This is a genomic window from Streptomyces sp. NPDC002896 (assembly GCF_040295225.1).
Lineage (GTDB): Bacteria > Actinomycetota > Actinomycetes > Streptomycetales > Streptomycetaceae > Streptomyces.
Map to the genome: position 1 here is coordinate 57,672 of NZ_JBEOVA010000007.1, position 56,072 is coordinate 113,743.

The following is a 56,072-nucleotide window of genomic DNA, read 5'->3' on the forward strand; positions in this document are numbered from 1 at the left end:
GCCACCGCTCTTGCCGCGGGACTTCTCTTCGGCCACCGCGCTCTTCTTGGCGGCTTTCGCGGTTTCCTTCGCCGCCTTCCCGCTGTTTCCGCCGTTCCCTGCGGCACTGCCGGTCTTCTTTTCCTTCGCGCCTTTCCCGGACGCCAACTGCTTGTCGCAGTACGCCTCGACGGACGCTTCGCCGCCCGCCGCGTCGACAAGACGCCGCCATGCCCTCGCATCGAGTTCGTGACCCCGGCCCTTCCCGGAAGCGTAGGCGTGGCACAGAGCCTTGCTGTTCTTGGGCCCGCCGGCCTTGCCCCGGCCTCGGCTGTCGGCCGAGGCGGACTCCGACGCGGTGGTGCCGCCGCCGGAGGACGAGGGCGCGGAAGCCGACTCCGCGTCAGCAGTCGGCTCCAGGGCCGTCTGCTGCGGACGCGGACGTTCGCCGTGGCCGTCGCCCGACGGCGTGCCGAGCACACCCATAGACGCCATCGCCACACCACCCAGCGTCAGGCTGACCAGCAGCGCCCCGAAAACCGCTCGCAGCGAACGTCCGGCCCTGCGCCGCCGCCAGTCGTCGCGGCGGCGGGTGCGCGAGGAGCGGCGCCCGGCGCCGTCACGTGCCGCGCGGAAGGCGGCGATGGCGCGCTCCTCCGCGTCGGCGTCGATCCGGCCGACCCGTATGGCCGCCGCCAGGAGAGACTCCAGCCTGGTCAGTGGGTCCTCCGCGGCATCACGGGCGGGCTGCGGATCCGACGCAGAGGACACACCCCACGCGTCCGACGCCCGCCGCGCCCGCGGCACCCTCGGGGCGACCGACGCACCCGACCCGCGCCCCGAGTCCGACGCCTCCGACGCGCCGCCCTGCGAGGCCGGGGCACCCGGCGAGCCGCTCCCGGCCCTTTGCGCCCCGTCTCCGCCGCCACCCTTGTCCAACTTGCCTCACTTACCCAACATGCCCGAAGAGAAGTTCTAGTTCATCTCGAATCACCCAGCGTTCGCGGGCCCTCATCCGTCACACCGTCCGCTTTCGCACCGTTGGCACCGCGGGCGCCGAGCCGCTCGGCGAGGCGCCTGAGGCCGCGGTACGCGGAGGTACGGACCGCGCCCGGCCTCTTGCCGAGGACCCGCGCGGCCGCCGGGCCGTCGAGGCCGACGACGACGCGCAGCAGCACGGCCTCCGCCTGGTCGCGGGGCAGGTCGGCGATCAGGGCGAGCGCGTGCTCGGTCGAGATGGACTCGAGGGCCTGCTCAGGTGTGCTGTGTGTGCTGGGCAGTTCGAGCATGTCCTGTTCCAGGGCCGCCGCACGCGGCCGCGCCCTCTGCCGCCGCAGGTGGTCCAGCGCCCGGTGCCGCGCGATGGTGGCGGTCCAGCCGCGGAACCCCGCACCGTCCCCGCGGAACCGCCCCAGGTCACGGGCGATCTCCAGCCAGGCCTCGGCGGCCACGTCCTCGGCGTCGTCGCCCACGAGCCCCCGCAGATAGCCGAGGAGCCCCGGCTGCACGAGGCGGTACGCGGCAGCGAAGGCGATCTCGTCGCCCTGCTGCGCCCGCGCGACGGCCGTGCCCAGCTCCCCGTCGGGCGCCTGCGCGCGACGGGGTTCCCCTCCGTGGCCCAACCGCTTCCCTCTTCGCGCCGACGCGACACAGATCACCGTGCCCATGCCCCCACGATGATCAGCGTGCCGACTCACAGAAATGTCACAGCTGTTGGCGTGTCGGGCGCAAACCGGTGTTTCCGGCGCGCGAGTTCAGCGGAAACGGCCCCCTTCCCGCCGAGTGCGAGACGCGGCGCCATGTGCCGCGACACGGCTGCGGGGTTCGGGTCAACTCGCGTTCCGGACCCGCCCGTGGAGCGTCAGATAGAAGGTCTGCAACGACTCCTCCGGCCCCACCTCGAACCGGTTCACCACGCGGCTCAGCGGGCTCCACACCCGCCCGTCGGGCATCCGTACGCCCACCGGCTGCCCGAAGTAGACGCGCTGGCTCTCGTCCAGGTCCACCCACACGGCGCCGGTCCGCCGCACCAGCACCTCACCCACGTACGCCCCTAAGCCGAACAGCGTCCCCGCCACGCGTGCCCGTTCCCGGCCGCCCTTGCGCAGGCCGTCGACGAGGAAGTCCACGAGGCGCAGGCTCGCGACGGAGTAGTCGAGTGGCAGCGGAAGACGGCGCGTGGCGCCCGTGGCCGCCGCATGCGCGACGAAGCCTGCGGCATGCCGCCGCATGTCCCGCGCCTTCGGCACATGTCTCTGATCCTCACCCATGCGGTCCCCGCCCTCCCACAGCCTCCCGGTCTCCCGGTCTCCTGGTTGATGAAGCGGATGTCGCCTCGTGAACATCACGCGCCACAAAGGTGCCGATTCTCACAAGGCGGATTCACACATTCCGCACAACCCTCTGGGCGTCCCGTTCGTCCGCGGGCCGACCGCAGTCACCTCGACTGATCGGCGTACGCGGGCAGAAGGCGCCGGGCCCATATATCGGTGAGCGCGCACACAGCGATCCCCGTGACGAGGAACGCGGCCATGGCCTGCAGGAGTGTGGCTTCGTAGTACGGGCCGGTGGGCCGGCGGACGACGGCGTACGCCACCGCGGCACCCGCCGGCGCGGGAGGGAGCGGTGACGGCGCACGGCCGGGACCGGGTCCGGGTCCGGGTCCGGGCAGCGGGCCAGAGCTCGCGGGACGAGGGCGAGGGAGAGCAGGACGGATGCCAGAACTGTGGCGTCGACGATCAGCTTCACTGACATCCGGCCGTTCCTCTGTTCAGCAGCCCGCTCAACTCACGTCGGCTGGAAGCTCGATGCTCCCCTCGAACACTCCCTTGTTCTCCTCCCTCACATCCTGCGCGAACGTGATGCTCTGGGCCCCATAGGGAATCAGGAAGCCGAACTGGAACCTGTGGGATGTGATGCGGTACGTGGCGGCGTCCAGGACCAGTGTCTGCCTGAGGCTGGAAAGGGTGAGCTGATCCTCGGTCGCCGAGACTCCGGCGCTCCGGAGCTGCTTCAGGGTCGGGGTCAGCTCTCGTACCGCTGTCTTGACGTAGGCGCGGTCCCGTACCTGCGGCAGTTTCCGTGAGGACACGCTCACCTGAAGCCTGACTTCGCCGCCCTTCCGGGTCAGCGTGACATCGCCGCCGGATTCCTTGAGATAACTCCTGAACTCCGCGATGGCGGCGACGGGGTCTTCCACCTTGTTCTTCATCTCCGGATCGGAGGCGGGTTGTTCCTTCCAGCCCGCGGTTCCCTCCTTCACGTATCCCGTGCCGTCGAGCACGAAGATCTCTTCGGGTTTGCGGACGCCCTTGCTGGTGGTGATCGTCCCTGTCGAGTGGAAGGCGTCGGGGGCCAGGGTCCGCCGTACCGTGGATTCATAGGAAGCGCCGCTCGTCTGCCCCTGCAGTACGAGGCTCTCTTTTCCCCGCACCGCGAACGTCCAGCCCTTTTCGGCGGCCATCGCTTTCTCGGCGCGGTCAAGGAATTCTTCCGCAGTCTCCGGCGGCTTCGGCGACGGCTGCTTCTTCGCGCCGGCCGCACCGGCGGTCGCCTTCGCCGAGGCGACCGGGTCCGAGCCCGAGGCCGCGCTTTCGCCGTCACCGCCTCCACCGCAAGCGGATGTCACGGCCAATACGCCGACTACGGCAGTGGTGACCAGAATGCGGCGCGGCCGGACGTGCATGGTGTGCTCCTTGCTGGGGACGCGGGTCGCGGACGGCCGAGGTCTAGCCACCGAGCCACAGCAGAATCAAGCCAACGGACATTCAGAACATTTAGCGGCCATCCCTACGGGCTCAGTCGCCCGAGTACCCGAATATCCCCACGTGGGTCGGCTGCTCGTCGGTGTACAGGACGACGTACACGCCGGTCCACCGCATGCGGCACTCGTCGAGCAGCGTGTCGCTGTGCTGCCGGGCGGCGGGCGGAAGTGCCCATATGACCTCATGGGCCTGGGCGAGCAACTCCTCGAACCGGCCTGGCGACGGCCGATCCGTCCCGAAGTGGTGGACGATACGGTCGCGCGCGAGTGGGCGCAGCGTCCCGTAGTCCTCGATGTTGTGGTCCGACGGGGCGGCGTCCGTGTGGACGACGCGGTCGCAATGACTGAACGGCGTGCAGGACGCCGAGGGCGGTAGCCAGGGCGCCGAGCAGCAGGCGCAGTGGGGTCTCGGGCACGCGGGGCTGCTGGTGTGCACCTGGGTAGCCGCCGATCAGCCTGCCGAGGCCGCAGGCTAGGCCTCCGACAGGCTTTTTCAGAGCGACACCCAGCAATAGAGCCCGTGCCCTTGTGTCCGTGCTTGCCGGGCGATGTCTGCCAGTCGGCCCAGGAAGTCGGTGAGTATCTCGGGATCGGCCGACCCGTTGAACTCCTCGGTTCGGGACCACGGTACGGCGACGGCAGCGAGCCTCTCGGTCGATGCCTCAGCCAGCACGTCGCGCAGTTGGTCTGTCAGCGTGACGACCCAGCGGCTGCCGGCCTCGGGGTCACCGAGGAGGTGGTTGAAGCGTGGTTGAGCAGCCACCTCGTCGAAGGTCGTGCCGGTGAGCAGGGCTTCGGCGGCTCCGATCAGCAAGTACGGGTCCATCCCCTTGGCGTCGAGTAGCGGCAGACCAACGGCCGCTGGCCCTCCTTCGAATGTGGTGAGTGCCGTGTCGTCGTCGGGTGCGCTGAAGTAGTCGTAGAGGTTTCCCACGGTCCGGATGGTGCCATCCGTGTCTGACAGCATCAGTTCCCGCGATATGTCCGCTTCTTCCGGGCGCTGGCCTGACAGTTCGGCAATGCGGTATAACCCTCGGCCCTGCGCCCCCAGTGCATTCACAGCGACCAATGAATGCACCGGAAACGGAAAAGCGACCGCAGACCGACGGAAAGCAGAGCTGCATGCCATCGACGGAATCGACGGAATCGACCGAAAGCGCCGAGAAAGACGAGAGCGCCCCCGAGGCCGAGCCCGGCGCCGACGAAGGCGGAGCCGACGAAGGCGGAGCCGGCGAAGGCGGAGCCGGCGAAGGCGGAGCCACCTCGGCCGCGTCGGCCGAACCGAAAACCTCCAAAGGCCCGGACTGGCGCGCCCTCACCGTCGCCGGTGCGCTGCTCGCCGCCTGTGGCGGGCTCGTTCTGTACGGGGTGCTCGACACCGAGGACGAGAAGTCCGAGCAGGACGTTCCGCGCGCCTCGGTGACGTACGAGGTGACCGGTGAGGGCACGGCCGACATCACGTACCAGGGGCGCAGCCGGTCCGGTGAGGCCGCCGTGGCGACCGCCGTCGAGCTGCCCTGGCGGAAGACCGTCGACGTCCCGCTCGGCAGGACGCCCACCGTGACCATCACGCTCGGCGAGAAGGGTGGGCGGGCGAGCTGTGCGCTGGCCGTCCGCGGCAAGCACGTTCAGACCGCTACCGCGTACGGCGACTTCGGGCGCGCGACATGTCAGGGCGAATTGCCTCTTGGCGCGGAGCCGTCAACATCCAAGTGATATAGGCCACATCTCTCGGTGGTGATGTTTGCCGGTAGATGTGCACTGAATTAGAAGCCACCCTGTGACGGGTGGTCAATTTGTGAAGATTTTCTAGGGGTGGGGCATTTTGAGTCCACGAAAGACCCATGCGTACAAGCCGCTGAGTCTGAAGCGGAGAGCATGGCTGACGATCGGGGCGGTCGTTCTGGGCGGGGCAGGCGTGGTCACATACGCCGTGGCGAGTCCGTCCGGACCGGCGGACACGGATGCCAAGTCCCGTAAGCCTTCCGTGCGCAGCATGAAGCTGGAGACGCAGAGCACGGATCGCAAGGGGCTGCCCAAGAAGTCCACCGAGCAGTTCAGCGCAGTGGTGCTGACCTGGAAGAACCCGAAGGCCGAGCTGGACGGCACGGCCGAGGTGCGCTCCCGCAACGTGGAGACCGGTGAGTGGTCCGCGTGGCAGAGGCTGCCGGAGGACCCGGGCCAGGGCGAGGGCAAGGAGGCCGAGCAGGCCGGGCTGCGCGGCGGCACCGAGTCGGTGTGGACCGGCCTGTCGGACGGCGTCGAGGTGCGCGTGGTGGCCGAGGACGGCACCGCGTCGGAGCTGCCGGCCGGTCTGGACGTGAAGCTGATCGACCCCGGCACGGACAGCGGTGCCGGCGCCACCACGAGCGCCGTGGAACCCGCGGCCTTCGCGGCCGAGACCGCGACCCCCGACGCCACCGCGACGGATTCCCCGGCCCCCTCGGACTCCGAGTCGACGGATCCGGCGGCGAGCACGGATCCCGCCACGACCGAGTCGGCGACCACCTCGGAGTCCCCCTCCGCGTCCGCTTCCGAGTCCGCTTCGGAATCCGCCTCGGCGTCGCCCGAGCCGTCGGAGACCGTGCCGACCGCCCGCCCCTCCACCGTCGTCAAGCCGCCCATCATCACGCAGGCCCAGTGGGGCGCCTCGACGAGCTACAACGGCACGCCCTCGTACGGCGACAAGATCGAGGCGGCCGTCGTCCACCACACGGGCGTGGACAGCGACAACACGCTGTCCTGCGCCGAGTCCCGTGCCCGCGTGCGCAGCATCCAGCTGGCCCACCTCCAGGAGGGCTGGTACGACATCGGCTACAACTTCCTGGTCGACCGCTGCGGGCAGATCTTCGAGGGCCGCAGCGGCGGCATGGACCTGCCGGTGATCGGTGCCCACGACGCGGGCTTCAACACGAACACGGTCGGCATCTCGTACATCGGCAACTTCGAGAAGGCCAAGCCGACGAAGGCCGCGCTGGACGCCATCTCGCGCGTCATCGCCTGGAAGTTCGGGCAGTACGGCGTCGACCCGAAGGCCAACGTCACGCTGACGTCGCGCGCCCCGCTGGACTACAGCGGCAACAAGGTCCCGGAGGGCACGCAGATCACGCTGCCGACGATCTTCGGGCACCGCGACACCAACGCCACGGCCTGCCCCGGCGCGAACCTCTACCCGAAGCTGTCCACGATCCGCACCCTGGCGGCCCTGCCCGGCGTCTCGCACGCCCTGCCGACCTCGGACTTCAACCGTGACGGCATCAGCGACCTGGTCGCCGGTGTGCCGAAGGCGTCCGGCAGCGTCGGAAACGTCGTCATCGTGCCGGGCAGCGTCAACGGCCCCGCGGCCGGCTCGAAGCTGCGGCTCACCCAGTCCAGCGCGGGCGTCCCCGGTGCCTCCGAGTCGGGCGACCAGTGGGGCGCGGCCACGGCGTGGGGCGACGTCAACGGCGACGGGTACGCGGACCTCGCGATCGGCGCGCCCGGCGAGGACGACACGACCGGCCACGCGGACCGCGGCGCGGTCACCATCCTGTACGGCCCGACGTTCAACCAGAACGCCTCCACCATGGCCCTCGGCGACGACTACACACCCACGGGTGCGAAGTTCGGCGCGGCCGTGACCGTCGGCGACTTCAACGGCGACGGCAAGGCGGACGTGTTCGCCGCGTCCACCGGTACGGGCGGCAGCTGGGCGGCCCGGTTCGCCGACGGCCACGAGGTGGCGGGGCAGGTCACGTCCGGCTCCGGCGCCCTCGCGTACGCGGACGCCACGACCGGTGACTTCAACCGGGACGGCTACGCGGACGTCGCGCTCAACTACCGCGACTCCTCCGGCATCGGCCGGGTCACCTGGTTCAGGGGTTCCAAGTCGACGGGTCTGACGAAGGTGTCCACGCTCTCCGTGAAGGGCGGGCGCTCCATCGCGGCGGGCGACGTCAACGGCAACGGCTACGACGACATCGTCATCGGCCAGCCGTACACCGCCGAGTCCGGCGCCAAGGCGGGCGGCCAGGTGACGATGGTCCCCGGCACCTCCACCGGCTTCACCACGACCGGTATGACGACGATCCACCAGGCCACCTCCGGGGTCCCGGGCGCCGCCGAGTCCGGCGACGCGCTCGGCTGGTCGGTGTCGGTCGGCGACTACAACGGCGACGGGTACGCGGACGTCCTCGCGGGCGCCCCGAACGAGGACGTCACCCGCACCACCAACCGCGCCAACGCCGGCTCGGCCTGGCTCATCAAGGGCACGTCGTCCGGTCTGACCGGCACGGGCTCGCTCTCCTTCTCCCAGGACACCACCGGCATCACGGGCTCCACGGAGACCAACGACAAGCTGGGCTCCGCCGTCTCCCTGACGGACCTCTCCGGTTACGGCCGGGCGGACCTGACGTTCGGTGTCGAGGGCGAGAACTCGTACGAGGGCACGATCCTCTACCTGCCCAGCGGCAGCAGCGGCGTCTCCACGTCGAAGGCCTTCTACATCGGCCGCGACAAGCTGGGCACGCCCACGGGCGCGTACCTGGGTCAGACGCTGACGCCGTGACACCGGCATAGGCGACCACCACCCGGACACAGGAACGGCCGGGCTCCCGCTTGGGGGCCCGGCCGTTCGTCGTCGGCAGGCAGATGCGGCGTTCTTTTTCAGTCCTCGGCCAGGGGCCAGGTCTCCCAGGTCCGGTCCAGGCGGCGGTACGCGTCGTCGAACCAGGAGTCGGCGAGCGGGACTGTCACCGTCACCGTCGTCAGGGACATCGAGCCGTCCTTGATCGTGACGTGGGCCCGCTCCTCGTCCATGTCGCGTTCGACGAACACCTCGGGCCCGCGTACGCCCTCGCGCCACGCGATGTCCTGCCCGGCGTCGAGCGCGTCGAGGGCCTCCTGCCACTGCTGCAGGTCCTTCGGGAAGACCGAGATCCCGGTGCTTCCCCGTACGAAGGGTGTGTCGACCAGGATCTCTCCGGCCAGCACATCGCCCGCGGCCGGTCCTTCGGCCAGTCCCGCGTCGTGTATCCCGGTGATCCGGACGACGACACTGTTGCCCTCGCCCTCCAGTCGGATCAGGTCGATCGGTCCGTCAGCCACCAGTGCCCTCCCGGCTCCCGTATTGGGCCGAACACTAGCTCTGTCAGGACGTGCCGCCGAAGTCGGCGTCCTTCGTCTCGACCGTCCCGGCCGTCCGGCCCGGCGCCGTCTGGTAGGTCCAGTACAGGTTCGTGTGCGTGATCACCTGGTCCGGCGCCGGTGCGCCCCATGCCGTCTTGTCGATCGTCGTGTGGGCGTCGCTGACGAGGGTCGCGTCGTATCCCCTGGCGAACGCGCCGTGGAGGGTCGAGCGGATGCACGCATCGGTCTCCGCGCCGACGATGAGGAGTCGCCCGACTCCGAGGTCCGACAGCACGCTCTCGAGGGTGGTGTCCTCGAAGGAGTCGCCGTAGCTCTTCTCGACGAGCGGCTCGGCGTCGCCCGGAGTCAGCTCGGGGACGATCCGCCAGTCGTCGCTCCCGCTCGCGAGCTCGCCGTCGGAGTGCTGGACCCAGACGACCGGGACCTGTTCCTGCCGCGCCTTCTCGACAAGGCTGCCGATGTTCGCCACGACGATGTCCCGCTCGTGAGCCCCCTCGACGACGCCGTTCTGCACGTCGATGACGAGGAGTGCGGTGTTCGGCCGGTTCTCGAGTGTGGTCATGGGCTCCCCTTTGACTACGTATCCGTGACGTTCGGCTCGTACGTCACCGCCACGAGCCGGTCGCTGACCGCCGAAGGGCTCTCGGACCTCTCCCCGGCGCGGTGTGCGCGGATCGCCGGGTCGGAGAGGGTGAGGACCATCACCGGGCAGTCCTCGACATTGTTGGTCCTCTCCGGTGAGCACTGGGTGATTTTCGTGAATGTGTAGCCCGGACACAGAGCCCCGGCGGGGAGTTCCACTTGCAGGGTCAGGTCGTTGTCCGGGGTGAAGCGGAACTCTCCCGATTTCGGGGTTTTTACGCGCTTGCCCGTGATGCCGACGACGACATCGGCCGTCAGCCCGCGGGCGGAAGCGGTGCGTCCCTCGCCGCGCGGCCCGTACATGTCGACCGTCACGCGGTGTTCGCCGACCGGTGCCGGGAGGGCGAGCGTCCGGTCGCCGGGGGCGATGTGCGCGGTGATGGTGAAACGGGGGTGCCCGGACTTGCGCGGCCCTGGGTCGTAGTAGCCGTAGCTCGAGACGACCAGCTGCGGAAGTGCGTCCCGTTCACCCGCGCCACGCGGTTCGGGCCGCACGGGGCCCCTCGCGCCGCACCCCGAGAGCGCCGCCGTGGCGCCGCCGGGCAGAGCGGTGTCCTTCAGATCGCGGAGTGCGCCCTGCCAGCTGCCCTGCCCGGCCTCCGACCAGGGGGCGGGATACGGATAGGGGTATGGGTTGAGCACGGCGAGCAGCAGCAGCGGCGGCAGGCCGAGCAGCAGCCACGACCGCGGCGAGAGCCGGCCGGTCCGGAACACTCAGACCCGCCCGCGCGCTCTGCGGGAGACCACCGCACGCAGCACGCGGCGGCCCTCGGTCGACACGTCGAGCGCCTTGCGCAGCCCGCCCGCTCCGTGGGCCGAGAGGAGTTCGAGGATGGTGACCTGGCGCCGCAGTTCGGCCGCGACGAGCGGGGACATGGCGTCCGTACTGCCCTCGCGCCGGGCCGTCACCGACTGGGCGCCGTCCGCCTTGGCGTCCAGGATCCGGTGGATCTGCAGCGCGGCCACGGAACACGCGTCGGCCCATTCGCGCAGCTGCGCGGCCTCGGGCGTGCCGGCCAGGGACTCCCGGCTGTGCGGGAGGACCAGGGGCGCGGCGCCGAGCATGCGGCGGGCCAGCACGCAGGCCTCGTCGTCGTCCACTTCCCCCGTATCGAGGGCGGCCCGCGCCTTGTCCAGCCGCTCGCCCCAGTCCTCGCCGTCCGCGAGGCTCGCCCACAGCGGGCGCAGCACGTCGTCGTCACCGCCCAGCAGGGGCACGCAACGGTCCAGACAGGCCAGACCGCTCGTCGCCAGACCTCGCTCGTCGGCCTGAGCGATCAGCTCCACCAGGCTCATCTGCGCCTCCCTTTACGGACTCGGAACCTCCCCTTACTGCGTGCAAAGCCCCGGGAACGTCACTGCACCCGAACCTCGCGGTCTCGGAACGTGACGGCCCCCAACGTCACCGCCGCGGAAGAGCCGCTCAAATCCCCTGCACACGAAGCCCGTTGCCCCCGCGACCTCACTGCGGAAGCGGCTCGACCCCCAGCCCGTCGAGGAGCCGGAAGAACAGTGCCTCCGCGAACGGGTCCGGGTCCGCGTTCAGCACCTCGACCAGCGGCTCGTCCGGCACGTCCCGGCCCGCCTCGGCCGCCCACGCGACCGCACGCTCGGCGGCGTCGCGCGGCCGGAGGAAGTAGTCCTCCAGCGTCAGTTCGTCGCCGCCCATGTACGAGGCCATCGCGCCGCGCGCCAGACAGGCGGTCCACGCCCCGCTCTCAGGACCGGCCGCCTCGACGACCACGCAGTCGCTGTCCATGACGTATCCGAACAGCGCGGGCGACCCGGTCTCCAGCGCCAGCGTGTTCATGCTGCCGACGTCCCGGGTGGCATCGCCGCCGCCCGGGCACTCCCACACCTGCCAGCCTCCGGCGCGCTGCTCGCGCAGCGTCAACTGGTCCCGTACACCCTGCAGCGCGGTCAGTTCGGCGAGCGGCCGCTCGCTCCTGCCCACGACGAAGTAACCCCAGTAGCCCATCCCGTTGGCCCCTCGGTGCGCTCGACGGCTCGTCCTGCTACGGCTCTCGGCTCTTTCAGGACTCCTCGGCCGAATACACCACAGCCGTACGCGAGTTCGCCAGCGGTAAGGCAAATCCGGCGGTTCGGGCCGTTCGGCAACGGCAGATCCGGCGGCCCGCTCAGCCCACCTTCTCCGCCAGCGCCTTGAACTGCGGCCACGTCATCTCCGGCTTCCCCGGGTCCCACACCTTCTGGATCATGGCGTTCAGCGGCATGCGGATGCCCTGGGCCACCTGATCCTGGGTCTGCGCATTGGCGAGGTCGCACCATACGGAGAAGACGGCGCCGAGGATCTGGCCGTCGTATCTCTCGGGGACCGGCGTGGTGCCGCGCAGGACGAGCGGTGTCCACTGCTCGTAGATGCGCTGCCCGGTGGGGTAGACGAACTGGTTGGGCTGGCCGAGGACGTAGTAGAGGAACTCGTCGTTGTAGTTGACGACGTCCCGTCCCTCCTGCAGGTACTCCAGCGGCGGCCGCGCCCCTATCTCCTTGCCCGTCCAGTACGCGACCTGGATGTCCTTGTCGGGCTGGACGACGCCACCGGTGTAGAACCCGTCGTTCCACGCCTTGACCGTCCGGCTGTGTCCGCGCATCACCGCGGCCCGGTCGTTCAGCCAGTCCGTCGCCAGGTCCTGGATCCGGCCGTTCGCCCCGTACGCCTGCCGGGCGGCCGCAGCGAGCTGGGGGTACGACGCCTCGGGGTTGGTGGCCATCAGGGCGCGGTACTCGTCGCCGCCCAGATGCCACAGCCGCCCCGGGAAAAGGCCCGCGTACTCGTTCAGCAGGTCGTCGACGAGCTGGGCGGACTCCTTCTTGGAGATGTCGATCGCCCCGGTCGCGACCGTGCCCTGGGCGTTGCGCAGCTGCAGATCGGGGTGCGCGGCGAGCACGGCCCCGAGGTGGCCGGGCGAGTCGATCTCCGGCACGACGGTGATGTGCCGGGACGCGGCCAGCGCGACGATCCGGCGCACCTCGGCCTTCGTCAGATGCACCTTGGACACGATCTCCGGGTGCGAGTCCGACTCGATGCGGAAGGCCTGGTCGTCGGAGAAGTGCAGGCCCAGCTGGTTGTACTTGAGGTCGCCGAGCTCGCGGATGCGGTCCTCGATCCAGTCGGCCGTGAAGTGCTTGCGCGCGATGTCGAGCAGGAACCCGCGCTGCGGCTTCGCGGGCGCGTCGTGCACGGTGCCCTCGGGCGCGGAGCCCTGGGCGAGCACCTCCTGCTTGAGGGTCCGCGTGCCGTAGAAGACGCCGGCCTCGCCGGGTCCGGTGATCCGTACGCGCTGGTCCTTGACGGTCATCGTGTACGACTCGGCGCCACCGCTCGCGCCCGGCGTGAGCGCCAGTTCGACGTCCCCGGCGCCGGCGGCGACCTTCCCCGCGTACCCGATCTTCAGCTCACCGGCGATCAGGCGCCCCTCGTCCGCGAGCGCGTCGTCGTCGACGACCACCCTGCCGCTCCCCGGCTGCCAGCCGGGGCCGCGGGCCGCGGTGAAGTCCCGGACCGCGGGGATCGTCTGCGGTGCCGTCGACAGCGGATAGCTGCGACTCGGCGACGGTGCCGCCGGGGGATTCGGCGCCCGTGCGGCCGATGATGTACCAGTGGGCTGCGGGCTCGCGGCAGGGCCGCCGGCTCCGCCTCCCGCCCACAGCGTCACCGTCAGTGCCACGGCACCCGCCGTGGCCGCTCCCGCACCGCTCCACGCCCAGACTCGCCTCACCAAGCCGCACCTTGCCTCATCACGGCCCTGTCAGGCCGCGCTTCCCGAGTTCCTGGATCTCCGAGCGCGCATACCCCGCGCATCCGGGGGCCATCCCGACGTATCCGGGGGGCGCCACGGGGCGCCACAGGCAGGCGCTCTCCTGTGACCGTATGACCGGATCGGTGGTCGCCTACGTCCACATCGGGCGACGAAACTCTGCCGTCCGGGTGAATTCCGGACATCGAACGGACAGGTCCCGTCATAGGCCGATAGCGTGACGACACATTCATCACTTCATCCACCGCAGAAGCACGAGTCATTCACCGAAACCACACGACGTCGGGAACCATCAGCGCGCTGCACCGCATCACATGCACTGCACCGCATGCACTACATCCAGCCTGCACCGCATCACGCTGCACCGCACGGCACGGCATCACCACCCCGGTGCCACGCCCGCCAGTGCCCCCGCCCGCCTACGAGGAGCGCACCTGCCTTCGCACCGTTTCGCTCGCCGCCCCGGCCGCGCCGCGATTCCGGACCAGCACCTCCCCCAGTGCCTCAAGGGCCCGGGAGGTGTCCCGGCTATACCGCGCCTGCCCGGGCTCGAGCGGTTCAACACCGCGCCCGCCGACGTCGCCGAGAGCGCGCTCCTCACCTGCTGCGGCAGCCTCCGCTGGGCCCGCCGCCTCACCGCGCACCGGCCCTTCCCGGACCTCGAGTCCCTGATCGCGGCGGCGGACGAGGCTGCATACGACCTGACGCCCGACGAGGTGCACCAGGCCCTCGCGGCCGAGTCCGCGCACCAGCCGGAGACCGACTCGCACATCCCGCCGACCGCGCTGCGCACCGCGCAGACCGCCCTGCGCGCCGCCCACGCCGCGTACGAGAGCCGCTTCGGCCATGCCTTCGTGATCTGCCTGGACGACGTCGCTCCAGAAGAAACGCTCGACCAACTGCTCGCGGGAATCCGGTCACGGCTGAACAACGACCCGGAGGACGAGCGGGTGCAGGCCGCCGAGGAGCTCAGAGGCCTCGCCCGTGGCCGGATCTCGCGTCTCGTACACAGGCTCGGAACATCCCCCTTCCCGCAGGATCGGCCGGCGGAGGGCATCGGCCCCCGTCCGGATTCGCCGGAATCAGTGGATTCGGGCCGGCCCGATAGCCCGTACGTACCAGTTTGATTGCCGGTTTGATCACATCGATAGGCCCCGCGTAAGCGTTCCGACAAGTCGTCGCTACGATGGCCGGGGCCGGTGGACCGTACCCGGCCGGGCCCGACCGACAGACAAGCCGGCGCGGCCCCAATCCCCGCTCCCGGAGGGTTCTTCCGTGCCGGCTGGAACGCTGTACCGCGGCCGGGAAGGCATGTGGTCGTGGGTGGCTCACCGAGTCACCGGCGTCCTCATCTTCTTCTTCCTGTTCGTACACGTGCTGGACACCGCTCTCGTCCGCGTCTCCCCCGAGGCGTACGACAAGGTCGTTGCCACCTACAAGACGCCGATCGTCGCGCTTCTGGAGTACGGCCTCGTCGCCGCCATCCTCTTCCACGCGCTGAACGGCCTGCGCGTCATCGCCGTCGACTTCTGGTCGAAGGGCCCGCGCTACCAGAAGCAGATGCTCTGGACCGTCATGGGCATCTGGATCGTCCTGATGGTCGGGGCGCTGTACCCGGTCCTCGGCCACGCCGTCCGTGAACTCTTCGGGAGCTGAGGCCGATGTCCGCTGACACCACCACCGCAACGTCCGGCATCGGCCCCGTCGAGGGCGGCGCGGGCACCGCGTACAACGCCGACAACCCGGCCCCCTTCATCGAGGCGCCGCGCCAGCGCACCGCGAAGACCCCGCGCTCGACCCGCGGCAACTTCGAGATGGCCGCCTGGCTCTTCATGCGTCTGTCCGGCATCGTGCTGGTCGTCCTGGTCCTCGGCCACCTACTCATCCAGCTCGTCCTGGACGGCGGCGTGAGCAAGATCGGCTTCGCCTTCGTGGCCGGCCGCTGGGCGTCCCCGTTCTGGCAGGTCTGGGACCTGCTGATGCTGTGGCTCGCCATGCTGCACGGCGGCAACGGTCTGCGTACCGTCATCAACGACTACGCGGAGCGGGACACCACCCGCTTCTGGCTGAAGATGCTGCTGTACACCGCCACGGTGTTCACCGTCCTGCTGGGCACGCTGGTGATCTTCACCTTCGACCCGAACATCCGCTAGGCCACGGGGCTGAGGTAACCAACCATGAAGATCCACAAGTACGACACCGTCATCGTCGGCGCCGGTGGCGCGGGCATGCGCGCGGCCATCGAGTCGACGAAGCGCAGCCGTACCGCGGTGCTGACCAAGCTCTACCCCACCCGCTCCCACACGGGCGCCGCGCAGGGCGGCATGGCCGCCGCGCTGGCCAACGTGGAGGAGGACAACTGGGAGTGGCACACCTTCGACACGATCAAGGGCGGTGACTACCTGGTCGACCAGGACGCCGCCGAGATCCTCGCGAAGGAGGCCATCGACTCCGTCCTCGACCTGGAGAAGATGGGCCTGCCGTTCAACCGCACCCCGGACGGTCTCATCGACCAGCGCCGCTTCGGCGGCCACTCGCGCAACCACGGCGAGGCCCCGGTGCGCCGGTCCTGCTACGCCGCGGACCGCACCGGCCACATGATCCTCCAGACGCTGTACCAGAACTGCGTCAAGGAGGGCGTGGAGTTCTTCAACGAGTTCTACGTCCTGGACCAGCTGATCACCGAGGTCGACGGCGTGAAGCGGTCGGCGGGCGTCGTCGCGTACGAGCTGGCGACCGGCGAGATCCACATCTTCCAGGCGAAGGCCGTCATCTACGCGTCCGGCGGAACCGGCAAGTTCTTCCGCGTGACGTCCAACGCGCACACGCTGACCGGTGACGGCCAGGCGGCCGTCTACCGCCGCGGGCTGCCGCTGGAGGACATGGAATTCTTCCAGTTCCACCCGACCGGCATCTGGCGCATGGGCATCCTGCTGACGGAGGGCGCCCGCGGTGAGGGCGGCATCCTCCGCAACAAGGACGGCGAGCGCTTCATGGAGAAGTACGCGCCGGTCATGAAGGACCTGGCGTCCCGTGACGTCGTGTCCCGCTCGATCTACACGGAGATCCGCGAGGGCCGCGGCTGCGGTCCCGAGGGCGACCACGTGTACCTGGACCTCACGCACCTCCCGCCGGAGCAGCTGGACGCCAAGCTGCCCGACATCACGGAGTTCGCGCGTACGTACCTGGGCATCGAGCCGTACACGGACCCGATCCCGATCCAGCCCACCGCGCACTACGCCATGGGCGGCATCCCGACGAACGTCGAGGGTGAGGTCCTGGCGGACAACACCACGGTCGTCCCGGGCCTGTACGCGGCGGGCGAGGTCGCCTGCGTGTCGGTGCACGGCGCCAACCGCCTGGGCACCAACTCGCTGCTCGACATCAACGTGTTCGGGCGTCGTGCCGGTATCGCCGCCGCCGAGTACTCGGCCAAGAGCGACTATGTCGAGCTCCCGGAGAACCCGGCCGAGCTCGTCGTCGAGCAGGTCGAGCGGCTGCGGAACTCCACCGGCACCGAGCGGGTCGCGGAGCTCCGCCGGGAGCTGCAGGACACCATGGACGCCAACGTCATGGTGTTCCGCACCGAGCAGACGATCAAGACGGCGGTCGAGAAGGTCGCCGAGCTGCGCGAGCGCTACAAGAACGTCGCCATCCAGGACAAGGGCAAGCGGTTCAACACGGACCTGCTCGAGGCCATCGAGCTGGGCAACCTGCTCGACCTCGCCGAGGTCATGGCCGTCTCCGCCCTGGCCCGCAAGGAGTCGCGCGGCGGTCACTACCGCGAGGACTACCCGAACCGCGACGACGTCAACTTCATGCGCCACACCATGGCGTACCGCGAGGTCGGCGACGACGGCACCGAGTCCATCCGTCTCGACTACAAGCCGGTCGTCCAGACCCGCTACCAGCCGATGGAGCGTAAGTACTGATGGCAACCCCTGTTCTGGACAAGGTCGAGGCGGAGTCCGCTGCCTCCCCCTACATCACCGTCACCTTCCGAGTCCGCCGGTTCAACCCGGAGGTCTCGGCGGAGGCGACCTGGGAAGACTTCCAGCTGGAGATCGACCCCAAGGAGCGTGTGCTCGACGGCCTCCACAAGATCAAGTGGGAGCTCGACGGCACGCTGACGTTCCGCCGTTCCTGCGCGCACGGCATCTGCGGCTCGGACGCGATGCGCATCAACGGCCGCAACCGGCTGGCGTGCAAGACGCTGATCAAGGACATCAACCCCGAGAAGCCGATCACGGTCGAGCCCATCAAGGGCCTCACGGTCCTGAAGGACATGGTCGTGGACATGGAGCCGTTCTTCCAGGCGTACCGGGACGTCATGCCGTTCCTGGTCACCACGGGCAACGAGCCGACGCGTGAGCGTCTGCAGTCCGCCGAGGACCGGGCGCGCTTCGACGACACGACGAAGTGCATCCTCTGCGCGGCCTGCACCTCGTCCTGCCCCGTCTTCTGGAACGACGGCCAGTACTTCGGCCCGGCCGCAATCGTCAACGCCCACCGCTTCATCTTCGACTCGCGTGACGAGGCCGGCGAGCAGCGGCTGGAGATCCTCAACGACAAGGACGGCGTGTGGCGCTGCCGCACGACGTTCAACTGCACGGACGCCTGCCCGCGCGGTATCGAGGTGACGAAGGCGATCCAGGAAGTGAAGCGGGCGCTGATCACGCGCCGCTTCTGACGGCTTTTCGGAGCCTGACGGCTGCCGCCGTTCGCGGTCGTACGTCTTCGTGGGCCCCGTCCCCCGGTTTCATACCGGGAGACGGGGCCCACGCGCGTTTCACGGAGCCCGTCAACATGCTTGAACGCGTTCAAAAACAAGTCTACAGTCATCGACGACAGCTTTTGAACACGTTCAAGAGCGTGAAAAGAGCCTTGCCATGGGCTTTTCAGAAGGGGTGGGGACATGGACCTCACGGTCGTCGCATACGTGGTCTACCTGGTGATCAGCATCGCGCTGACGGTCTGGGTGGCGCAGACGCTCAGCAAGAACGGGCGGATCTTCCTCGCCGACGTGCTGCACGGCAACGAGAAGCTCGCCGACGCCGTCAACCACCTGCTGGTGGTGGGCTTCTACCTCGTCAACCTCGGCTTCGTCGCCCTCTACCTGAGCGACGACGGGGCCGTCGCGGACACCCGCGGGGTGTTCGAGGCACTGTCGACCAAGCTCGGTGTCGTCCTGCTGGTACTGGGCGTGATGCACCTCGGCAACGTCTACGTGCTCAACAAGATCCGGCGGCGCGGCCTCATGGAGCGCGAGCAGCAGCCTCCGGTCCCGCCCCAGGGCTGGGTCGCCCCCACGGCGAAGGCATGACCGCGGTGGCCATCGCCGCCGACCGGGACCGGGACGCACTCGGCGTCCCGGTCCGCGGGCTCACCGTCCTGTACGACGCGCGGTGCCCGCTGTGCACGTTCCTGCGCGACTGGCTCGCCCGGCAGCGGCAGCTGGTGCCGCTCGACTTCGTCCCCGCCGGCTCGGACGAGGCCCGGCGTCGCTTTCCGTCGCTCGACCAGCGCGCCGCCCTCGACGAGATCACCGTCGTCGGGGACGCCGGGCAGGTCTACCGCGGCTCCGCCGCCTGGATCGTCTGCCTCTGGGCGCTGCGCGAGCACCGCCCGCTCGCCTACAGGCTGAGCACGCCTGCCGGAGCGCGGCTGGCCAGGGGTGCGGTGCTCGCCGCCGCCAAGTGGCGGGAGTCGCACAGCAGCCGGGCCAGGGCCCAGTGGGGCGGGAGCGTGTACTACAGCGGAGACGGATGGGTCTACGATCCGCAGCGCGGGTGGACGTACAACCCACCCGGCTGTGACAGCGGCACCTGCGCCACTGGTTAGGCTCTGGTTCCGTGCCAGCACCGAACGACGGCTCCGAAGCCCCGGCCACCGGTCCCACCGGACGTACGCCCGCGCCCACGAAGAGCGAGCAGACCCGCGCGCTCATCCTTGAGACCGCCCTGCGGCTCTTCCAGGAGCGGGGCTACGACAAGACCACCATGCGGGCCATCGCCAAGGAGGCCGGGGTCTCGGTCGGCAACGCCTACTACTACTTCGCGGGCAAGGAGCACCTGATCCAGGGCTTCTACGACCGGATCGGCGCCGAACACCAGGCGGCGGTCCGGCCGGTCCTGGAGCGCGAGACGGACCTCGAGGCGCGGCTCGCAGGGGTACTCAAGGCCTGGCTGGACGTGGCCGCGCCGTATCACGAGTTCGCGGCGCAGTTCTTCAAGAACGCAGCCGACCCCGACAGCCCGCTCAGCCCTTTCTCGCCCGAGTCGGAGGGCCCGCGCGAGGATGCCATCGCCCTCCACCGCGAGGTGCTGGCCGGATCCAAGGCCAAGGTTCCGGAGGAACTGCGGGATGTCCTCCCCGAGTTGATGTGGCTGTCCCAGATGGGCCTTGTCCTGTACTGGGTCTTCGACCGCACGGAAGGGCGCGAGCGCAGTTACCGGCTGGCCGAGCGCGGCGCCCGCCTCACCGCTCGGGGCGTGTCCCTGGCCCGCTTCCGCGTGCTGCGGCCGCTGGTCCACGAGGTGCACGAGCTGTTCACGGACTTCTTGCCGGGGATGACGAAGGTGCTACCGGATCCGGGGGGCAAGGCGCGGGCAGTCTGATCACTGCCGGGTGAACCGCCCCGACGGCGCCCACGCCTGCGCCCAGACCGAGATCCCGCTCACTGCCTGCGGGGGCGCTTACCCTGACGCCATGTCACAGGAGGCGTCGTACGAGTTGCTCGGGTTCGACAACGTGTTGTTGCCCGTCGGGGATCTCGACGAGGCGGTGGCGTTCTATCGGCGGGCCGGTTTTCCGTTGGCGTTCCGGCTCGACGAGGCCGGGATCGCGCTGCTGAAGGTCGGGGGCGAGGCGCCGGGGGTTCTGCTGCGGCTGGAGGAGGACCTCGGGTATCGGCCGCCGCCGTGGCCGGGGCCCCGGGTCTGGCTGGAGGTGCGCGATGCGCGGGCCACGGCGCGGGCGCTGGGGGCGGCGGGGGTTGCCGTCCTGGAAGAGCCGTTCGCGGTGGCCACGGGCTGGACCGTGGAGGTCGCGGATCCGTGGGGGAACGTCATCGGGTTCACGGACTACAGCAAGCGGCCGGAGCTGGGGCGGGAACCGGAGTGGGAGCGAGGCTGACACTCACTTCCATGACGCGCCGCCGTGCTGTTCGGCGACCAGCATGATCCGGCGCAGCATGTCGGACAGGGCGCGGCGCTCGTCCTTCGACAGGACGCCGAGGAGGCGGTACTCCTCGTGGCCGAGCACGTCCATCGCGCCCAGCCAGGTGGACCGCCCGGACTCCGTCAGCACCACGTCCACGCGGCGGCGGTCGGCCGTCGACGGGGTGCGGCGGACGAGGCCGCGGCGCTCCAGCGCGTCCAGGCGGCCGGTGACGGAGGCGGGGGCCAGGTCGAGGTCGGCGGCGAGTTCCGAAGGGGCCGCCGTGCCGCCGCGGGCGGCGAGCTGGTGCAGGGTGTCGAACTCGTGGCGCTCCAGGTCGAAATCGACGAGGGACTGCTCGCGGACCCGGCGCAGATGCACCGAGATCTTCTTCATGCGGGTGACCGCGCCCTCGACGTCCGGGTCGAGATCCGGGAGGACCGGCAGCCAGCGGGCGACGTGATCGTCCGTCCAGTCGCGCTCACGGTCACGGTCACGGTCACCGGCAGGACCGGGGCCACGTTCCTCAGGTCGCTTCGGCTCCTTGCGGTTCGTCGGCTGCTTCCGCTCCTTGCGCTCCATGACACGTCAGCGTACTGCCCTCTCCTTCGGCTCCGGATATTTCGTTGACGAATCATTTGGTACCGAAATACATTCGTCGCCATGTCGCACCCTCTGCTGCGCAACCCCTCCTTCCGCGTGCTCTTCGCCGGCCGCTCCCTCTCCCTCATCGGCGACGCCGTGGTGCCGGCCGCGCTGGCCCTCGCCGTGCTGCGCGCCACCGGCTCCACCTCCGCGCTCGCGCTCGTCCTCGGCTGCGCCATGGTGCCGAGGCTTCTGCTGCTGCCCCTGGGCGGCGTCGTCGGCGACCGCTTCAACGCCCGGACCGTCGCGCTGACGACCGATCTCGTACGCTGCGCCACGCAGCTCTTCGTCGGCATCCAACTGCTCGGCGGAAACCCGCAGCTGTGGCACATCGCCATCGCCGAAGTGCTCGGCGGCGCCGCCTCCGCCTTCGCCATGCCGACCCTGCCGTCGCTGATCACCGGGACGGTCACGGAGAAGGAGCGGCATGCCGCCAACTCCGCGCTGGGCGTGGTCAAAAGCGGCACGCAGCTCGGCGGGCCCGCGCTCGCCGGACTGCTGATCTGGGCCGCCGGCCCCGGCTGGGCGTTCGTCCTGGACGCCGCCTCGTTCGCCGTCAGCGCGGCACTGCTCGCCGCGATCCGCGTACGCCATGTGCCGGTCCCGCGCCGCCGGTTGCGCGAGGACCTCGTCGAGGGATGGCGGGAGGTGCGCAGCCGCGACTGGTACTGGACGAGCCTTGTCGGGCACGCCGCCTGGAACGGGGCCGCGGCCGTGCTGATGACCCTCGGCCCCGCCCTCGCCGTCGACGAGCTGGGCGGCGAGGGCGTCTGGGTCGCGATCCTCCAGGCGGGCGCGATCGGGCTGCTGGTCGGCTCGCTGCTGGCCGGCCGGGCCCGGCCCCGGCGTCCCGTCCTCGTCGCCAACCTGGGCCTGGCGACGTACGCACTGCCGCTGGCTCTGCTCGCCGCAGAGGCACCCGCCCCGGCCGTCATCGGGGCGTACGGCGTGGCGCAGGCGGGGCTCGGCTTCCTCAACCCCGTGTGGCAGACGTCGGTACAGGCCGCCATCCCGGAGGGTGTGCTGGCGCGCGTCACCTCTTACGACTGGCTGCTGTCACTGGGCGCGATGCCGCTCGGTTACGTCCTCGCGCCCCTCGCGGCGAACGCGTGGGGCGCCGGGACGCCGCTGTGGGTCTCGGCGGTCGTCGTCGCAGTGGCGTGCGCGGGGACGGCGGCGGTGCCCGGCGTCCGTCGCTTCACCGTGCGCGACGGCGTGGCGGACACCCTTCCGGCGCCGGCCGGTTCACGGCGCCGGTCCCCTCAGGAGCCGGCTCCGCGTCATACGCCCGCGGGCCCTGAGTCTCCGTGAGCACAGGGTCACCCGGCGGCCGCGTCCCCGACCCCGTCCTGAGGTATCAGGCCTGCTTCGATGCGAGTTCCACGACCGTGATGTCCGACGGTGCCCCGACTCGCACCGGCGGCCCCCACGCGCCCGCGCCCCGGGTCACGTACAGCTGCGTGTCGCCGTAGCGTTCCAGACCGGCGAGCGTCGGGTTCGCCATGTCGGCGATGATGGTGCCGGGCCACATCTGTCCGCCGTGGGTGTGCCCGGACAGCTGGAGGTCCACGCCGTGCTCGACGGCCTCGTGGATCATCACGGGCTGGTGGGCGAGGAGCACGGCGGCGCGTGAGGTGTCGCGGTCGCCGAGGGCCTTGGTGTAGTCGGGGCCGTCGCCGTAGTCGTCGCCGGAGATGTCGTTGACGCCCGCGAGGTCGAAGCCGTCCATCTCGACGCGGGCGTTCTGCAGCGCGCGCAGGCCGAGTTCCTGCACGTGGTCGACCCACTGCTCGGCGCCGGAGAAGTACTCGTGGTTGCCGGTGACGAAGTACGCGCCGTGGCGCGCCCGCAGTTGGGCGAGGGGCTCTACGGCAGGACCGAGGTTCTCGACGCTGCCGTCGACCAGGTCGCCGACGACCGCGATGAGGTCGGGCTGGGTCGCGTTGACGCGGTCGACGACGCGCTGCGCGAAGCCGCGCCCCAGGGTCGGGCCGAGGTGGATGTCGCTGACCACGGTGATCCGGAACCCGTGCGCCGCGCGCGGCAGTTTGGCCAGCGGTACCGTCAGCCGCTTCACCTTTGGGCCGCTGAGCACGCCGTACGCCCCGTTGCCGACGGTGCCGAGGGCTACGGCCGCGGCGGCGCCGCCCACGATGCGGGAGACGAAGAGGCGGCGGGTGGGGGTGTTGCCGGGCGGGGGCGGAGCGGCGGGGGACGCGGGGGCGGGCTCCCGCTCCCGTACGGCCGCCGAGTCCGGGCCGAGTACGGCCACCGGCTCCGGCTCGCTGCCCACCGCGGCGGGCACCGTCTCGGCCCCGGCCCCGGCCTGGCGCTCGAGCCGCTGGGGCCCGGTTCCGCCTGTGCCCACCCTCCCCCATTGCCTTGAGGGCATGGGAGGTACCCCCATCGCCCCTGCGGAACGACTGCCCACAGGCGCGTGCGGCGCCGTTCCGGCACCGTGCCTGGCATCCCCGCGTGCCAACCACCGCCGCAACAGTGGACGGACGAACTCGCCCGCCAGCAGCGCCAGCAGGAGGTACAGGGAGAACGCCATCCACAGATAGCCGGGCCAGGCCAGCACCTGCTGCAGCCAGAAGGGCGCCTCCGCGCGCGTACTCGCGATTGCCCCGAACATGAGCAGCGGCCCCGCGACGAAGACGACGCTGCCCGCGCGCCGGGCGGCCGAGCCGCGGGCCGTCGTGTCACGCACGGCGCGGCGCCACGCGTACCACTGCAGCCCGCAGAAGGCCGACAGCACGGCGAGAGCGACGAGCACGAACACGATGACCACGGCTGCGCCGCCTTTCGGTAGACCGTTGAGCCGTACTGCTTGAGCCGTTCGAGCGGCGCGCGAGGGCCCTTTGACGAGGGCCCTCCGGTGCGGGCCGTGTTGTGCGGGCCGTCTTGTGGGGCCGTCTTGAGCCTCGCGGCTTATGACTTGCGGCTTATGACTTTCGACGCAGTGCGCGCACTCCGCGCAACCCGATGACCCCGATGACCGTCCCCAGGACAAAGGAGACGACGGCCAGCAGCAGGTGCACCCAGAAATAGCCGGTCGGGTCGCCCGCGTCGTCGAACGCGAGCCCGCTGGCGTCCTTCCACAGGTTCTTGACGAAAGTGATCCAGATGACCCAGCTCCACACCCCAAAAGCGAGCAGGAACCAGGAGACGGGGCGGCTGAGCTTCATACGTCCAGTATCGCCGTCCGCGGCCCGGCGTCCCGCGCGGGGTGGGGAGCGTGAAACACGTCATACCTCGACGACGACATCGTCATCGGCGCCCTGTACGTTCTCGACCGTGCCTGCCTATAACACGTTGAATTTGAAAAGAAGGGCCACCTATTTGGTGGCTTCTGTCGCGTTGTTGTCTATTTCGATCGCCCCGCCCGCCCTCGCGGATGACAAGCCGGCGGGCAGCCAGGCGAAGCCGCCGGCCGACATGTCGACCGTCGGCGGGGTCCGGCTGGGCGAGGCGGGCACGCAGGTGGATCTGGCGAACGGTGCTCCGGTGCTGCCGAAGGATGTGGCGGCCCGTTCCTGGATCGTCGCGGACGCGGAATCCGGCGAGGTCCTGGCCTCGCACAACGCGCACTGGCGGCTGGCCCCGGCGAGCACCATGAAGATGCTCTTCGCCGACACGGTGCTGCCGAAGTTCTCCAAGACGCAGAAGCACAAGGTGGAACCGTCCGACCTCGCGGGCATGGGTGCGGGCTCCAGCCTGGTGGGCATCAAGGAGGAGGAGACCTACACGGTCCACGACCTGTGGCTGGGCGTCTTCCTCCGCTCGGGCAACGACGCGGTGCACGTGCTGTCCGCGATGAACGGCGGCGTCGACCAGACCGTCAAGGAGATGCAGGAGCACGCCGAGGAACTGCAGGCGCTGGACACGCATGTGATCAGTCCGGACGGCTACGACGCCCCGGGCCAGGTCTCGTCCGCGTACGACCTGACGCTGTTCGCGCGTTCGGGGCTGCAGAAGAAGGACTTCCGCGAGTACTGCTCGACTGTGCGGGCCCAGTTCCCCGGCGAGACGAAGAAGACGAAGAACGGCACCAAGCGCGGGTCCTTCGAAATCCAGAACACCAACCGGCTGCTGACCGGCGACTACGGGCTCTCCCCCTACAAGGGCATCGCCGGCGTCAAGAACGGCAACACCACGAACGCGGGCGCGACCTTCACCGGGGTCGCCGAACGCGACGGCAGGGTGCTGCTCGTCACCGTCATGAACCCGGAGACGAAGGTGAGCAACGAGGTCTACAAGGAGACGGCCCGCCTGTTCGACTGGGGCTTCCAGGCCGCGGGGAAGGTGAGGCCCGTCGGCGAGCTCGTGCCGCCGAAGAGCGCGGAGACGGGCAGCGGTACGAGCGGCGCCGCGGGCAGCCAGGACGGCGCCGCGGGGCCCGGCAAGGACGCGTCGGACACGAAGGCCGAGCCGGCGGCCGCCGCCAAGGAGGGGTCGAGCGGCATCGCGACCGCGCTGGCGATCACGGGCGGGCTGCTGGTGGTCCTGGCCGCCGGCATGTTCGTGGTCAGGCGCCGCTGGCCGCTTCCGGACCTGGTGCGCCGCCGGCCGCGCCCCTGACCCCGGAACCACCGGCCACGATCCCGGTGCCGCCGACTCCGCCCTCGTCGCCGTCGTCGCCGTCCGGCCCCGGCTCCTCCTGCGGCTCCCTGTGCTGCGTCGCCGTCCAGGCGGCGCAGACCAGCAGCAGCTTCGCGGTGAAGTTGATCCACAGCAGCAGCGCGACCGGCACGCCGAAGGCGCCGTACATGCTCTTCGCCGCCACTCCCCTCATATAGCTGCCGATCAGCAACTTCAGCAGCTCGAACCCGACGGCGCCGACCAGCGCCGCGGTGATCAGCCGGCGCCGTTCCGGATGGACGCCGGGCAGCAGGGTGAGGAGGTAGAGGAGCAGGAGGAAATCGGCCAGGACGGCGATGGCGAAGGCGGCCGTCTGGAGCAGCACTCCGCCCGCGCCGCCCTCGTCGATGCCGAGGTGCCGCGCCGTCCAGCCGACCGCGGTCGACGCGACGGTGGAGGCGATGAGCGATGCGAGCCCGGCGCCGCCGAGCCCGAGGAGGACCCCGGCGTCCTTGGCCTTGCGTACGAAGGGGTTCTCCTCGCTGTCGGGCAGCTCCCACACGGCGCGCAGGCACTCCCGCATCTGGCCGATCCAGCTGACGCCGGTGAACAGCAGGACGGCAGCGGCGATGACCCCGACCGTGCCGGCGTTCGCGACGAGCCCCTCGATGTCCAGCTGGTCGGCGATGCCCGGCACCTGGTCGGCGATCCTGTCCTCGAGCTGGTGCACCCGCTCGGCGCTCAGCGTCGACACGGCGATCGAGGCGGCCACGGTGACCAGCGGAAAGAGCGCCAGGAAACTGATGAAGGTCATCGCCGCCGCGAGCCGGGTCCACTTCACGCGGTCGAGCCGCTCGTAGGAGCGCCACGCGTGCGTGGTCATCAGCCGTTCGACGAGCGGCCCGATGCCGGGGAGCCTCTTCAGCCAGTCCATGATCCTTGTGTGCCCCGCGCGGAGCGCTCTGTCCCCCGTTTGTCGGCCCGCACTGTCCCCCGCTTGCCGGCGCGGAAGACCAGCGTCCGGGTACCCCAGAAGCGCAGCGCCGTGGCCAGTGCCATGCCGATGCCTGCTCCCGAGACGGTGTCCGCCGCCCCCGAGGTGTACCCGAGGCCGTAGTGCGACACCGCGAGGCACAGCAGCTGGACGAGGGCGCCGGCGACGTTCACCGCAAGGAAGACGCCGTACTGCCGCAGCCGTGAGACGTCGGCCGTGCGGTGCCGGTACGTGCCGAGCGCGTTGCCCGCGTAGGCGACCGTGCAGCCCGCCACGAACGACAGGGCCTTGGCGCTCAGCGGGTCGAATCCCGCAGGTCCGCGCAGCCAGAGGAAGAGCCCGAGGTCGGCGCCGTAGGCACAGAAGCCCGCCGCCGCGAAGCCCAGCACCTCGGGCGCGAGGGCCCGCAGCCCGCCGGGTTCCGCGCCGCCCTGTGCCTGGGGTGCCCGGCTCACCAGTCCGCGACCGCGAGACCGTACATCGCCAGCCACACCAGGCCGATGAGGGCGAGCGGCCGGTCGCGCAGTACGACGTCCTCCGGCTCGCCCGCGGTGCCGCGGTCGGCGAAGACCGCATACCGCAGCACCGCGAGGATGAAAGCGACCATCGACAGCTGCCGCCAGGGCAGCAGGCTCGTGGCGGCGACGCCGCCCTCCTCCAGCGCCCACAGGCAGTACGCGAGGACGGCGACACCGGCCGCGAGCTGCCAGACGAACCGCAGGTACCCGGTGGTGTACTCGTTCAGCAACGCGCGCGTGGCGCCTGCCTTTCCGGCCATCTGGACGGCTTCGGAGTACCGCTTGGCGGAGACCATGAACAGCGCGCCAAAGCCCGTGGTGATCAGGAACCAGCGCGACAGCGGGATCTCCAGCGCAAGGCCACCGATCATGGCGCGCATCAGGAAGCCCGCGGTGACGACGGCGAGGTCGACGACGAGGACGTGCTTGAGGCTGATGCAGTACGCCAGTTGCATGGCGATGTATACGGCCAGCAGCGCAGCCGTCAGCTCGTTGCACAGCACCACGGCCACTGCCGGGGCGAGACCGGCGAGGATGCTGCCGACGGCGTAGGCGACGGGGACGGGCACGTGCCCGGCGGCGACGGGGCGGCGGCACTTGACAGGGTGGGCGCGGTCGGCTTCGGCGTCCCGTGCGTCGTTGATCAGGTAGACCGCGGAGGCGGCGGCCGTGAACAGTACGAAGACGGTGGCGAGTTGCAGGAAGGCCGCGGGCGAGAACAGGTCGCCCGCGGCCGCCGGGGCCGCCACGACCAGCACGTTCTTCACCCACTGGCGGGGGCGTGCGGTCCTCAGCAGGCCCAGCGCGAGATCCAGCCGGCCGCTCCACGGTTGCCCGAGGGGGCTGCGGCGCGGGTGTTCACGATCGAGTACGGCGGTGCGCTCGGTCATCGGCCCGGCCCTCCGGCGTCCATCGGGCGGCCCGCGGTCATCCACCGGGCCCCGAGCCGGGCCGTCAGCGCCCCGAGGGCCGCGCCCGCGGCGACGTCCGACGGGTAGTGGACGCCGGCGACGAGGCGGGAGACGCACATCGCGGCGGCGACCGGCCCCAGCAGGCGGGCGCCCCCGGGACGCAGCGCGCCGTAGGCGACCACAGCGGCCGCCGCCGACGTGGCGTGCGAACTGGGGAAGGAGTGCCGGCTCGCGGTCCGCACCAGTGGCTCGACGTGGCCGGGCCGCGGGCGCCGCACGACGCGCTTGATGCCCATACTGGCCACGTGTGCGGCGGCGGTCAGCGCGGTGCCGCGCAGCCAGGCGCCGCGCCGCTCACGATCGGCGGCGGCGCCCGCGAGCCCCGCGGCCAGCCACACCGCGCCGTGCTCGCCGGTCCAGGACAGTGCTCGCGCGGCCGCCGCCACCCGCGGGTCCCTGCCGCAGCCGCGGAGCGCGGACAGCAACCGGTGGTCCATGTCGTGCATGTGGCCCCTTGGTGCTCGATCCATCCGGCTGGCGCTGGACTCTCGGTCCGGCCGCCCGGAATTCCACGGTCTACGCAACAACCCATAATCATGGCCGTATTGGACGACACTCCCTTAATCACCCATTCAAGTGACGGGCGGCCACATCATCGGCAAACCACCGATGACCGCCCATGTCGGACGATACGGTCGCCGACATGCCAGCAGAGACCGACTCCGTCACCGGCTGGGGCCGCACCGCCCCGAGCGTCGCCCGCGTGGTCCGCCCCCGCTCGTACGAGGAGGCGGTGGAGGCGGTCCGCGGCTGCGGCAGGCGCGGCGGGATCGCACGGGGGCTCGGGCGCGCCTACGGGGACGCCGCGCAGAACGCGGGCGGAGCCGTGCTCGACATGACCGGGCTGAACCGCATCCACGTCATCGACACGATCGGCTCATCGGCCGTCGGCGCCACGGGAAGTGCCGCGGTAAGTACGGCGCACGGCACGGCGGGGGCAACGGTGCTGTGCGACGCGGGCGTCAGCCTGCACCGGCTGATGGAGGTGCTGCTGCCGCTCGGCTGGTTCGTGCCGGTGACCCCCGGAACCCGCTATGTGACGGTGGGCGGCGCGATCGGCGCCGACATCCACGGCAAGAACCACCATGTGTCGGGCTCGTTCTCGCGGCACGTCCTGTCCTTCGACCTGCTCACCGCGGACGGACAGGTTCGCACGGTGGAGCGCGGCACCCCGCTGTTCGACGCGACGGCGGGCGGCATGGGCCTGACCGGCGTCATCCTCTCCGCGACGGTCCAACTGCATCCCGTCGAGACGTCCCTGATGACCGTGGACACCGAACGCGCCACGGACCTCGACGACCTGATGGCCCGTCTCACCGCCAGCGACCACCGCTACCGCTACTCGGTCGCCTGGATCGACCTGCTCGCCCGCGGGGCGTCGACGGGCCGCTCGGTGCTCACGCGCGGCGATCACGCGCCCCTGGACGCCCTGCCTGCCCGCGCCCGCAGGGAGCCCCTGGCGTTCCGCCCCAGGCGGCTGCCGGCCGCCCCCCTCCACATGCCAGAGAGACTGCTCGGCCGCGGCACGGTCGGGCTGTTCAACGAGCTCTGGTACCGCAAGGCCCCCAGGTCCCGCACGGGCGAACTGCAGAAGATCTCGACGTTCTTCCACCCGCTCGACGGCGTCCCGCACTGGAACCGCATCTACGGGCGCAGCGGCTTCGTCCAGTACCAGTTCGTCATCGGATACGGAAAGGAGGACGCCCTGCGCCGGATCGTGCACCGCATCTCCGGGCGCGGCTGCCCCTCCTTCCTCGCGGTGCTCAAGCGGTTCGGGGAAGGCGACCCGGGCTGGCTGTCCTTCCCGATGCCGGGGTGGACGCTCGCCCTGGACATCCCGGCCAGCCTGGAGGGCCTCGGCGGCTTCCTCGACGAGCTCGACGAGGAGGTCGCGGCGGCCGACGGGCGCGTCTACCTCGCCAAGGACGCCCGGCTCCGGCCGGAACTGCTCGCCGCGATGTACCCCCGCCTCGGGGACTTCCGTGCGCTGCGCGCGGAACTCGACCCGCGGGGGGTGTTCGTGTCGGACCTGTCCCGCCGGCTGAACCTCTGACCCTCCGTCCGGCCATCCCCAGGGCCGGGCCACCCCCAGGAGTTGGTTGTCATGAAGGACGCCTTCGGCACTCCCCAGTCCCTGCTCGTCCTAGGCGGCACATCGGAGATCGCGATCGCCACCGCACGCCGCCTCATCGCGCGGCGCACCCGTACGGTGTGGCTGGCCGGCCGCCCCTCGCCCGCGCTGGAGGCCGCGGCCGAACAGCTGCGCGCGCTGGGCGCGGACGTCCGTACCCTCGCGTTCGACGCGCTCGAGCCCGGGTCGCACGAGGAGGTGCTCGGCAAGGTCTTCGCCGAGGGCGACATCGACATGGTGCTGCTGGCCTTCGGCATCCTCGGCGACCAGGCGCGCGACGAGGGCGACCCGGTGGCGGCGGTGCGCGTCGCGCAGACCAACTACACGGGCGCGGTGTCCGCGGGCCTGGTCTGCGCCAGGGCCCTGCAGGCTCAGGGCCACGGATCGCTTGTGGTGCTGTCGTCGGTCGCGGGCGAGCGGGCCCGCCGCTCCAACTTCATCTACGGCTCGAGCAAGGCGGGCCTCGACGCCTTCACGCAGGGCCTCGGCGACGCCCTGCACGGCACGGGCGTCCACGTCATGGTCGTACGCCCCGGCTTCGTCCGTTCGAAGATGACCGCGGGCCTGGCGGAGGCGCCGATGGCCACGACTCCGGAGGCGGTGGCCACGGCCATCGAGACGGGGTTGCGGCGCCGCTCGGAGGTCGTGTGGGTGCCGGTCGCGCTGCGGCTGGTGATGTCGGCGCTGCGGCATGTGCCGCGGGCGGTGTTCCGGCGGTTGCCGGTGTAGCCGCCCCGGCCTGCGTGTCCTAGCGCTTCAGCCGCACGATCACGGATCTGCTCGTGGGGTTGCCGGCCTGGTTGACGCCGACGTAGCCGACGCCGAGGACTTCGTCGGTGCCGGGTATCGGCTCGATGCCGTTCAGCCAGAGCTGCTGCCGCGAGCTGGACCTGATGCCGTCGGTGCTCGGCAGCCGTGGGCGCTTGATCCTTTCGCAGTCGTCGTCCGCGGTGAGGTACCGGTTCCCGTTGAGGAACACCCCGCGCTCACCGTCGACGGCCACGGGGACACGGGTGGCGCAGTCGTCGTCCATGGAGGGCTGCTTGGTCCAGCGGGTGCCGTCCCAGCGCATCCGTATCGCCTCGTCCAGGGGCTCGTCGTCCTGTTCGCCGTGGTTGAAGGTGTGCTCGCCGTACGCGCGCACGTCGTCCCCGGCCAGTGCACGGACCGTGGTGAGGAAGGCCTCGGGCTCAGCAGGCACCGGGGCCCGGAAGCGGTACTCCGGGGTCCTGGTGGGCGTCCAGGAGCGGCCGTCCCAGTGCACTGCGGCGGGCTGGATGGTCTCATGGCCGCTCTCCTCGGACTCGCCGCTGCCCTGGTAGCCGACCGCCCACAGGTCGTCGGGTGCGACGCCGTCGAGCGCGCTGACCGTGGCGGGCGGGGCCGTGTCGGTCCAGCGGGTGCCGTCCCAGTGCCACAGCCGGGACGTCGCGGCCAAGGCCCAGATGTCGTCCGCGGCGAAAGCCCGCACGTCGACGACCCGGTCGACATCGGGGATCTGGGGCACCGCGGTCCAGCGCGTGCCGTCCCAGCGGGCCATCCGCGGCGCCTTCAGGCTCTTCAGGCTCGCCGTCAGCAGGAATCCGCCGGAGTCCATCTCGTCGAAGCGGGCCTCGTAGACGCTGTCGCCGAACGCCTTCGGCATGGGACGGCGCTGCCAGCGGGTGCCGTCGTAGTGCAGGAGGAAGCCGTCGTCGGCCGTCTCGTCCCCGGCGTAGCTGACGGTGCGGGTGGCGTTGCCGACCACCCAGATGTCGTCGTCGGCGGTCGCGATCACGTCGGAGAGCCTGCCGAGGTCCTTGTAGACCTTGTCGTACTTCCAGCTCATGCCGGGTTCGACCACGGTGTACAAGGCCACCACGGCGGCGAACACGAGCACGATCACGGCGAGTGCCGCGTTGACCCTGGCCATGCCTTCCCCCTCGCGCGATCCCCAGCTCCGCCGTGCGGCTGCCGAGATCAGTGCGCAGGCAGTGTTCGCCGGACCACGGGTGCCGACGCCTGCAGCGGCACGACGTGGCCGCCGCCGAAGAAGTAGTCGCGGAGCTTGCGCCAGACCTCGTCGGCGCCCTGCTCGTAGAGCGCGAAACCGGTGCACGGCCACTGCGCCTCGAACCCCGCCAGCTCCTCGTACGCCCGGTCCATCGCCTCGTCGTCGATGGCGTGCGCCACCGTGACATGCGGGTGGTACGGGAACTGCAGTTCGCGTGCCACGGGGCCTGATGCGTCCCGGACCTGCTTCTGCAGCCAGGTGCAGGCCTCGACGCCCTCCACGACCCGCACGTACACGACGGGCGACAGCGGCCGGAACGTCCCCGTGCCGGACAGCCGCATGAGGAAGGGCCGGCCCGCCGCCGCGACCTCCAGCAGATGCGCCTCGATCGCGGGCAGCTCCGACTCGTCGACCTCCGTGGGCGGCAGCAGCGTGACGTGTGTGGGGATGCCGTACGCCGCGGGGTCACCGAAGCCCGCGCGCCGCTCCTGGAGCAGGCTGCCGTGTGGCTCCGGGACCGCGATCGACACACCGATCGTTACGGTCCCCACGTCTTACTCCTGTCGTCGCGTCGGGTGGTGGACAGTCGGGCACCGGGGGTACCTCCCAGGCCCTTGAGGCACTGGGGGAGGACCGGCCGGCTCGTCCGGCCGGTCCTCCCTGTCGTTCAGTGCTTGGCGGGCAGGAAGCCGACCTTCGCGTACGCCTGGGAGAGCGTCTCCGCGGCGACCGCGCGTGCCTTCTCGGCGCCCTTGGCCAGGATCGAGTCGAGCGTCTCCGGGTCGTCCAGATACTGCTGGGTGCGCTCCCGGAACGGCGTCACGAACTCGACCATGACCTCGGCGAGGTCCGTCTTGAGCGCACCGTAGCCCTTGCCGGCGTACTTCTGCTCCAGTTCGCCGATACCCGTGCCCGTGAGGGTCGAGTAGATGGTGAGCAGGTTGCTGACGCCCGGCTTGTTCTCCGCGTCGTACCTGATCACCGTGTCCGTGTCGGTGACGGCGCTCTTGACCTTCTTGGCCGTCGCCTTCGGCTCGTCGAGGAGGTTGATCAGGCCCTTCGGCGTGGACGCCGACTTGCTCATCTTGACCGCGGGGTCCTGCAGGTCGTAGATCTTCGCCGTCTCCCTGAGGATGTACGGCTTCGGGACCGTGAAGGTCTCGCCGAAGCGGCCGTTGAACCGCTCGGCGAGGTCGCGGGTGAGCTCGATGTGCTGGCGCTGGTCCTCGCCCACCGGCACCTCGTTTGCCTGGTAGAGGAGGATGTCGGCGACCTGCAGGATCGGGTACGTGAACAGGCCGACGGATGCCCGCTCGGCGCCCTGCTTGGCGGACTTGTCCTTGAACTGCGTCATCCGGGACGCCTCGCCGAAGCCGGTCAGGCAGTTCATGACCCAGGCGAGCTGCGCGTGCTCCGGGACGTGGCTCTGCACGAAGAGCGTGCAGCGCTCCGGGTCGAGGCCGGCGGCGAGGAGCTGGGCGGCGGCGAGCCGGGTGTTGGCGCGCAGCTCGGCCGGGTCCTGCGGAAGGGTGATCGCGTGCAGGTCGACGACCATGTAGAAGGCGTCGTGGGTCTCCTGCAGCGCCACCCACTGGCGCACCGCTCCCAGGTAGTTCCCGAGGTGGAACGAGCCTGCGGTGGGCTGGATTCCGGAGAGGACACGCGGACGGGCGCCGGACGCGGAGCGGGGCGCCTCGGGGCCTGCGGCGACGGCTGGGTGATCAGAGACCATGCTCAACATTCTCTCAGGTGCGCGCGAAAGCTTGGGAACCGATCCGCGACAGCTCGGGAACCGTTTCTTCCGCGGCCGGGAGGGCGACGGCTCACCTCCAGGATGCGGGTGGCTGCGGCCCCGTCGAGCGACTGCCGATGAGACGTGGGACACAGTGCGCCCGGCCGGGCCGACCGGCCCCTGAGAACAGCGTCGGCTGCCGGCGGCAGTACGCCGCCGGCAGCCGTTGATCAGCCGAATCGGAAGGGGATCAGCTGAGGTCGACGCCCGGGTAGAGCGGGAAGCCGTCCAGCAGGTCGGCGGCCCGGCGCGAGACCTCGTCGGCGACCTTCTCGTCCAGGACGTGCTGCGCCTTGGAGGGGGCGCCCTTGCTGGTCGTGCCCGGCTGGGTCGAGGTGAGCACCCGGTCGATCAGGGCGGCGATCTCGTCCATCTCGGTGGTGCCCAGACCGCGGGTGGTCAGGGCCGGGGTGCCGATCCGGATGCCGGAGGTGTACCAGGCGCCGTTGGGGTCCTGCGGGATGGCGTTGCGGTTGGTCACCACACCCGAGTCGAGGAGCGCGGACTCGGCCTGGCGGCCGGTGAGCCCGTAGGAGGTCGCGACATCGATCAGGTTGAGGTGGTTGTCCGTACCGCCGGTGACCAGCGTGGCGCCGCGCCGCATCAGGCCGTCGGCGAGGGCGCGGGAGTTGTCGACGATGCGCTGGGCGTAGTCGCGGAAGTCGGGGCGGCGGGCCTCGGCGAGGGCGACGGCCTTGGCGGCCATGACGTGCGGCAGCGGGCCGCCGAGCACCATCGGGCAGCCGCGGTCGACCTGCTCGACGAGCGAGTCGTCGCACAGGACCATGCCGCCGCGCGGGCCGCGCAGCGACTTGTGGGTGGTCGTGGTGACGATCTGCGCGTGCGGTACGGGGTCGAAGTCGCCGGTGAGCACCTTGCCCGCGACCAGGCCCGCGAAGTGCGCCATGTCGACCATGAGGGTCGCGCCGACCTCGTCGGCGATCTCCCGCATGATGCGGAAGTTCACCAGGCGCGGGTACGCCGAGTAGCCCGCGACGATGATCAGCGGCTTGAACTCGCGGGCGGTGGCGCGCAGGGCCTCGTAGTCGAGAAGGCCGGTCGCCGGGTCGGTGCCGTAGCTGCGCTGGTCGAACATCTTGCCGGAGATGTTGGGCCGGAAGCCGTGCGTGAGGTGGCCGCCGGCGTCCAGGGACATGCCGAGCATGCGCTGGTTGCCCAGGTCGCGGCGGAGCTCGGCCCAGTCCTTCTCGGAGAGGTCGTTGACCTGGCGGGCACCGGCCCGCTCCAGGGCGGGGGCCTCGACGCGCGCGGCGAGGACGGCCCAGAAGGCGACCAGGTTGGCGTCGATGCCGGAGTGCGGCTGGACGTAGGCGTGGCGGGCGCCGAAGAGCTCCTTGGCGTGCTCGGCGGCGAGGCCCTCGACGGTGTCGACGTTGCGGCAGCCGGCGTAGAAGCGGCGGCCGATGGTGCCCTCGGCGTACTTGTCGCTGAACCAGTTGCCCATGGTCAGCAGGACGGCGGGCGAGGCGTAGTTCTCGCTGGCGATCAGCTTCAGCGAGGCGCGCTGGTCCTCGATCTCCTGGCCGATGGCGTCGGCGACGCGGGGCTCGACACCCCGGATCACATCGAGGGCGCTGCGGAAGGCGGTGGACTCGGTGGAGAGGGGCTCTGGCATGTCGTCGGACCTCCGGACGCGGACACGGGATGCACGGGTCGGCCCAGGCGCACGGCACACGGTTTGCGCGGGCCGCTCCCCGATGGTCGGTCCCATCCCAGCGCGCCAGTCACGGCCCGCGGCCAGCCTACCGGCAAGGCCGCAGGGCGGCCTTGCCGGTCCAGGATGCGGGAGCGCTGCCGATGGGGCGCCGCCCGCAGCGCCGCGCCGTGCAGGCAAATCGGGTAGAAAGGGCACACCTGCCCTTCTCTGCCGTACGGACGGAGGTCCCGTGAGTGCTGCCGATGCGCTCATCGCCTCTGCCGAGGCGCACACTGCGCACACCTATCACCCGCTGCCCGTCGTCATCGCGACCGCCGACGGGGCGTGGATGACGGACGTCGAGGGGCGCCGCTATCTCGATCTGCTCGCCGGGTACTCGGCGCTCAATTTCGGGCACCGCAACCGGCGGCTGATCGAGGCCGCGCACGCGCAGCTGGAGCGGGTGACGCTGACCTCGCGGGCCTTCCACCACGACCGGTTCGCGGAGTTCTGTGCGCGGCTGGCCGAGCTGTGCGGCATGGAGATGGTGCTGCCGATGAACACGGGTGCGGAGGCGGTCGAGACCGCCGTGAAGACCGCACGGAAGTGGGGCTACCGGATCAAGGGCGTGCCCGACTGCATGGCCAAGGTCGTCGTCGCGGCGGGCAACTTCCACGGCCGCACGACGACGATCATCAGCTTCTCCACGGACCCGGAGGCCCGGGCGGACTTCGGCCCGTACACGCCCGGCTTCGAGATCGTCCCGTACGGCGACCTGACCGCGATGCGCGAGGCGCTCACGGAGAACGCGGTCGCCGTGCTGCTGGAGCCCATCCAGGGCGAGGCCGGGGTGCTGGTGCCGCCCGAGGGCTATCTGCGGGGCGTACGGGAGCTGACGCGCGAGCGGAACGTGCTGTTCATCGCCGACGAGATCCAGTCCGGCCTGGGCCGTACGGGGAAGACCTTCGCGTGCGACCACGAGGGCGTCGTGCCGGACGCGTACGTGCTCGGCAAGGCGCTCGGGGGCGGCATCGTGCCGGTGTCGGCGGTCGTGTCGTCCGCCGACGTCCTCGGGGTGTTCAGGCCCGGTGAGCACGGTTCGACGTTCGGCGGGAACCCGCTGGCGTGCGCCGTGGCGCTGGAGGTCATCGACATGCTGCGCTCGGGCGAGTACCAGCAGCGGGCCGCGGAGCTGGGCTCGCATCTCCACGACGAGCTGCGGCTGCTCGCGGGCAGCGGCGGCCCCGTGCGGGAGGTGCGCGGCCGCGGCCTGTGGGCGGGTGTCGACATCGACCCGTCGTACGGCACGGGGCGGCAGATCTCGGAGCGGCTGATGGATCGGGGCGTCCTGGTCAAGGACACCCACGGCTCCACCATCCGGATCGCCCCGCCGCTGGTCATCAGCAAGGAGGACCTGGACTGGGGGCTGGACCAGCTGCGGGCCGTACTGGCCGCCAGGACCTGACGTCACAGGCCCCGAAAAGGCTTACAGGATCACATGGGGCAGGAAGCGGGCGTACTCGTCCGTGACCAGCCCCGACGACTCGCGGATGCCCAGCCCCGCCGACTCGTCCTCGACGACCCAGGCGCCGAGCACCACGCGGTTGCCGTCGAATGACGGCAGGGGCGCCAACTCCTGGTAGCAGCAGGGCTCTTCCCGTACGACGGGGTCGCCGGGGCCCGCCTCGTGCACCGTGACCCCGGCGCCCTCACGGCCGAGCAGCGGCTTGGCGACGTATCCCGTGGTCGCCGCCAGGTCGCGCGGGCCGTCGAGGTAGGCGGGCAGGAGGTTCGGATGGCCGGGGAACAGCTCCCAGAGGATGGCGAGGAGCGCCTTGTTGGACAGCAGCATCTTCCAGGCCGGCTCGATCCACAGGGTGCTGCCGGTGCCGCCGCCGTTGTCGAGCGTGTCGAGGACGTGCTCGCCGAAGCGGTCGGTCGTCAGCCACTCCCACGGGTAGAGCTTGAAGCAGCTGCGGATGAAGCGGAGCCGCTTGTCCACGAAGCGCCCGGAGAGCCGGTCCCAGCCGATCTCCTCCATGGAGATCCACTCGGTGTCGAGCCCGGCCTGCTGGGCGGTCTCCTGCAGATACGCGACGGTCATCAGGTCCTCGCCGAGCTCGTCGGCCGATGAGTGCGCGAAGTACAGGGGGCTGCCCGGCGGCAGCAGGGCGGCCTGCTTCTTCCAGGCGTCGACGAGCCGTTCGTGCAGGGAGTTCCACTGGTCGGCGCCGGGGAAGCGCTCCTCCATCCAGAACCACTGCGGGCTCGCGGCCTCGACCAGGGACGTCGGCGTGTCGGCGTTGTACTCCAGCAGTTTGGCGGGGCCGCTGCCGTCGTAACGGAGGTCGAAGCGGCCGTAGACGGACGGCAGTTCGGCCCGGCGCCGCCACGCCTCGCCGACCAGCTCGGCCAGCCGCGGATCGGTGATGCCGAGATCCGCGAACCGGTCCTCGTCGACGATGTACTGCGCCGCCGCCAGGCACATCCGGTGCAGCCCCTCGACGACCTCCTCCAGCGCCTCGACCTCGGGCAGCGAGAAGACGTAGTACGCGCTCTCGTCCCAGTACGGGCGCAGCGAGCCATCGGGGAAACGGGTGAGCGGATAGATCAGCCCCTGCTCCTCGACGGTCTGCTGCCAGCCGTCGCGGGGCTCGATGGTGCGTCGTTTCATGTGTCTGGCTGTTCCAGGCGTGCGGCAGTTGCGGGTGTCCGGCTGTTCCAGGTGTCCGGCTGCTCAGCCGCCGGAGCTGCCGTGGCCGCTGCCGAAGCCGCCGCGGTGCACATCGTCGTCATCGTCGCTCGAACCGCCGGAGCCGCTCGACTTGGTGAAAGAACCGCCGTCGACCCAGCCGTTCTTCTCCTTGCCGCCGTAGTACCAGTCGCCATCGACGGCGACCTTGCCGGTCTTACGGCTCTTGCTGCTGCCGCTGCTGCCGGTCTTGCAGTTCTTGTCGGCGACGACCTTGTAGCCCTTGGCGGCCTGGTAGCTGTCGCTGTCCACGCACCGCTTGTCCGGGTCGGACGAGCAGGAGGTGAGTGCCGCCGCGAGAAGTCCCACCCCGCCGAGTACGACCGTGCCGGACCTCAACTGCCGCCGTGCGTCTGCCATGTTCTGCTCCCCCGTAACGTTCCTGTCTCTGCCGTCCGTCAGCTGAACTGCCAACTGGTCGATGACGAACGGTGGTCAGGGTACGGGCGTGCCCGCCCGGTCGCGCAACCGGGCCCCGGACGGGCACGAGGAGCGAGCGTCAGTCGCGGCCGGCGGGCAGCACCTGGACGGTGTCGCCCACCGGGCGCTCCCCGGTCGCGTCCGACGTGGTGTTGACGAGTGTGCCGCCGACGGCCATGGCGGTCGATCCGCCGCCGTCGAGGTTCAGGGCGTCGACGGCGCCGAGCGAGCGCATGAAGGACGCGGCCTCGGCCAGCGTCAGGCCCTCGCTGACGCCCGGCTGCCGTCCGTCCACCGTGACCAGGAGCAACCGTCCCCGCTTGTCGATCCCGGCCATGGTGCGCGGCTGCCGTACGTTCGACCAGGCGTAGCCGAAGGAGAGGTCCTGCGGATCGAGGGTGCCCTCGCCGGCGGCGTCGATGTCGATGCGGCCGTCCTTCACCAGGGTCGGGGCGGCGCTGACCATGCTGTCGTCAGGGCCGAGTTCGACCCGCCGGCCCTCGGTGTCGCGGACGACCTCCTTCACGGTGATCCGCTCGCCCTGCCGGGCGTGGTCCGCCAGCCAGTCGCCGGCCGAGCCGATGCCCTGCAGCACCGAGCCGCCGGCCGGGACCGTGCCGCCGCGGGCGCCGGATGAGATCACCCGTCCGGTGGCGTCCAGCACGGCCTGGGTGCCCGGACCGGCCGGCAGGCTCGCCCCGAACAGGGAGGTGAACCGCACCAGGTCGTCCGTCTTGTTGCAGGTGAGGTCCTGGCGGGGCTGTTCGGTGGGCGTGGCACCCGGGCGGCCGCAGTTGCGCACCTTGCCCGGCACCCGGTTGATGCCCTCCACCGCATACGTGGACGACCCGGCGCGCACGGTCACCTCGGTGCTCACATCGGCGATACGGGGGTGCCGCCCGCCGTCTTCCAGGATCAGCGCGGCCCGGGTGCCGCCGGCCATCGCCTCCAGCGTGCCGTCGTAGGCCGCGGCTCCGGCCGGTGTGCCCTGCACGCCGTCGGCGTCGGAGGTGATGAAGAAGCCGCCGTTGACGGCGACCAGGGAGCCGAGCTGCGCGGCGACCGCCGACGTCTTCTCGCGTTGCGCGACGTTGCCGTTGTGGGTGCCCTCCACGGTGCCGTCGAAGGTGCGGGGGTCGATCACCGCCACGTGGATGCTCTCGCGGTCGGCCGGCTGGTCGGCGTCGTAGCCGCTCCACGCCGCCACCGAGCGGAGGCCCGCCGCATTGACCTTCTGGCTCGCGCTCTGCGCCTCGGCCTGCGCCGCGTACGAGCCGACGCGCACCCGCCAGCCCATCGTGCCGTCCGGGGTGTCCGCGTAGTCCGGCCACGACACCTGCTGTGCGACCGGCTGGAAACCGGCGTCGCGCAGTTGCTGGGCGGTGGTCTCCGCCCAGGCTTGGCTTCCCACGTCCGACCAGGTCGCGGCGCCGGTCAGCCGGTTGACGGCGGGGGCTTGAACGGTGACCGTCCAGGTGGGTGCGGCGCCTGCGCGCTCGATGACGCCGGTGCGCACCTGGACGCCCGGTGCGACGGTCTGCGTCGTCCAGTGCTCCGTCGCCGGGGTGGTGTCCTGGGCCTGGTACGCCGGTGCGGCGGTCCCGGCGGGGGTGGCGGCCCCCGCGACCCCGGAGAACATCAACGGGTTGATGGCCGCCAGGGCGACCGCGGCGCCCAGTGCGACACGCGTACGCCTATGGCGGCGGGCAGCCGTCGCCGTTCTGCCGGGACGTGTACCGCTCTCGCTGTGCATGGCATTCCCCCCAGGGATCCGACGACCGGGACCGGACGGCCGACAAGCCTCACTGGTCACGCCGGTCGGCAGGCAGGGCAATTCCAGCCACCTTCGGCGCACGGCTCGGTACCGATGAGGGAAGACATCCGGAAGGAGCGGTGAACGACCGGTCGGCCGACTCGTGTTGCGAGCAGGGCGCGCCGGACGGCCTACGCCTTTCCCACGGCCCTCCGGCACCTTCGGGCCTCGGCCCACTCCTACGGCAGTGCCCTGCACAGTGCGTCCAGCGCCCCGGACCAGGCATGGTCCGGGGGCGTCCCGTATCCCACGACGAGCGCGTCCCGGGGCTCCGCGACGGCTCCCTCGTGGCGGAAACGGCTCAGGCCGTGGACGCCGAGGCCGTGCCAGGCGGCCGCGCGGGCCACGGACTCCTCGGTGCCGGGCGGGAGTTCGAGGACGGCGTGCATCCCGGCCGCGATGCCGGTCGCCCGCACATCCGGTGCCCGCTCCGCCAGTGCGGCCACGAGCTGGTCGCGGCGGCGCCGGTAGCGCAGCCGCATGGACCGCACATGCCGGTCGTACGCCCCGGATTCGATGAACTCCGCGAGGGTGAGCTGGTCGAGGGTGCCGCACGACCAGTCGCTGACGCCCTTCGCCTCCGTGACCTCGGCGGCCAGCGCGGGCGGCAGCACCATCCAGCCCAGGCGCAGGCCCGGGGCGAGGGACTTGCTGGCGGTGCCGAGGTAGACGACGCGGTCCGGGTCGAGTCCCTGGAGCGCGCCGACCGGCTGCCTGTCGTAGCGGAACTCCCCGTCGTAGTCGTCCTCCAGGATCAGGCCGCCGCTACGCCGTGCCCAGTCGACGGCGGCGGCCCGCCGGTCGGGGTGCAGCGGCACGCCCATGGGGAACTGGTGCGCGGGCGTCATCAGCACCGCGGCCGGCCTCAGCTCCTCCAACTGGCTGGTGTTCGTGCCCAGTTCGTCGAACGGCAGCGCTGTGGTACGTAGCCCTGCCCCGGTCAGCAGCTTCCAGTGGACGTCCAGGCCGTACGACTCGACGGCCACCTCCCGGGCACCGCGTCCCCGCAGCACGGCGCCGAGCAGCATCAGCCCGTGCGAGAACCCCGCGCAGACCATGATCCGTTCGGGATCGGCGTGCACGCCACGCGCGCGTGCCAGATAGCCGGCGAGGGCGGTGCGCAGTTCGACGCGGCCTCGCGGGTCGCCGTAGCCGAGGGCGTCGTTCGGTGCGGCGGCCAGTGCGCGGCGGGCGGCCTTGAGCCACTCGGCGCGCGGGAAGGCGCCGAGGTCGGGGGTGCCGGGCGTCAGGTCGTACGTGGGGCGGCCCGCCGCCCTGCGCCGGGGTGCCGGGCCGGTCGGCGCGGGGACGGGCCGCTCGGCGACCCGGGTGCCCGAGCCCTGCCGGGCGGTGAGCCAGCCCTCGGCCACCAGATCCGCGTAGGCGTCGGCGACCGTGTTGCGGGCGATGGCCAGGTCGGCGGCGAGCGAGCGGGACGACGGCAGGCGTGTGCCGGGCGCGAGCCGTCCGGTGCGGACCGCATCGCGGAGGGCGTCGGTCAGGCCTTTCCGCAGGCCGGAGCCGCTGCCCTTGCGTAGGGGTTCGAGATGCAGGTCCACGCCCAGAGTGGCCCATGATTCCGCCATGGAAATGGACCATACTCCTGGGCTACTCCGGTCATAGTGTCGACGGCATGACGAGCAACGAGAGCACCCGCAAGGACACCTCGACGGACACCGCGTACGCCCCCGAGCACACCCCCCGGACGCAGTGGGCGAAGCACGCCCCGGACGTCTACAAGGCCATGGTGCGGCTGGACGCCGCGGCCCGTCGGGGCGTGGACCCGACGCTGCTGGAGCTGATCAAGATCCGCGCCTCGCAGCTCAACCACTGCGCGTTCTGCCTGGACATGCACACGAAGGACGCCCTTGCGGCGGGCGAGTCGGTGGAGCGCGTCATCCAGCTCAGCGCCTGGGAGGAGTCGAAGCACTTCTACACCGAGAAGGAGCTCGCAGCGATCGAACTGACCGAGGCGGTCACCGTGATCACGGACGGCTTCGTCCCGGACGAGGTGTACGAGAAAGCCGCCAAGCACTTCGACGAGACCGAACTGGCGCAGCTGATCGCGGCGATCACGGTGATCAACGCGTGGAACCGCTTCGCCGTGACCACGCGGATGGTGCCGGGGCATTATCGACCGGGCGACCACGGCTGACGGCCGGCCGCGGCGAGTGGTTCGCCACCTGCCGGGGCCTGACCGTTGTGGGCAGGCGTTCGCAGCGCGGAACTGGTGGTTACACCCACGACGTAGGGCGCCCTTCCGTACGACCTTATGGAGGTACCGCGTAGTGAGCGCTGTCGAGACGTTTCGGTCCCTGCACCACGGGCGCATGCCCGGCGACCCCCTGGTCCTCCCAGGACCATGGGACGCAGCCAGCGCCCGCGTCTTCGCGGAGGCCGGCTTCCCGGCCCTCGCAACCCCCAGCGCAGGCGTCGCCGCCTCCCTCGGCTACGAGGACGGAGCGACCCCCGCGGACGAGATGTTCGCGGCGGTCGCCCGCATCGTACGAGCCGTCGACATCCCCGTCTCCGCGGACATCGAAGGCGGCTACGGCCTCCCACCGAAGGAACTGGTGGAGCGGCTCCTGGAGACGGGCGCGGTCGGCTGCAACCTCGAGGACTCCCACCGGGGCGTCCTCAAGGACCCGCGACAGCATGCCGACTGGCTCGCGGAGGTGAGGCAGGCCGCGGGCGACCGGCTCTTCCTCAACGCGCGCGTGGACACGTTCGTACGCGGGGTCGCGGAGCCGGAGCGGGCGGTCGAGCGAGCCGCGCTGTACGTGGCCGCGGGCGCGGACTGCGTCTATCCGATCGGCGCGCCCCTCGGCGTACTTCCGCTGCTGCGCGCGGGCATTCAGGGGCCGATCAACGTGCTCGCGAAGCCGGACGGGGCCTCGCTGCGGGAGCTGGGCGAACTCGGCGGCATCCGCGTGACGTTCGGCCCCGGCCTGCAGCGCCGGGCTGCCGCAGCACTGTCGGGTGTGGCGCGCGAGCTCCTGGCAACTAGACGTCCCCATGCGACACAGGAGCCCCAAAAGTAAAATATGGGGTGATATGCCCCTGGAGCCCCTAGGAGGTGTACGCGATGCACATCAAAATGTTCGCGGATCAGCCCAGGGCCTCCCGGGCCCGCCGCCTGCTGGCGGTCACCAGCTGCACCACCGCACTGGTCGCCGTCCCGCTCTGCTCGCCCGCCGCGACGGCGAGCGCCCAGGACGGCATCGAGGATCTGAGCGCGCAGGAGATCATCGACAAGGCACTCGACGCCTTCACCAGCGCGCAGTCCCTCCGTGTGACAGGCACCGACAAGAGCGCCGACCTCGGCCCGGACGATCCTTCCTCCTTGGACCTCTTCCTCGATCGCGACGGCGACTGCAACGCCTCCGTGCAGTTCAAGGACGGCAGCACAGCGATGCTCGTCAAGCGGGGCGACGAGATCTGGTTGAAAGGGGACGACGCGTACTGGAAGACGGAGTTCCCCGGCGACCAGGGCGAGAGGGCAGCCGAACTCTTCAAGAACCGCTACGCCCACGGCAGCGCGAGCGACGCCGAACTGAAGGACCTGGCCGGCGTCTGCGACCTCGAAACGATCCAGAAGCAGGCCGCCGAGGAAGCCCGCGAGTCCACGAACCTGCGGAAGGGCGACCCGACGACGGTCGACGGCACCCCGACCATCCCGGTGCTGAGCACGGAAGACGGCCTGACGCACACCGTGTACGTCGCCACCGAGGGCAAGCCCTATCCGCTGAAGAAGACCAAGAAGGGCAACGGCACCGATGTGACGGGGACGTTCAAGGACTACAACAAGCCCGTTCCGTCCGAGACCCCGTCCGCGGACGAGTCGGTGGACATCTCGAAGCTGTTCGAGGAGACGCCGAGCCCGTGAGTATCAAGGGCACGCGGGCTCACTCTCTGACGCCCTTCTGACGCACCCGTGCCGGGCGCCCTGCGAGGGGGGCCGCCCGGCACGGGGTACCGCTTCACTTCGCTCACCGCGTCACTTCGGCAGCCACGCCTTCCAGGTGGACTCGTGGCCCTCGACCCACTTCTTCGCGGCCTCCTCCGGCGACATCTTCTGGTCGGCGATCATCAGGGAGACCTCGTTCTGGTCCTCGGTCGTCCACTTGAAGTTCTTCAGGAACTCCGCCGCCTTGCCGCCGGTCTTCGCGAAGTCCGCGTTGAGGTACTTCTGCAGCGGCGTGTGCGGGTAGGCGCACGCGACCTTCTCCGGGTCGGCGTCGCAGCCCTCCTTGTACGCGGGCAGCTTCACCTCCGTCATCGGCACCTTCTCGAAGAGCCACTGCGGCTCGTACCAGTAGGTGAGGAACGGCTTCTGCTGCTTGGCGAACTGCTTGATCTGCGTGATCTGCGCCGCCTCGGAACCGGCGAACACCACCTGGAGGTCCAGGTCCAGGTTCTCCACCAGCGCCTTGTCGTTGGTGACGTACGACGGCGAGCCGTCGAGCAGCTGGCCCTTGCCGCCGCTCTCCGCGGTGCGCAGCTCGTCCGCGTACTTGTTGAGGTTCTTCCAGTCCGTGACGTCCGGGTGCTGCTTGGCGAAGTACGTGGGGACGAACCAGCCGATGTGGCCGGTGACCCCGAGGTCGCCGCCGCTCGCGATTGTCTTCTTCTCGTCGACGTACCGCTTCTCCTGGTCCGGGTGGCCCCAGTCCTCCAGGATCGCGTCGACCCGGCCCTGGCTGAGCGCGTCCCACGCGGGGACCTCGTCGACCTGGACGGTGTCGACTCGGTAGCCGAGCTCGTGCTCCAGCAGGTACTTCGCGACGCCCACGTTGGCCTGGGCGCCCACCCAGGACTGCACGGAGAGCGTCACGGTCTTGGCGCCCCGCGCGTTCGCGAAGGGCGACGCCTGCTTGGTCATGTCGGCGGCGCCGCAGCCGGTCAGCGCCAGCACGAGCAGCGCCGATCCGGCCGCGACCGCGCTCGTCGTTCGCGTACGGAATCGCTTGGTACGGAATCGCATGTCACGCTCCCTTCTTCGCGTGGCGCTCGGCCGGCTGGGTCACCCGGTCGAGCATCAGGCCCAGGCAGACGATCGCGGCACCGGCCACCAGACCGGTCGCCAGGTCGCCCTGGGCGAGCCCGAACACGACGTCGTAGCCGAGCGCTCCGCCGCCGACCAAGCCGCCGATGATCACGACGGCGAGGACGAGGACGACGCCCTGGTTGACCGCGAGCAGCAGGGCGCTGCGGGCCAGCGGGAGCTGCACCTGGCGCAGTTGCTGCCCGCTGGTGGCGCCCAGCGAGCGGGCTGACTCCAGCGCGCCCGGATCGACCTGACGCAGACCCTGTGCGGTGATGCGGACGACGGCGGGCAGCGCGTACACGACAGCCGCGGCGACGGCGGGCGCGCGGCCCACGCCGAACAGCGCCACCACCGGGATCAGGTACACGAACTGCGGCATCGTCTGGAACACGTCCAGTACGGGCCGGAGCATCCGGTCCACGCGGGCGCTGCGCGCGGCCGCGACACCGGTCGCGACACCCAGGACGAGGGTGACCGCGACGGCCGCGAGGACCTGCGACAGCGTGTCCAGCGACGGCTTCCACACGCCGAGGACGCCGATCGCGGCCATGGCGAGGACCGCGGTGAGCGCGGTGCGCCAGGTGCCGATCAGCCAGGCGAGCGCGGCGACGATCAGCAGGACGGACCACCAGGGCAGCCACTGCAGTCCGCCGCGGACCGGGTCGAGGACCCAGGTGGTGAAGTGGCCGGCCCAGTCGGCGGTGCCACCCACGAAGGGCACGCCGGTGTAGAGGTGGTCGGTCATCCAGTCGACCGCGTTGTTGACCGGCTCGGCGATGGTGACGGTCCAGGCGTCGGGCCACTCGAGGCGGTCCGCGAAGCGGCCCGCGAGGGCGACGACGACGGTGAGCGCGGCCGCGGCGGCCCAGCCGCGCCCGCCCCGGAGGGCGCCCTGGTCCGGCTCGGACGCGCCGAGCCGGGCGCCGGCCGCCCCCGTCGTACGGTCCAGGACCACGGCGAGCAGCACGATCGGGATGCCCGCGGCGAGCGCCGCGCCCACGTCGACGGAGGCGAGGGCCTGGTAGACGCGGTCACCGAGACCGCCCGCGCCGATCACCGAGGCGATCACGGCCATGGACAGCGCCATCATGATCGTCTGGTTGAGGCCGAGCAGCAGCTCCTTGCGGGCCAGCGGCAGCCGGGCGGTCAGCAGCCGCTGGCGGGCGGTGGCGCCGAGGGAGTCCACGGCCTCCATCACGCCCTCGTCGGCGCCGCGCAGCCCGAGCGCGGTGAGCCGGGCCATCGGCGGCGCGGCGTACACGACGGTGGCGAGGACGGCCGCGGGGACGCCGATGCCGAAGACGAGAACGACCGGCAGCAGATACGCGAAGGCGGGCAACACCTGCATGGTGTCGAGGACGGGCCGCAGCGCGCGGTACGTACGGTCGGAGAGCCCCGCGGCGAGCCCGAGCAGCGCGCCGAGCACGACGGAGGCGACGACCGCCACCACCATGAGCGCCAGCGTCTGCATGGTGGGCACCCACATGCCGAGCAGCCCGCAGACGAGGAAGGCGACGGCGGTGGAGAGGGCGAGCCGCAGCCCGGCCACGCGCCAGGCGACAAGCCCGGCGGCGGCCGTGACACCCGCCCAGCCGACGGCCAGCAGCGCGAGATAGACCGCACGTACGGACAGGGTGACGGCGTTCGCGATGTGCCCGAAGAAGTACAGGAACACCGGGTGGCTGTCGCGGTTGTCGATGATCCACTCGCTGGCGCTGCCGAGCGGCCCGGACAGGTCGACGGTCAGCGCGTCGGGCCAGGCACCGCTCGCCCAGCGGGCGTGGACGATCGGCACGAGGACGGCCGCGACGACGGCGAGCAGCAGGAGCTTGCCGACGGCCCGGCGCCGGACCAGGCCTCTGACGAGGCCCGCTATCCCCGTATGGGGGACGGGCGCGGTGGCGGTAGCCATGTCAGGCCACCTCCTCGCCGGGGGCGACCGCGGGACGGCCGGCGTCGGCATCCCCGCTTTCGACGCTCTCTCCGGTCCCGGCCACCACCCCGAGCAGCGCCTCCGAGTCGACGACCCCCACACACCGCCCCTCGTCCATCACGCGCGCCGGGCACCCCGAGCGCGCGACGGCCTCGATGGCCTCCGACACCGTCGCCTCCGGGGCGACGGCCGGGCCGTGGCCCGCCTCCTCCGCGCCCGCGGGCCGCATCGCGGCCCGCACGGTCAGGACCTGCTCGCGCGGCACGTCCCGCACGAACTCGCGTACGTAGTCGTCGGCGGGCGAGCCGACGATCTCCTCGGGCGTGCCGAGCTGCACGATGCGGCCGTCGCGCATCAGCGCGATACGGTCGCCGAGGCGCAGCGCCTCGTTCAGGTCGTGGGTGATGAAGACCATGGTGCGGCCCTCATCGTGGTGCAGGCGGATGACCTCCTCCTGCATGTCGCGCCGGATGAGCGGGTCGAGCGCGCTGAACGGCTCGTCGAAGAGCAGCACTTCGGGGTCGACCGCGAGCGCCCGGGCCAGGCCGACACGCTGCTGCTGACCGCCGGAGAGCTGCCCGGGACGGCGCTGCTCCATGCCCTCGAGGCCGACCTTGGCGACGACCTCCTCGGCCTTCGCGCGGCGCTCGGACTTCCCGACGCCCTGGATCTCCAGGCCGTACGCGACGTTGTCGAGGACCGACCGGTGCGGCAGCAGCCCGAAGTGCTGGAAGACCATGGCCGCCCGGTGGCGGCGGAGTTCGCGCAGCCGGGACTTGTCCATGCCCAGCACGTCCTCGCCCTCGATGGCGATCTTCCCGTACGTGGGCTCGATCAGCCGGGTCAGGCAGCGTACGAGCGTGGACTTGCCGGAGCCGGACAGGCCCATGACGACGAAGACCTCGCCCTTGCGGACGTCGAAGCTCACGTCCCGGACGGCGGCGTTGCAGCCGGTGCGCTTCCGCAGTTCGGCCGGGGTGAGCGCGGCGAGCTCCGGGTCGGCGGGCACACGCTCCGCCTTGGGGCCGAAGACCTTCCACAGGCCGTCGACGGAGAAGACGGGAGCGTCGGTGGAAGTCGTCGCAGGGGCCACGGCGGTGGCGGCAGTCGTACTCATCACGCATCACCTCCAAGCAGCTCGGCGGCCCTCTCCCCGACCATCAGCACCCCGATCATCGGGTTGACCGCGGGCATCGTCGGGAAGACGGACGCGTCGGCGATCCGGATGCCGTCGAGGCCGCGGATCCGCAGCTCCGGGTCGACGACGGCGAGTTCGTCGTCGACGGCCCCCATGCGGCAGGTGCCCGCCGGGTGGTACACGGTGTGCGCGACCTTGCGCGCGTACTCGCTGAGCTCCTCGTCGCCGGTGACCTCGGGGCCGGGGCACACCTCGCGCTTCAGCCAGTTCGCGAGGGGTTCGGTCTTGGCGATCTCGCGGGCGATCTTGATGCCGTCGACGAGGGTGCGGCCGTCGTAGTCGTCCTCGTCCGTGAAGTAACGGAAGTCGAGTGCGGGCTTGACCTCCGGGTCGGCGCTGGTCAGGTAGATCCGGCCGCGGCTCTTCGGCTTGGGGATGTTCGGGGTCATCGAGACACCGTGCTCGGGCCGTTCGTAGCCGAGCCGCTCCGGGTTGTCGGTGAACGGAATTTGGTAGAAGTGGAACATCAGGTCAGGGCCCCGGTGTTCGGGGTCGCGCCGCACGAACAGCCCGGCGTCGGAGTCCATCGCGGAGTTCTCCGGGATCGGTCCGTTGGTCTCCCACACGATGACCGACTCGGGGTGGTCGAGCAGGTTCTCGCCGACGCCCGGCAGGTCGTGCACGACGGGTATGCCGAGCCGCTCCAGGTCCGCCTTCGGGCCGACGCCGGAGTGCATCAGCAGCCGCGGCGAGTCCACCGCGCCCGCGCACAGCAGCACTTCGTGCTTCGCCTCGACGAGGATCTCCTCGCCGTCCTTGGTCCGGACGTGCACACCCTTCACGCGCGTGCCGTCGAACTCCAGCTTGTACGCCCAGGTCTCCAGCCAGATGTCGAGGTTCGGCCGGTCGAGGAAGGGGTGCAGATACGCGACCGACGCGCTCGACCGCTTGTTGTTCTCCGGGTGGTACGCGAGGTCGAAGAAGCCGACACCCTCGTCGAACGGCTTCTTGTTGAAGCCCTCGACACGCGGAACCCCGAGCGCCGCCTGCGCGGCGTCGACGAAGTCGCGGGCGATCGCGTTCCGGTCCTGCTCGTCCACGGCCACGATGTTGTTGCGCAGCCGCGCGAAGTACGCCTCCATCTGCACGGCGCCCCAGCCCTTGGCGCCGGCCTGTTCCCACTCGTCCCAGTCGGACGGCAGCGGCTTGAAGGAGATCAGGGTGTTGTGCGAGGAGCAGCCGCCGAGTACGCGGGCGCGGCTGTGCCGGATGTGCGAGTTGCCGCGTGGCTGCTCGGTCGTCGGGTAGTCGTAGTCGAGCTCTCCGCCGAGCAGGCCCATCCAGCGGCGCAGGGTGAGGACGTCCTCGCGGTCGACGTCGCTGGGGCCGCCCTCGATGACGGCGACGCGGACGTCTGGGTTCTCCGTCAGCCGGGACGCGATCACGGATCCCGCGGTACCGCCGCCGATGACGACGTAGTCGTACTCAGACATGTGTGTGTTGCTCCTCTGTCGTGCAAGGTGCTGCGCGTATGGGGTCGTACCGAGGTACGACGGCGGGCTCAACCCGCGAACCACCGCACGGGACGCGGGTCCAGGTTCTGGTAGACGTGCTTGCTCTCGCGGTACTCGGCGAGCCCGGCGGGCCCGAGTTCGCGGCCGACCCCGCTCTTGCCGAAGCCGCCCCACTCGGCCTGCGGGAGGTAGGGGTGGAAGTCGTTGATCCACACGGTGCCGTGCCGCAGCCGTCCTGCGACGCGCCGGGCGCGGCCCGCGTCGGCCGTCCACACGGCGCCCGCGAGTCCGTACTCGGTGTCGTTGGCGAGGGCGACGGCCTCGTCCTCGGTGCGGAAGGTCTCGACGGTGAGCACCGGTCCGAAGACCTCCTCGCGCACGACCCGCATCTCGCGGTGGCAGTGGTCGAGGACGGTCGGCTCGTAGAAGTACCCGGTGGCGGGCCGGATGTCGGACGGCTCGGGCCGCTGCCCGCCGGTCCGCAGCACCGCGCCCTCTGCCAGCGCGGAAGCCACGTAGCCCTCCGTCTTCGCGCGCTGCTGCTCGGATACGAGCGGTCCGCACTCGACGCCGTCCTCGGTGCCGCGGCCGAGCCGGATCTTCGCGGCCCGCCGGGCGAGTTCGGCGACGAAGCGCTCGCGCACCGACTCCTCGATGATGAGCCGGGAGCCCGCGGAGCAGACCTGGCCGCTGTGGATGAAGGCGGCGTTGAGCGCCTGGTCGACGGCGGTGTCGAACCCTTCGTCGGTGGCGCAGGCGTCGGCGAACACGACGTTGGGGTTCTTGCCGCCCAGCTCCAGGGCGACCTTCTTGACGCCGACGGCCGCGGCCTGCGCCACCTTCGTACCGCTGACGAGCCCACCCGTGAACGACACGAGGTCCACGTCCGGGTGCTCGGCGAGGCGCGCGCCGACCGAATGCCCCGGACCCGTCACGATGTTGGCGACCCCGGCGGGCAGCCCGGCCTCGACGAGCAGGTCGATCAACGCGACGGTCGTCATCGGGGTGATCTCACTCGGCTTGATGACGAAGGTGTTGCCGGCCGCCAGCGCGGGCGCGATCTTCCAACTGGCCTGCAGCAGCGGGTAGTTCCAGGGGGTGATGAGCGCGCAGACGCCGACGGGCTCGTGCACGACGACGCTGTGGACGGTGTCCGTCCCGGCGTCGACGACACGGCCCGCGCCCTCCGCGGCCACGAGGTCGGCGAAGTAGACGAAGGCGTCGGCGACACAGTCGATGTCGACGCGGCCTTCCTCCACGGTCTTGCCCGCGTCACGGCTCTCCAGCAGGCCGAGCTCCTCGCGGTCGCGGCGCAGCAGGTCGGCGACCCGGCGCAGCAGCGCGGCCCGCTCGGCTACGGGCGTCCCGGGCCACGGGCCCTGGTCGAATGCGGCACGGGCGGCAGCGATGGCGGCGTCCGCGTCCTCAGCACCACCCTCGGCGACCACCGCGAACGGCTTCGCGTCCGCGGGGTCGAGGATCTCCCGCGTGGCACCGGAGAGGGCGCTGCGCCACTCCCCGTCCACGTGAATGGTCTTGCGTGCTGACACTGACACGTCGTGCTTGCCTTCCGTTCGGACTCTCTGCAGCCGTGACTGACACCGTCACTCTCGGCGACCGAGGGGCCTGCCCTGGAAAGCATGAAACATGCGTATCCGACCGCGAAAGTGCGTCATGTCACTGCAAATGCAGCTAATGCAGCTCTACGCCTAATGCGACCGTAATAGCTGCGCTGGAGCCCGCCGTCACTCATCGCAACCGCGAACCCTGCCCGGAGAGCCGGAAAGCATGCGTTTTTGTTGACAAAAGTGCAGCGTGCCACTGCACAGTCGGGCTATTCCACCGAAACGTACGCTCAGTAACGATGCATCCATGAAGGTGATGCGATGCACATGATTCGCCCTATTTCGCGGACTGTCTGAAGGCCGGACCGGGGGACGCAGCGGGGCTCACGCCAAGGGCTCGCCGAGCTCGATGGCGCGCAGCGCGGCGGCGAGTGCCTGTTCGTCCCCGACGTCCAGCGCGGTGTCGGTCAGCTTGATGACGTGTTCGTCGCCGTGCGCCAGGGCGCGCTCGAGGACTTCCTCTGCGCTGATGCGGCCTGGTGGCACAGAGGGGACGGGCTCGCTCGGCGCGTACATCGCCGTCACCGCCGCCGACGCCAGCCACGCCGCGTGGAGGCTCGGTGCCCACAGGGTGCGGGGCAGAGCGGGGAGGGTGCGCAGCACGGCGCTGGGTGCCGTCGCCGCGTGGACCAGCATGATCTCGTTGCCGTGGCCGTGGGTGGCATAGCGATGCGTCGCGGCCCGCACCAGCTCGGCGAGCCGCTGCCTGGCCGCGTCCGGGTCGGCCACCCAGCCAGCCCAGGCGGGCAGCTGTTCGACGAGGGCCAGCCGGGCGGGGAAGCCGCCGTGCGGATCACGGATCGGGGCCACGGCGTCCAGGGCCGCGAGGGCCTCACCGGCCTCATGAGCACCGGGAAGCAGCGCGATACCGGGGAGCGGGTGATGCCTGGCGGCCCAGTAACCGAGCCCGTGGGCGAGTTCGGCGAGACGCGGCGCGCTCTCTCCGCCCTCGATGAGAGAACGTACGGCGTGACCCACCCGGATCACAGGATGGGTCGACCCCCCGTACATCCCGGGCAGCAGACGCGGCCACCACTCGGCGAGAACGCCTTTCCAGGAGCCTTCGCCGACGGCACGCGTGAAATACGCGATCCAGTCGGCGACCCTGCGCGGATCACCCAACGCGGCGGTCCAATTCGCGTCGGTCACGGGCTCCACAGGACTGGGGAATTCCTCGAGTTTCGCCTCGTACAGATCCAGCCAGCGGTGTACGGCACCCGACCGCCCGTGCGCGGCGAGCGCCTCGACGACCATGGGAGCGTGGTTGGTGAGCCGCCCAAGCCGCTCCGGCCCCGCGGCATGCAACCGCTCCAGCGCTTCCTCGAGCACACCGCTCGCATCTCCTGTTGGGTTCATGCAAGCACGCTAGTCAGCCGCCATACGGCGCGGATCGGGCCCGGGAACGAGGCCAGGCCCCGGATCAGGACCTAAGACCAAGGACGTAGCGGCCGGTGAATCCGTTGATTCGCCGCTGCGACGCCTCGTCAGACGTCGCAGACGACACGAGCCGCCGCCTAAACCCTCCCCGCCGTCCGCGGCACCCCCACCCTCCGCGTCGTCTCGTAGCGCAGTGCCGCGTTGCCCGTCCCGCGGGCCGTGCCCACCGCCGTCAGCTGCCAGGCGTCGGCGGGAGCGGTGCCGGGGGGTGTGATGCGCCAGCGTGTGGTGAGGGTTGCGCCGACGGGCAGGCGGGGGGCCCGGGACTCGGTCAGGGCGTGCACCTGCCACCCTTCGGGCGCGATCAGGGTGAGGCGGGCGTCCGTCCAGGCGCGGGCCGAGGCGTTGCCGAGGACAGCTTCCAAGGTGAACTGCTTGCCGGCGAGGGCCCGTTGGGGTACGCGGCCGATCCGTACGCCGAAGGGCTTGCGGCGGTAGTCGTCGACCCATGCGGAGCGGGCGGCGGCGACCAGTTCAGCGACCTTGCGGGGATGGGTCGCCGCCAGGTCGTCGGTCTCGCCGAGGTCCGTGGAGAGGCGGTACAGCTCGGCACTCCACTGGGCGTCGGGAGCCCTCCGGTCCTGGCCGGGGGCGAAGCGGACCAGCTTCCAGTCGTCCCGGCGCACGGCCTCGGCGACCCGGCGGATACGGCCCTTGTCCTGGGCGTTGGCGCGGGGCGTCGCCGCGGGGTCGTGGCGGTAGAAGTACAGCGCGTCGTGACGGGCGGCGGCCTTGGCGTCGCCCGTCAGCAGCGGGGCGGCCGACAGGCCGTCGATGTCGGTCGGGGCGGGTGCGCCCGCCAGATCGGCGAGCGTGGGCAGGAGATCGGTGAGCGGCGTCGGCCGGTCCGTCGTGCCCGCGGCGATCCGGCCGGGGCCCCAGGCGATCAGCGGCGTACGGATGCCGCCCTCGTACAGATTCCGCTTGTAGCCACGCAGCGGGCCGTTCGCGTCGAACAGGTCGGGGTCGACGCCACCCTCCTCGTGCGGGCCGTTGTCGCTGGCCACGAGCACGACGGTGTCGCGGGCGATGCCGAGCGCGGTGAGCTTGTCGGTGACGTTGCCGACGAGGGTGTCGAAGTAGGTGACCTGCGCGGCGTGCCCCTTGTCGGCGTCCGGCCAGGGCTTGCCGGCGTACTCCCCGAAGTCCGGGACGGCGCTGGGCGCGTGCGGCACGGTGGGCGCCAGATAGAGCAGGAACGGCTCTTCCGCGTGGCGGGCGATGAATTCGAGCGCGCGCGCCTCGATGAGATCGGGTGCGTACGTCTTACCGTCCAGGGCCACCTTTTCGCCGTTGTGCCAGAGATACGACGGGTAGTAGCTGTGGGCCTCGCGGTGGCCGATATAGCCGTAGAACTCCTCGAAACCACGGGAGTTCGGATGGCTGGGCTGGCCGGCCCGCTCCGGGCCGAACCCCCACTTGCCGAGGACGGCGGTGCGGTAGCCGCGAGCACGCAGCACCTCGGCGAACGTGGTGTCCGTCGCGGTGAGAGAGCCCTGCGGCCCGTGGAACGGGTTCTGGCGTACGGTCGCGTGGCCGCTGTGCAGACCGGTGAGCAGCGAGCACCGCGAGGGGGCGCAGACCGGTGCCGGTGAGTATGCCGACGTGAAACGCAGCCCCTCGGCGGCCAGCCGGTCGATCCGCGGGGTGCTGATGATCTTCTGACCGTACGCCCCGACCTCGCCGTACCCGAGATCGTCGGCGAGGATGACGACGAGGTTCGGGCGGCCCTCGCGGCGTGCGACGGCGGGCTTCGCGGAGGCCGGGCCGGGACCGGTACCGGACTCCCCGCCGGTGCCGGTGTCCGTCCCGTCCGATGAGCACCCGGCCAGTGTGGCAAGGCCGAGGGTCGCGGCCGAACCGGCAAGAAAACTGCGGCGATCGGTCATGTTATTGATCATGCATGGCCCTGCGCCGTTACATCCATGCACACCGCATTGCGGTCCTGTGACAACCCCATACGCGGAAGGCCTCGGTCCAGTAACGGACCGAGGCCTTCCATCAGTGCTGGTCGGCGACCACGGCTCAGATGAGGCCGAGCGCGCGAACCGCCTCGCGCTCCTCGGACAGCTCCTGGACCGAGGCGTCGATACGGGCGCGGGAGAACTCGTTGATCTCCAGGCCCTGGACGATCTCGTACTTGCCGTCCTTGGTGGTGACGGGGAAGGAGGAGATCAGGCCCTCCGGGACGCCGTAGGAGCCGTCCGACGGGATGCCCATGGAGGTCCAGTTGCCGTCCGCCGTGCCGTTGACCCAGGTGTAGACGTGGTCGATGGCGGCGTTGGCAGCCGACGCGGCGGACGAGGCGCCACGGGCCTCGATGATCGCGGCGCCGCGCTTGGCGACGGTCGGGATGAAGTCCTCGGCCAGCCACTTCTCGTCGTTCACGACCTCGGCGGCGTTCTTGCCGGCGACCGTGGCGTGGAAGATGTCCGGGTACTGGGTGGCGGAGTGGTTGCCCCAGATGGTCAGGCGCTTGATGTCGGCGACCGTGCTGCCCGTCTTCTTCGCGAGCTGGGTGAGCGCGCGGTTGTGGTCGAGGCGGGTCATCGCGGTGAAGCGCTCGGCCGGTACGTCCGGAGCAGCGGCCTGTGCGATGAGGGCGTTGGTGTTGGCCGGGTTGCCGACGACGAGGACCTTGATGTCGTCCGCGGCGTGGTCGT

Annotated in this window: 55 protein-coding genes and 1 riboswitch (2 of these 56 cut by a window edge); of the genes, 19 read left to right on the top strand and 36 right to left on the bottom strand. The window is 70.8% G+C overall.

What is annotated here, in order from left to right:
- From ABT009_RS14085 to ABT009_RS14115, 7 genes are all read right to left on the bottom strand, one after another.
- Positions 1-750, bottom strand: partial view of a hypothetical protein gene (locus ABT009_RS14085; protein ID WP_351293098.1) — the 5' portion only. The gene continues 45 nt to the left of window position 1, outside the view; the window shows 750 of its 795 coding nt (coding positions 1-750); the start codon lies at positions 748-750; its stop codon lies off the left edge, out of view.
- Positions 751-959: 209 nt separating this feature from the next.
- Positions 960-1,601: an RNA polymerase sigma factor gene (locus tag ABT009_RS14090; RefSeq protein WP_351293958.1), complete on the bottom strand. Its 642-nt coding sequence runs from the start codon at positions 1,599-1,601 to the stop codon at positions 960-962.
- A 207-nt stretch (positions 1,602-1,808) separates the two neighbouring features.
- Positions 1,809-2,249, bottom strand: a complete 441-nt coding sequence (locus ABT009_RS14095) for a hypothetical protein (protein WP_351293100.1) — start codon at positions 2,247-2,249, stop codon at positions 1,809-1,811.
- Between the two features lie 167 nt (positions 2,250-2,416).
- Positions 2,417-2,575, bottom strand: coding sequence for a hypothetical protein (locus tag ABT009_RS14100; protein WP_351293102.1), 159 nt, complete (start codon positions 2,573-2,575; stop codon positions 2,417-2,419).
- A 186-nt stretch (positions 2,576-2,761) separates the two neighbouring features.
- A complete protein-coding gene (locus ABT009_RS14105) occupies positions 2,762-3,664 on the bottom strand; it encodes a hypothetical protein (protein ID WP_351293104.1) in 903 nt (300 codons plus the stop codon).
- A gap of 112 nt (positions 3,665-3,776) precedes the next feature.
- Entirely contained in the window at positions 3,777-4,178 is a 402-nt protein-coding gene (locus tag ABT009_RS14110) for a hypothetical protein (protein ID WP_351293106.1), read from the bottom strand.
- A gap of 57 nt (positions 4,179-4,235) precedes the next feature.
- Positions 4,236-4,802 carry a hypothetical protein gene (locus tag ABT009_RS14115; RefSeq protein WP_351293108.1) on the bottom strand — a complete coding sequence of 189 codons (567 nt, stop codon included), beginning with the start codon at positions 4,800-4,802 and terminating at the stop codon, positions 4,236-4,238.
- 62 nt (positions 4,803-4,864) lie between these two features.
- On the opposite strand from ABT009_RS14115, the gene ABT009_RS14120 reads away from it, so the two are divergent.
- Together ABT009_RS14120 and ABT009_RS14125 are read left to right on the top strand one after the other, a co-directional pair.
- Positions 4,865-5,458, top strand: a complete 594-nt coding sequence (locus tag ABT009_RS14120) for a hypothetical protein (RefSeq protein ID WP_351293110.1) — start codon at positions 4,865-4,867, stop codon at positions 5,456-5,458.
- A 280-nt stretch (positions 5,459-5,738) separates the two neighbouring features.
- Positions 5,739-8,288, top strand: a complete 2,550-nt coding sequence (locus ABT009_RS14125) for an FG-GAP-like repeat-containing protein (protein ID WP_351293112.1) — start codon at positions 5,739-5,741, stop codon at positions 8,286-8,288.
- A gap of 98 nt (positions 8,289-8,386) precedes the next feature.
- Here the strand turns inward: ABT009_RS14125 and ABT009_RS14130 are convergent, their stop codons facing one another.
- The 6 genes from ABT009_RS14130 to ABT009_RS14155 form a co-directional block, all read right to left on the bottom strand.
- Positions 8,387-8,827, bottom strand: a complete 441-nt coding sequence (locus ABT009_RS14130; RefSeq protein WP_351293114.1) for a DUF5959 family protein — start codon at positions 8,825-8,827, stop codon at positions 8,387-8,389.
- Between the two features lie 43 nt (positions 8,828-8,870).
- Entirely contained in the window at positions 8,871-9,431 is a 561-nt protein-coding gene (locus ABT009_RS14135; RefSeq protein ID WP_351293116.1) for an isochorismatase family protein, read from the bottom strand.
- Positions 9,432-9,445: 14 nt separating this feature from the next.
- Positions 9,446-10,225: a hypothetical protein gene (locus ABT009_RS14140; protein WP_351293118.1), complete on the bottom strand. Its 780-nt coding sequence runs from the start codon at positions 10,223-10,225 to the stop codon at positions 9,446-9,448.
- Positions 10,226-10,807: a hypothetical protein gene (locus ABT009_RS14145; protein ID WP_351293120.1), complete on the bottom strand. Its 582-nt coding sequence runs from the start codon at positions 10,805-10,807 to the stop codon at positions 10,226-10,228. It abuts the gene before it with no gap.
- A gap of 166 nt (positions 10,808-10,973) precedes the next feature.
- On the bottom strand, positions 10,974-11,489 hold the full coding sequence (locus ABT009_RS14150; RefSeq protein ID WP_351293122.1) for a hypothetical protein: 516 nt from the start codon (positions 11,487-11,489) through the stop codon (positions 10,974-10,976).
- A gap of 160 nt (positions 11,490-11,649) precedes the next feature.
- Complete coding sequence (locus ABT009_RS14155) at positions 11,650-13,251, bottom strand: beta-N-acetylhexosaminidase (protein WP_351293124.1); 1,602 nt, start codon at positions 13,249-13,251, stop codon at positions 11,650-11,652.
- A 515-nt stretch (positions 13,252-13,766) separates the two neighbouring features.
- On the opposite strand from ABT009_RS14155, the gene ABT009_RS14160 reads away from it, so the two are divergent.
- From ABT009_RS14160 to ABT009_RS14200, 9 genes are all read left to right on the top strand, one after another.
- The gene (locus ABT009_RS14160) at positions 13,767-14,417 is read left to right on the top strand and encodes a 2-oxo-4-hydroxy-4-carboxy-5-ureidoimidazoline decarboxylase (RefSeq protein ID WP_502989881.1); all 651 of its coding nucleotides are present in this window, start codon (positions 13,767-13,769) and stop codon (positions 14,415-14,417) included.
- 148 nt (positions 14,418-14,565) lie between these two features.
- Entirely contained in the window at positions 14,566-14,946 is a 381-nt protein-coding gene (gene sdhC / locus ABT009_RS14165) for a succinate dehydrogenase, cytochrome b556 subunit (protein WP_351293126.1), read from the top strand.
- A 5-nt stretch (positions 14,947-14,951) separates the two neighbouring features.
- The gene (locus tag ABT009_RS14170; RefSeq protein WP_351293128.1) at positions 14,952-15,443 is read left to right on the top strand and encodes a succinate dehydrogenase hydrophobic membrane anchor subunit; all 492 of its coding nucleotides are present in this window, start codon (positions 14,952-14,954) and stop codon (positions 15,441-15,443) included.
- A 24-nt stretch (positions 15,444-15,467) separates the two neighbouring features.
- The gene (sdhA, locus tag ABT009_RS14175; protein ID WP_351293130.1) at positions 15,468-17,222 is read left to right on the top strand and encodes a succinate dehydrogenase flavoprotein subunit; all 1,755 of its coding nucleotides are present in this window, start codon (positions 15,468-15,470) and stop codon (positions 17,220-17,222) included.
- On the top strand, positions 17,222-17,980 hold the full coding sequence (locus ABT009_RS14180; RefSeq protein WP_351293132.1) for a succinate dehydrogenase iron-sulfur subunit: 759 nt from the start codon (positions 17,222-17,224) through the stop codon (positions 17,978-17,980). The genes sdhA and ABT009_RS14180 overlap by 1 nt, the downstream gene beginning before the upstream one ends.
- Before the next feature lie 225 nt (positions 17,981-18,205).
- On the top strand, positions 18,206-18,613 hold the full coding sequence (locus ABT009_RS14185) for a hypothetical protein (protein ID WP_351293134.1): 408 nt from the start codon (positions 18,206-18,208) through the stop codon (positions 18,611-18,613).
- Positions 18,610-19,131: a thiol-disulfide oxidoreductase DCC family protein gene (locus ABT009_RS14190; RefSeq protein WP_351293136.1), complete on the top strand. Its 522-nt coding sequence runs from the start codon at positions 18,610-18,612 to the stop codon at positions 19,129-19,131. Before ABT009_RS14185 ends, ABT009_RS14190 begins: the two co-directional genes overlap by 4 nt.
- Positions 19,132-19,142: 11 nt before the next feature.
- On the top strand, positions 19,143-19,907 hold the full coding sequence (locus ABT009_RS14195; RefSeq protein ID WP_351293138.1) for a TetR/AcrR family transcriptional regulator: 765 nt from the start codon (positions 19,143-19,145) through the stop codon (positions 19,905-19,907).
- Positions 19,908-19,998: 91 nt separating this feature from the next.
- On the top strand, positions 19,999-20,424 hold the full coding sequence (locus ABT009_RS14200; RefSeq protein WP_351293140.1) for a VOC family protein: 426 nt from the start codon (positions 19,999-20,001) through the stop codon (positions 20,422-20,424).
- 3 nt (positions 20,425-20,427) lie between these two features.
- Here the strand turns inward: ABT009_RS14200 and ABT009_RS14205 are convergent, their stop codons facing one another.
- A complete protein-coding gene (locus ABT009_RS14205; RefSeq protein ID WP_351293142.1) occupies positions 20,428-21,030 on the bottom strand; it encodes a MarR family winged helix-turn-helix transcriptional regulator in 603 nt (200 codons plus the stop codon).
- A gap of 81 nt (positions 21,031-21,111) precedes the next feature.
- Here ABT009_RS14205 and ABT009_RS14210 point away from each other — a divergent pair, with 81 nt between their 5' ends.
- Positions 21,112-22,404: an MFS transporter gene (locus ABT009_RS14210; protein ID WP_351293144.1), complete on the top strand. Its 1,293-nt coding sequence runs from the start codon at positions 21,112-21,114 to the stop codon at positions 22,402-22,404.
- A 46-nt stretch (positions 22,405-22,450) separates the two neighbouring features.
- On the opposite strand, the gene ABT009_RS14215 is transcribed toward ABT009_RS14210, so the two are convergent.
- Together ABT009_RS14215 and ABT009_RS14220 are read right to left on the bottom strand one after the other, a co-directional pair.
- Complete coding sequence (locus ABT009_RS14215; RefSeq protein ID WP_351293146.1) at positions 22,451-23,884, bottom strand: metallophosphoesterase; 1,434 nt, start codon at positions 23,882-23,884, stop codon at positions 22,451-22,453.
- A gap of 154 nt (positions 23,885-24,038) precedes the next feature.
- A complete protein-coding gene (locus ABT009_RS14220; protein ID WP_351293148.1) occupies positions 24,039-24,281 on the bottom strand; it encodes an SCO4848 family membrane protein in 243 nt (80 codons plus the stop codon).
- Positions 24,282-24,456: 175 nt separating this feature from the next.
- Between ABT009_RS14220 and ABT009_RS14225 the strand changes: the two genes are divergently transcribed.
- The gene (locus ABT009_RS14225; protein WP_502989872.1) at positions 24,457-25,674 is read left to right on the top strand and encodes a D-alanyl-D-alanine carboxypeptidase family protein; all 1,218 of its coding nucleotides are present in this window, start codon (positions 24,457-24,459) and stop codon (positions 25,672-25,674) included.
- On the opposite strand, the gene ABT009_RS14230 is transcribed toward ABT009_RS14225, so the two are convergent.
- Genes ABT009_RS14230 through ABT009_RS14245 form a run of 4 tightly spaced genes read right to left on the bottom strand, consistent with a single transcriptional unit; the run spans position 25,622 to position 28,603 of the window.
- Positions 25,622-26,608: a YihY/virulence factor BrkB family protein gene (locus tag ABT009_RS14230; RefSeq protein ID WP_351293152.1), complete on the bottom strand. Its 987-nt coding sequence runs from the start codon at positions 26,606-26,608 to the stop codon at positions 25,622-25,624. The two genes, ABT009_RS14225 and ABT009_RS14230, sit on opposite strands and share 53 nt — an antisense overlap.
- Positions 26,596-27,078 carry a GtrA family protein gene (locus ABT009_RS14235; protein WP_351293964.1) on the bottom strand — a complete coding sequence of 161 codons (483 nt, stop codon included), beginning with the start codon at positions 27,076-27,078 and terminating at the stop codon, positions 26,596-26,598. Before ABT009_RS14235 ends, ABT009_RS14230 begins: the two co-directional genes overlap by 13 nt.
- Positions 27,079-27,119: 41 nt before the next feature.
- Positions 27,120-28,076, bottom strand: a complete 957-nt coding sequence (locus ABT009_RS14240; protein ID WP_351293154.1) for a decaprenyl-phosphate phosphoribosyltransferase — start codon at positions 28,074-28,076, stop codon at positions 27,120-27,122.
- Positions 28,073-28,603 carry a phosphatase PAP2 family protein gene (locus ABT009_RS14245; protein ID WP_351293156.1) on the bottom strand — a complete coding sequence of 177 codons (531 nt, stop codon included), beginning with the start codon at positions 28,601-28,603 and terminating at the stop codon, positions 28,073-28,075. The genes ABT009_RS14240 and ABT009_RS14245 overlap by 4 nt, the downstream gene beginning before the upstream one ends.
- A gap of 197 nt (positions 28,604-28,800) precedes the next feature.
- On the opposite strand from ABT009_RS14245, the gene dprE1 reads away from it, so the two are divergent.
- Together dprE1 and dprE2 are read left to right on the top strand one after the other, a co-directional pair.
- A complete protein-coding gene (gene dprE1 / locus ABT009_RS14250) occupies positions 28,801-30,210 on the top strand; it encodes a decaprenylphosphoryl-beta-D-ribose oxidase (protein ID WP_351293158.1) in 1,410 nt (469 codons plus the stop codon).
- 51 nt (positions 30,211-30,261) lie between these two features.
- Positions 30,262-31,017, top strand: coding sequence for a decaprenylphospho-beta-D-erythro-pentofuranosid-2-ulose 2-reductase (dprE2, locus tag ABT009_RS14255; protein WP_351293160.1), 756 nt, complete (start codon positions 30,262-30,264; stop codon positions 31,015-31,017).
- A 19-nt stretch (positions 31,018-31,036) separates the two neighbouring features.
- Here the strand turns inward: dprE2 and ABT009_RS14260 are convergent, their stop codons facing one another.
- The 4 genes from ABT009_RS14260 to ABT009_RS14275 all read right to left on the bottom strand — a co-directional run bounded on the left by ABT009_RS14260 (position 31,037) and on the right by ABT009_RS14275 (position 35,709).
- Positions 31,037-32,200 (bottom strand): hypothetical protein, encoded by a 1,164-nt coding sequence (locus ABT009_RS14260; RefSeq protein WP_351293162.1) that lies wholly within the window; start codon positions 32,198-32,200, stop codon positions 31,037-31,039.
- A gap of 47 nt (positions 32,201-32,247) precedes the next feature.
- Entirely contained in the window at positions 32,248-32,832 is a 585-nt protein-coding gene (locus tag ABT009_RS14265; protein ID WP_351293164.1) for a 2'-5' RNA ligase family protein, read from the bottom strand.
- Between the two features lie 116 nt (positions 32,833-32,948).
- Positions 32,949-34,013 (bottom strand): tryptophan--tRNA ligase, encoded by a 1,065-nt coding sequence (gene trpS, locus ABT009_RS14270; protein ID WP_351293166.1) that lies wholly within the window; start codon positions 34,011-34,013, stop codon positions 32,949-32,951.
- 250 nt (positions 34,014-34,263) lie between these two features.
- Positions 34,264-35,709 carry a glycine hydroxymethyltransferase gene (locus ABT009_RS14275; RefSeq protein WP_351293168.1) on the bottom strand — a complete coding sequence of 482 codons (1,446 nt, stop codon included), beginning with the start codon at positions 35,707-35,709 and terminating at the stop codon, positions 34,264-34,266.
- Between the two features lie 34 nt (positions 35,710-35,743).
- Positions 35,744-35,832, bottom strand: a riboswitch (ZMP/ZTP riboswitch).
- Positions 35,833-35,980: 148 nt separating this feature from the next.
- On the opposite strand from ABT009_RS14275, the gene rocD reads away from it, so the two are divergent.
- Positions 35,981-37,195, top strand: coding sequence for an ornithine--oxo-acid transaminase (rocD, locus tag ABT009_RS14280; protein ID WP_351293170.1), 1,215 nt, complete (start codon positions 35,981-35,983; stop codon positions 37,193-37,195).
- Between the two features lie 21 nt (positions 37,196-37,216).
- Here rocD and ABT009_RS14285 read toward each other — a convergent pair whose 3' ends face one another.
- The 4 genes from ABT009_RS14285 to pdxR all read right to left on the bottom strand — a co-directional run bounded on the left by ABT009_RS14285 (position 37,217) and on the right by pdxR (position 42,301).
- Positions 37,217-38,404: a glutathionylspermidine synthase family protein gene (locus tag ABT009_RS14285; RefSeq protein WP_351293172.1), complete on the bottom strand. Its 1,188-nt coding sequence runs from the start codon at positions 38,402-38,404 to the stop codon at positions 37,217-37,219.
- A gap of 63 nt (positions 38,405-38,467) precedes the next feature.
- A complete protein-coding gene (locus tag ABT009_RS14290; RefSeq protein WP_351293174.1) occupies positions 38,468-38,842 on the bottom strand; it encodes a hypothetical protein in 375 nt (124 codons plus the stop codon).
- A gap of 139 nt (positions 38,843-38,981) precedes the next feature.
- Entirely contained in the window at positions 38,982-40,655 is a 1,674-nt protein-coding gene (locus ABT009_RS14295) for a phosphodiester glycosidase family protein (RefSeq protein ID WP_351293176.1), read from the bottom strand.
- 239 nt (positions 40,656-40,894) lie between these two features.
- Positions 40,895-42,301, bottom strand: coding sequence for a MocR-like pyridoxine biosynthesis transcription factor PdxR (gene pdxR / locus ABT009_RS14300; protein ID WP_351293178.1), 1,407 nt, complete (start codon positions 42,299-42,301; stop codon positions 40,895-40,897).
- A gap of 47 nt (positions 42,302-42,348) precedes the next feature.
- Between pdxR and ABT009_RS14305 the strand changes: the two genes are divergently transcribed.
- The 3 genes from ABT009_RS14305 to ABT009_RS14315 all read left to right on the top strand — a co-directional run bounded on the left by ABT009_RS14305 (position 42,349) and on the right by ABT009_RS14315 (position 44,601).
- The gene (locus ABT009_RS14305) at positions 42,349-42,870 is read left to right on the top strand and encodes a carboxymuconolactone decarboxylase family protein (protein ID WP_351293180.1); all 522 of its coding nucleotides are present in this window, start codon (positions 42,349-42,351) and stop codon (positions 42,868-42,870) included.
- Between the two features lie 133 nt (positions 42,871-43,003).
- A complete protein-coding gene (locus ABT009_RS14310) occupies positions 43,004-43,756 on the top strand; it encodes an isocitrate lyase/PEP mutase family protein (protein WP_351293182.1) in 753 nt (250 codons plus the stop codon).
- 44 nt (positions 43,757-43,800) lie between these two features.
- Positions 43,801-44,601, top strand: coding sequence for a hypothetical protein (locus ABT009_RS14315; RefSeq protein ID WP_351293184.1), 801 nt, complete (start codon positions 43,801-43,803; stop codon positions 44,599-44,601).
- Between the two features lie 111 nt (positions 44,602-44,712).
- On the opposite strand, the gene ABT009_RS14320 is transcribed toward ABT009_RS14315, so the two are convergent.
- The 8 genes from ABT009_RS14320 to ABT009_RS14355 form a co-directional block, all read right to left on the bottom strand.
- Entirely contained in the window at positions 44,713-45,699 is a 987-nt protein-coding gene (locus ABT009_RS14320) for an ABC transporter substrate-binding protein (RefSeq protein WP_351293186.1), read from the bottom strand.
- A 1-nt stretch (position 45,700) separates the two neighbouring features.
- Positions 45,701-47,674, bottom strand: a complete 1,974-nt coding sequence (locus ABT009_RS14325; RefSeq protein WP_351293188.1) for an ABC transporter permease — start codon at positions 47,672-47,674, stop codon at positions 45,701-45,703.
- 1 nt (position 47,675) lies between these two features.
- Entirely contained in the window at positions 47,676-48,812 is a 1,137-nt protein-coding gene (locus ABT009_RS14330) for a quaternary amine ABC transporter ATP-binding protein (RefSeq protein WP_351293190.1), read from the bottom strand.
- Positions 48,812-50,326, bottom strand: a complete 1,515-nt coding sequence (locus ABT009_RS14335; protein ID WP_351293193.1) for a GMC family oxidoreductase — start codon at positions 50,324-50,326, stop codon at positions 48,812-48,814. The genes ABT009_RS14330 and ABT009_RS14335 overlap by 1 nt, the downstream gene beginning before the upstream one ends.
- Positions 50,327-50,394: 68 nt before the next feature.
- Positions 50,395-51,903, bottom strand: a complete 1,509-nt coding sequence (locus tag ABT009_RS14340) for an aldehyde dehydrogenase family protein (protein ID WP_351293196.1) — start codon at positions 51,901-51,903, stop codon at positions 50,395-50,397.
- Between the two features lie 393 nt (positions 51,904-52,296).
- Positions 52,297-53,328 (bottom strand): questin oxidase family protein, encoded by a 1,032-nt coding sequence (locus tag ABT009_RS14345; RefSeq protein WP_351293199.1) that lies wholly within the window; start codon positions 53,326-53,328, stop codon positions 52,297-52,299.
- 158 nt (positions 53,329-53,486) lie between these two features.
- Positions 53,487-55,298, bottom strand: coding sequence for a sulfatase-like hydrolase/transferase (locus ABT009_RS14350; RefSeq protein ID WP_351293202.1), 1,812 nt, complete (start codon positions 55,296-55,298; stop codon positions 53,487-53,489).
- A 136-nt stretch (positions 55,299-55,434) separates the two neighbouring features.
- Positions 55,435-56,072 carry the 3' portion of a malate dehydrogenase gene (locus ABT009_RS14355; protein ID WP_351293205.1) on the bottom strand. Its footprint extends 352 nt past the window's final position, so 638 of the gene's 990 nt are visible here — the last part of the coding sequence; the start codon falls outside the window, past its right edge — the gene reads right to left on this strand; it ends in the stop codon at positions 55,435-55,437.

What these genes read in the sequence shown, in the direction of transcription:
- ABT009_RS14095 (WP_351293100.1), bottom strand. Translation starts at nt 2,249, where the DNA reads ATGGGTGAGGATCAGAGACATGTGCCGAAGGCGCGGGACATGCGGCGG.
- ABT009_RS14105 (WP_351293104.1), bottom strand. Translation starts at nt 3,664, where the DNA reads ATGCACGTCCGGCCGCGCCGCATTCTGGTCACCACTGCCGTAGTCGGC.
- ABT009_RS14120 (WP_351293110.1), top strand. Translation starts at nt 4,865, where the DNA reads ATGCCATCGACGGAATCGACGGAATCGACCGAAAGCGCCGAGAAAGAC.
- ABT009_RS14125 (WP_351293112.1), top strand. Translation starts at nt 5,739, where the DNA reads ATGAAGCTGGAGACGCAGAGCACGGATCGCAAGGGGCTGCCCAAGAAG.
- ABT009_RS14135 (WP_351293116.1), bottom strand. Translation starts at nt 9,431, where the DNA reads ATGACCACACTCGAGAACCGGCCGAACACCGCACTCCTCGTCATCGAC.
- ABT009_RS14145 (WP_351293120.1), bottom strand. Translation starts at nt 10,807, where the DNA reads ATGAGCCTGGTGGAGCTGATCGCTCAGGCCGACGAGCGAGGTCTGGCG.
- ABT009_RS14150 (WP_351293122.1), bottom strand. Translation starts at nt 11,489, where the DNA reads ATGGGCTACTGGGGTTACTTCGTCGTGGGCAGGAGCGAGCGGCCGCTC.
- ABT009_RS14170 (WP_351293128.1), top strand. Translation starts at nt 14,952, where the DNA reads ATGTCCGCTGACACCACCACCGCAACGTCCGGCATCGGCCCCGTCGAG.
- sdhA (WP_351293130.1), top strand. Translation starts at nt 15,468, where the DNA reads ATGAAGATCCACAAGTACGACACCGTCATCGTCGGCGCCGGTGGCGCG.
- ABT009_RS14180 (WP_351293132.1), top strand. Translation starts at nt 17,222, where the DNA reads ATGGCAACCCCTGTTCTGGACAAGGTCGAGGCGGAGTCCGCTGCCTCC.
- ABT009_RS14185 (WP_351293134.1), top strand. Translation starts at nt 18,206, where the DNA reads ATGGACCTCACGGTCGTCGCATACGTGGTCTACCTGGTGATCAGCATC.
- ABT009_RS14190 (WP_351293136.1), top strand. Translation starts at nt 18,610, where the DNA reads ATGACCGCGGTGGCCATCGCCGCCGACCGGGACCGGGACGCACTCGGC.
- ABT009_RS14200 (WP_351293140.1), top strand. Translation starts at nt 19,999, where the DNA reads ATGTCACAGGAGGCGTCGTACGAGTTGCTCGGGTTCGACAACGTGTTG.
- ABT009_RS14205 (WP_351293142.1), bottom strand. Translation starts at nt 21,030, where the DNA reads ATGGAGCGCAAGGAGCGGAAGCAGCCGACGAACCGCAAGGAGCCGAAG.
- ABT009_RS14210 (WP_351293144.1), top strand. Translation starts at nt 21,112, where the DNA reads ATGTCGCACCCTCTGCTGCGCAACCCCTCCTTCCGCGTGCTCTTCGCC.
- ABT009_RS14220 (WP_351293148.1), bottom strand. Translation starts at nt 24,281, where the DNA reads ATGAAGCTCAGCCGCCCCGTCTCCTGGTTCCTGCTCGCTTTTGGGGTG.
- ABT009_RS14230 (WP_351293152.1), bottom strand. Translation starts at nt 26,608, where the DNA reads ATGGACTGGCTGAAGAGGCTCCCCGGCATCGGGCCGCTCGTCGAACGG.
- ABT009_RS14240 (WP_351293154.1), bottom strand. Translation starts at nt 28,076, where the DNA reads ATGACCGAGCGCACCGCCGTACTCGATCGTGAACACCCGCGCCGCAGC.
- ABT009_RS14245 (WP_351293156.1), bottom strand. Translation starts at nt 28,603, where the DNA reads ATGCACGACATGGACCACCGGTTGCTGTCCGCGCTCCGCGGCTGCGGC.
- dprE1 (WP_351293158.1), top strand. Translation starts at nt 28,801, where the DNA reads ATGCCAGCAGAGACCGACTCCGTCACCGGCTGGGGCCGCACCGCCCCG.
- dprE2 (WP_351293160.1), top strand. Translation starts at nt 30,262, where the DNA reads ATGAAGGACGCCTTCGGCACTCCCCAGTCCCTGCTCGTCCTAGGCGGC.
- ABT009_RS14260 (WP_351293162.1), bottom strand. Translation starts at nt 32,200, where the DNA reads ATGGCCAGGGTCAACGCGGCACTCGCCGTGATCGTGCTCGTGTTCGCC.
- trpS (WP_351293166.1), bottom strand. Translation starts at nt 34,013, where the DNA reads ATGGTCTCTGATCACCCAGCCGTCGCCGCAGGCCCCGAGGCGCCCCGC.
- ABT009_RS14275 (WP_351293168.1), bottom strand. Translation starts at nt 35,709, where the DNA reads ATGCCAGAGCCCCTCTCCACCGAGTCCACCGCCTTCCGCAGCGCCCTC.
- ABT009_RS14285 (WP_351293172.1), bottom strand. Translation starts at nt 38,404, where the DNA reads ATGAAACGACGCACCATCGAGCCCCGCGACGGCTGGCAGCAGACCGTC.
- ABT009_RS14290 (WP_351293174.1), bottom strand. Translation starts at nt 38,842, where the DNA reads ATGGCAGACGCACGGCGGCAGTTGAGGTCCGGCACGGTCGTACTCGGC.
- ABT009_RS14295 (WP_351293176.1), bottom strand. Translation starts at nt 40,655, where the DNA reads ATGCACAGCGAGAGCGGTACACGTCCCGGCAGAACGGCGACGGCTGCC.
- pdxR (WP_351293178.1), bottom strand. Translation starts at nt 42,301, where the DNA reads ATGGCGGAATCATGGGCCACTCTGGGCGTGGACCTGCATCTCGAACCC.
- ABT009_RS14305 (WP_351293180.1), top strand. Translation starts at nt 42,349, where the DNA reads ATGACGAGCAACGAGAGCACCCGCAAGGACACCTCGACGGACACCGCG.
- ABT009_RS14315 (WP_351293184.1), top strand. Translation starts at nt 43,801, where the DNA reads ATGCACATCAAAATGTTCGCGGATCAGCCCAGGGCCTCCCGGGCCCGC.
- ABT009_RS14320 (WP_351293186.1), bottom strand. Translation starts at nt 45,699, where the DNA reads ATGCGATTCCGTACCAAGCGATTCCGTACGCGAACGACGAGCGCGGTC.
- ABT009_RS14325 (WP_351293188.1), bottom strand. Translation starts at nt 47,674, where the DNA reads ATGGCTACCGCCACCGCGCCCGTCCCCCATACGGGGATAGCGGGCCTC.
- ABT009_RS14330 (WP_351293190.1), bottom strand. Translation starts at nt 48,812, where the DNA reads ATGAGTACGACTGCCGCCACCGCCGTGGCCCCTGCGACGACTTCCACC.
- ABT009_RS14335 (WP_351293193.1), bottom strand. Translation starts at nt 50,326, where the DNA reads ATGTCTGAGTACGACTACGTCGTCATCGGCGGCGGTACCGCGGGATCC.
- ABT009_RS14345 (WP_351293199.1), bottom strand. Translation starts at nt 53,328, where the DNA reads ATGAACCCAACAGGAGATGCGAGCGGTGTGCTCGAGGAAGCGCTGGAG.
- ABT009_RS14350 (WP_351293202.1), bottom strand. Translation starts at nt 55,298, where the DNA reads ATGACCGATCGCCGCAGTTTTCTTGCCGGTTCGGCCGCGACCCTCGGC.